56 protein-coding genes, 1 tRNA gene, 2 pseudogenes and 1 riboswitch (2 of these 60 cut by a window edge) are annotated in these 55,552 nt (G+C 77.0%); of the genes and pseudogenes, 22 read left to right on the top strand and 37 right to left on the bottom strand.

Annotated features, from left to right (window positions below; all coding sequences use genetic code 11):
- From thiD to JOD57_RS12645, 5 genes are all read right to left on the bottom strand, one after another.
- Positions 1-760, bottom strand: partial view of a bifunctional hydroxymethylpyrimidine kinase/phosphomethylpyrimidine kinase gene (thiD, locus tag JOD57_RS12665; protein WP_307824652.1) — the 5' portion only. It extends 47 nt beyond the left edge of the window; 760 of the gene's 807 nt are visible here — the first part of the coding sequence; it begins with the start codon at positions 758-760; its stop codon lies beyond the left edge, outside the window.
- A 5-nt stretch (positions 761-765) separates the two neighbouring features.
- On the bottom strand, positions 766-1,401 hold the full coding sequence (thiE, locus tag JOD57_RS12660) for a thiamine phosphate synthase (protein WP_204692346.1): 636 nt from the start codon (positions 1,399-1,401) through the stop codon (positions 766-768).
- Positions 1,398-2,168: a hydroxyethylthiazole kinase gene (gene thiM, locus JOD57_RS12655; protein ID WP_239568425.1), complete on the bottom strand. Its 771-nt coding sequence runs from the start codon at positions 2,166-2,168 to the stop codon at positions 1,398-1,400. Before thiM ends, thiE begins: the two co-directional genes overlap by 4 nt.
- Before the next feature lie 8 nt (positions 2,169-2,176).
- A riboswitch (TPP riboswitch) is annotated at positions 2,177-2,273 on the bottom strand.
- Positions 2,266-2,916: a TenA family protein gene (locus JOD57_RS12650; RefSeq protein ID WP_204692344.1), complete on the bottom strand. Its 651-nt coding sequence runs from the start codon at positions 2,914-2,916 to the stop codon at positions 2,266-2,268. It overlaps the preceding riboswitch by 8 nt.
- Positions 2,913-3,503, bottom strand: coding sequence for a TenA family protein (locus JOD57_RS12645; protein ID WP_204692343.1), 591 nt, complete (start codon positions 3,501-3,503; stop codon positions 2,913-2,915). Before JOD57_RS12645 ends, JOD57_RS12650 begins: the two co-directional genes overlap by 4 nt.
- A 157-nt stretch (positions 3,504-3,660) precedes the next feature.
- Between JOD57_RS12645 and JOD57_RS12640 the strand changes: the two genes are divergently transcribed.
- From JOD57_RS12640 to JOD57_RS12620, 5 genes are read left to right on the top strand one after another with little or no spacing between them, the layout of a single operon-like run.
- Positions 3,661-4,992 (top strand): purine-cytosine permease family protein, encoded by a 1,332-nt coding sequence (locus JOD57_RS12640; RefSeq protein ID WP_204692342.1) that lies wholly within the window; start codon positions 3,661-3,663, stop codon positions 4,990-4,992.
- The gene (thiO, locus tag JOD57_RS12635) at positions 4,989-6,101 is read left to right on the top strand and encodes a glycine oxidase ThiO (protein ID WP_204692341.1); all 1,113 of its coding nucleotides are present in this window, start codon (positions 4,989-4,991) and stop codon (positions 6,099-6,101) included. Before JOD57_RS12640 ends, thiO begins: the two co-directional genes overlap by 4 nt.
- Before the next feature lie 3 nt (positions 6,102-6,104).
- On the top strand, positions 6,105-6,305 hold the full coding sequence (thiS, locus tag JOD57_RS12630; protein WP_204692340.1) for a sulfur carrier protein ThiS: 201 nt from the start codon (positions 6,105-6,107) through the stop codon (positions 6,303-6,305).
- Position 6,306: 1 nt separating this feature from the next.
- Positions 6,307-7,119 carry a thiazole synthase gene (locus JOD57_RS12625; RefSeq protein WP_307824651.1) on the top strand — a complete coding sequence of 271 codons (813 nt, stop codon included), beginning with the start codon at positions 6,307-6,309 and terminating at the stop codon, positions 7,117-7,119.
- Entirely contained in the window at positions 7,116-7,700 is a 585-nt protein-coding gene (locus JOD57_RS12620; RefSeq protein WP_204692339.1) for a thiamine phosphate synthase, read from the top strand. Before JOD57_RS12625 ends, JOD57_RS12620 begins: the two co-directional genes overlap by 4 nt.
- Here the strand turns inward: JOD57_RS12620 and JOD57_RS12615 are convergent.
- Positions 7,661-9,040 carry a uracil-xanthine permease family protein gene (locus JOD57_RS12615; protein ID WP_204692338.1) on the bottom strand — a complete coding sequence of 460 codons (1,380 nt, stop codon included), beginning with the start codon at positions 9,038-9,040 and terminating at the stop codon, positions 7,661-7,663. The two genes, JOD57_RS12620 and JOD57_RS12615, sit on opposite strands and share 40 nt — an antisense overlap.
- A gap of 210 nt (positions 9,041-9,250) precedes the next feature.
- Here JOD57_RS12615 and JOD57_RS12610 point away from each other — a divergent pair, with 210 nt between their 5' ends.
- On the top strand, positions 9,251-9,673 hold the full coding sequence (locus JOD57_RS12610; protein ID WP_307824650.1) for an ATP-binding protein: 423 nt from the start codon (positions 9,251-9,253) through the stop codon (positions 9,671-9,673).
- Between the two features lie 84 nt (positions 9,674-9,757).
- Here JOD57_RS12610 and JOD57_RS12605 read toward each other — a convergent pair whose 3' ends face one another.
- Together JOD57_RS12605 and JOD57_RS12600 are read right to left on the bottom strand one after the other, a co-directional pair.
- The gene (locus JOD57_RS12605; protein ID WP_307824649.1) at positions 9,758-11,839 is read right to left on the bottom strand and encodes a SpoIIE family protein phosphatase; all 2,082 of its coding nucleotides are present in this window, start codon (positions 11,837-11,839) and stop codon (positions 9,758-9,760) included.
- Positions 11,840-12,588: 749 nt separating this feature from the next.
- On the bottom strand, positions 12,589-13,368 hold the full coding sequence (locus JOD57_RS12600) for a hypothetical protein (RefSeq protein ID WP_204692336.1): 780 nt from the start codon (positions 13,366-13,368) through the stop codon (positions 12,589-12,591).
- A gap of 356 nt (positions 13,369-13,724) precedes the next feature.
- Here JOD57_RS12600 and JOD57_RS12595 point away from each other — a divergent pair, with 356 nt between their 5' ends.
- Positions 13,725-15,125, top strand: a complete 1,401-nt coding sequence (locus tag JOD57_RS12595; protein ID WP_204692335.1) for an APC family permease — start codon at positions 13,725-13,727, stop codon at positions 15,123-15,125.
- 49 nt (positions 15,126-15,174) lie between these two features.
- A complete protein-coding gene (locus tag JOD57_RS12590) occupies positions 15,175-16,134 on the top strand; it encodes a nucleoside hydrolase (protein WP_204692334.1) in 960 nt (319 codons plus the stop codon).
- A 17-nt stretch (positions 16,135-16,151) separates the two neighbouring features.
- Here JOD57_RS12590 and JOD57_RS12585 read toward each other — a convergent pair whose 3' ends face one another.
- A complete protein-coding gene (locus JOD57_RS12585; RefSeq protein ID WP_204692333.1) occupies positions 16,152-16,841 on the bottom strand; it encodes a GAF and ANTAR domain-containing protein in 690 nt (229 codons plus the stop codon).
- A 153-nt stretch (positions 16,842-16,994) separates the two neighbouring features.
- Here JOD57_RS12585 and JOD57_RS12580 point away from each other — a divergent pair, with 153 nt between their 5' ends.
- Complete coding sequence (locus tag JOD57_RS12580) at positions 16,995-17,492, top strand: ATP-binding protein (protein ID WP_204692332.1); 498 nt, start codon at positions 16,995-16,997, stop codon at positions 17,490-17,492.
- Between the two features lie 44 nt (positions 17,493-17,536).
- Here JOD57_RS12580 and JOD57_RS12575 read toward each other — a convergent pair whose 3' ends face one another.
- From JOD57_RS12575 to JOD57_RS26875, 7 genes and pseudogenes are all read right to left on the bottom strand, one after another.
- A complete protein-coding gene (locus tag JOD57_RS12575) occupies positions 17,537-17,773 on the bottom strand; it encodes a metallothionein (RefSeq protein ID WP_204692331.1) in 237 nt (78 codons plus the stop codon).
- An 82-nt stretch (positions 17,774-17,855) separates the two neighbouring features.
- Entirely contained in the window at positions 17,856-18,980 is a 1,125-nt protein-coding gene (locus tag JOD57_RS12570; RefSeq protein WP_307824648.1) for a GGDEF domain-containing protein, read from the bottom strand.
- A 276-nt stretch (positions 18,981-19,256) separates the two neighbouring features.
- Entirely contained in the window at positions 19,257-19,946 is a 690-nt protein-coding gene (locus JOD57_RS12565; protein ID WP_307824647.1) for an NYN domain-containing protein, read from the bottom strand.
- A 211-nt stretch (positions 19,947-20,157) separates the two neighbouring features.
- Positions 20,158-22,260, bottom strand: a complete 2,103-nt coding sequence (locus tag JOD57_RS12560; RefSeq protein ID WP_307824646.1) for a putative bifunctional diguanylate cyclase/phosphodiesterase — start codon at positions 22,258-22,260, stop codon at positions 20,158-20,160.
- 125 nt (positions 22,261-22,385) lie between these two features.
- On the bottom strand, positions 22,386-24,014 hold the full coding sequence (locus tag JOD57_RS26885; protein WP_204692329.1) for an acyl-CoA dehydrogenase family protein: 1,629 nt from the start codon (positions 24,012-24,014) through the stop codon (positions 22,386-22,388).
- A gap of 136 nt (positions 24,015-24,150) precedes the next feature.
- Positions 24,151-24,342, bottom strand: a complete 192-nt coding sequence (locus tag JOD57_RS26880) for an HNH endonuclease family protein (RefSeq protein ID WP_239573222.1) — start codon at positions 24,340-24,342, stop codon at positions 24,151-24,153.
- Between the two features lie 338 nt (positions 24,343-24,680).
- Positions 24,681-25,223: pseudogene (locus JOD57_RS26875) on the bottom strand (DUF222 domain-containing protein); the annotation flags it as partial.
- Between the two features lie 304 nt (positions 25,224-25,527).
- Between JOD57_RS26875 and JOD57_RS12545 the strand changes: the two are divergent.
- Both JOD57_RS12545 and JOD57_RS27280 read left to right on the top strand, forming a co-directional pair.
- On the top strand, positions 25,528-25,692 hold the full coding sequence (locus tag JOD57_RS12545; RefSeq protein WP_204692328.1) for a GNAT family N-acetyltransferase: 165 nt from the start codon (positions 25,528-25,530) through the stop codon (positions 25,690-25,692).
- Positions 25,693-25,707: 15 nt separating this feature from the next.
- Positions 25,708-26,037 (top strand): annotated as a pseudogene (locus JOD57_RS27280) (GNAT family N-acetyltransferase); the annotation flags it as partial.
- Here the strand turns inward: JOD57_RS27280 and JOD57_RS12535 are convergent.
- From JOD57_RS12535 to JOD57_RS12525, 3 genes are read right to left on the bottom strand one after another with little or no spacing between them, the layout of a single operon-like run.
- Complete coding sequence (locus JOD57_RS12535; protein ID WP_204692327.1) at positions 26,034-26,429, bottom strand: SRPBCC family protein; 396 nt, start codon at positions 26,427-26,429, stop codon at positions 26,034-26,036. The pseudogene JOD57_RS27280 and the gene JOD57_RS12535 sit on opposite strands and share 4 nt — an antisense overlap.
- 19 nt (positions 26,430-26,448) lie before the next feature.
- Positions 26,449-26,778: a hypothetical protein gene (locus JOD57_RS12530; RefSeq protein WP_204692326.1), complete on the bottom strand. Its 330-nt coding sequence runs from the start codon at positions 26,776-26,778 to the stop codon at positions 26,449-26,451.
- Complete coding sequence (locus JOD57_RS12525) at positions 26,775-28,058, bottom strand: competence/damage-inducible protein A (protein ID WP_204692325.1); 1,284 nt, start codon at positions 28,056-28,058, stop codon at positions 26,775-26,777. Before JOD57_RS12525 ends, JOD57_RS12530 begins: the two co-directional genes overlap by 4 nt.
- A 457-nt stretch (positions 28,059-28,515) precedes the next feature.
- Here JOD57_RS12525 and JOD57_RS12520 point away from each other — a divergent pair, with 457 nt between their 5' ends.
- Positions 28,516-29,208, top strand: coding sequence for a hypothetical protein (locus JOD57_RS12520; RefSeq protein ID WP_204692324.1), 693 nt, complete (start codon positions 28,516-28,518; stop codon positions 29,206-29,208).
- Positions 29,209-29,293: 85 nt separating this feature from the next.
- Here the strand turns inward: JOD57_RS12520 and JOD57_RS12515 are convergent, their stop codons facing one another.
- Positions 29,294-30,778: a protein kinase domain-containing protein gene (locus tag JOD57_RS12515; protein WP_204692323.1), complete on the bottom strand. Its 1,485-nt coding sequence runs from the start codon at positions 30,776-30,778 to the stop codon at positions 29,294-29,296.
- Positions 30,779-30,871: 93 nt separating this feature from the next.
- Complete coding sequence (locus tag JOD57_RS12510) at positions 30,872-32,590, bottom strand: serine/threonine-protein kinase (RefSeq protein WP_204692322.1); 1,719 nt, start codon at positions 32,588-32,590, stop codon at positions 30,872-30,874.
- 505 nt (positions 32,591-33,095) lie between these two features.
- Here JOD57_RS12510 and JOD57_RS12505 point away from each other — a divergent pair.
- Complete coding sequence (locus JOD57_RS12505; protein ID WP_204692321.1) at positions 33,096-33,872, top strand: enoyl-CoA hydratase-related protein; 777 nt, start codon at positions 33,096-33,098, stop codon at positions 33,870-33,872.
- 97 nt (positions 33,873-33,969) lie between these two features.
- On the opposite strand, the gene JOD57_RS12500 is transcribed toward JOD57_RS12505, so the two are convergent.
- Positions 33,970-34,236, bottom strand: a complete 267-nt coding sequence (locus tag JOD57_RS12500) for a hypothetical protein (RefSeq protein WP_204692320.1) — start codon at positions 34,234-34,236, stop codon at positions 33,970-33,972.
- 106 nt (positions 34,237-34,342) lie between these two features.
- Here JOD57_RS12500 and JOD57_RS12495 point away from each other — a divergent pair, with 106 nt between their 5' ends.
- The gene (locus JOD57_RS12495) at positions 34,343-34,981 is read left to right on the top strand and encodes an MBL fold metallo-hydrolase (RefSeq protein ID WP_204692319.1); all 639 of its coding nucleotides are present in this window, start codon (positions 34,343-34,345) and stop codon (positions 34,979-34,981) included.
- 24 nt (positions 34,982-35,005) lie between these two features.
- Here the strand turns inward: JOD57_RS12495 and JOD57_RS12490 are convergent, their stop codons facing one another.
- The 5 genes from JOD57_RS12490 to JOD57_RS26870 all read right to left on the bottom strand — a co-directional run bounded on the left by JOD57_RS12490 (position 35,006) and on the right by JOD57_RS26870 (position 39,768).
- Positions 35,006-35,272, bottom strand: coding sequence for a GlsB/YeaQ/YmgE family stress response membrane protein (locus tag JOD57_RS12490; RefSeq protein WP_204692318.1), 267 nt, complete (start codon positions 35,270-35,272; stop codon positions 35,006-35,008).
- 113 nt (positions 35,273-35,385) lie between these two features.
- Positions 35,386-35,850, bottom strand: a complete 465-nt coding sequence (locus JOD57_RS12485) for an SRPBCC family protein (protein WP_204692317.1) — start codon at positions 35,848-35,850, stop codon at positions 35,386-35,388.
- Positions 35,851-35,911: 61 nt separating this feature from the next.
- A complete protein-coding gene (locus tag JOD57_RS12480) occupies positions 35,912-36,652 on the bottom strand; it encodes a GntR family transcriptional regulator (protein ID WP_204692316.1) in 741 nt (246 codons plus the stop codon).
- A 63-nt stretch (positions 36,653-36,715) separates the two neighbouring features.
- Entirely contained in the window at positions 36,716-37,993 is a 1,278-nt protein-coding gene (locus JOD57_RS12475) for a metallophosphoesterase (RefSeq protein ID WP_307824645.1), read from the bottom strand.
- An 83-nt stretch (positions 37,994-38,076) separates the two neighbouring features.
- Positions 38,077-39,768 (bottom strand): CYTH and CHAD domain-containing protein, encoded by a 1,692-nt coding sequence (locus JOD57_RS26870; protein WP_204692315.1) that lies wholly within the window; start codon positions 39,766-39,768, stop codon positions 38,077-38,079.
- Positions 39,769-39,897: 129 nt separating this feature from the next.
- On the opposite strand from JOD57_RS26870, the gene JOD57_RS12465 reads away from it, so the two are divergent.
- Complete coding sequence (locus JOD57_RS12465; protein WP_204692314.1) at positions 39,898-41,007, top strand: PRC and DUF2382 domain-containing protein; 1,110 nt, start codon at positions 39,898-39,900, stop codon at positions 41,005-41,007.
- A gap of 15 nt (positions 41,008-41,022) precedes the next feature.
- Here JOD57_RS12465 and JOD57_RS12460 read toward each other — a convergent pair whose 3' ends face one another.
- Genes JOD57_RS12460 through JOD57_RS12435 form a run of 6 tightly spaced genes read right to left on the bottom strand, consistent with a single transcriptional unit; the run spans position 41,023 to position 46,329 of the window.
- The gene (locus JOD57_RS12460) at positions 41,023-41,784 is read right to left on the bottom strand and encodes a nitrilase-related carbon-nitrogen hydrolase (protein WP_204692313.1); all 762 of its coding nucleotides are present in this window, start codon (positions 41,782-41,784) and stop codon (positions 41,023-41,025) included.
- Positions 41,781-42,974: a pyridoxal phosphate-dependent aminotransferase gene (locus JOD57_RS12455; protein ID WP_204692312.1), complete on the bottom strand. Its 1,194-nt coding sequence runs from the start codon at positions 42,972-42,974 to the stop codon at positions 41,781-41,783. The genes JOD57_RS12460 and JOD57_RS12455 overlap by 4 nt, the downstream gene beginning before the upstream one ends.
- The gene (locus JOD57_RS12450) at positions 42,974-44,470 is read right to left on the bottom strand and encodes an RNB domain-containing ribonuclease (protein ID WP_307824644.1); all 1,497 of its coding nucleotides are present in this window, start codon (positions 44,468-44,470) and stop codon (positions 42,974-42,976) included. Before JOD57_RS12450 ends, JOD57_RS12455 begins: the two co-directional genes overlap by 1 nt.
- The gene (locus JOD57_RS12445) at positions 44,467-44,682 is read right to left on the bottom strand and encodes an RNA-binding S4 domain-containing protein (protein ID WP_204692311.1); all 216 of its coding nucleotides are present in this window, start codon (positions 44,680-44,682) and stop codon (positions 44,467-44,469) included. Before JOD57_RS12445 ends, JOD57_RS12450 begins: the two co-directional genes overlap by 4 nt.
- A gap of 17 nt (positions 44,683-44,699) precedes the next feature.
- Positions 44,700-45,416 (bottom strand): MOSC domain-containing protein, encoded by a 717-nt coding sequence (locus tag JOD57_RS12440; RefSeq protein ID WP_204692310.1) that lies wholly within the window; start codon positions 45,414-45,416, stop codon positions 44,700-44,702.
- A gap of 1 nt (position 45,417) precedes the next feature.
- Complete coding sequence (locus JOD57_RS12435) at positions 45,418-46,329, bottom strand: aldose epimerase family protein (protein WP_239568423.1); 912 nt, start codon at positions 46,327-46,329, stop codon at positions 45,418-45,420.
- Positions 46,330-46,580: 251 nt separating this feature from the next.
- On the opposite strand from JOD57_RS12435, the gene JOD57_RS12430 reads away from it, so the two are divergent.
- Positions 46,581-47,819 (top strand): HNH endonuclease signature motif containing protein, encoded by a 1,239-nt coding sequence (locus tag JOD57_RS12430; protein ID WP_239568421.1) that lies wholly within the window; start codon positions 46,581-46,583, stop codon positions 47,817-47,819.
- Positions 47,820-47,900: 81 nt separating this feature from the next.
- Here JOD57_RS12430 and JOD57_RS12425 read toward each other — a convergent pair whose 3' ends face one another.
- The 3 genes from JOD57_RS12425 to JOD57_RS12415 form a co-directional block, all read right to left on the bottom strand.
- Positions 47,901-49,046, bottom strand: coding sequence for a hypothetical protein (locus JOD57_RS12425; RefSeq protein ID WP_204692308.1), 1,146 nt, complete (start codon positions 49,044-49,046; stop codon positions 47,901-47,903).
- Positions 49,036-49,572: an RNA polymerase sigma factor gene (locus JOD57_RS12420; RefSeq protein WP_204692307.1), complete on the bottom strand. Its 537-nt coding sequence runs from the start codon at positions 49,570-49,572 to the stop codon at positions 49,036-49,038. Before JOD57_RS12420 ends, JOD57_RS12425 begins: the two co-directional genes overlap by 11 nt.
- Positions 49,573-49,742: 170 nt before the next feature.
- Positions 49,743-50,330: a TetR/AcrR family transcriptional regulator gene (locus JOD57_RS12415; protein WP_307824643.1), complete on the bottom strand. Its 588-nt coding sequence runs from the start codon at positions 50,328-50,330 to the stop codon at positions 49,743-49,745.
- Positions 50,331-50,422: 92 nt separating this feature from the next.
- On the opposite strand from JOD57_RS12415, the gene JOD57_RS12410 reads away from it, so the two are divergent.
- The 3 genes from JOD57_RS12410 to JOD57_RS12400 all read left to right on the top strand — a co-directional run bounded on the left by JOD57_RS12410 (position 50,423) and on the right by JOD57_RS12400 (position 52,629).
- Positions 50,423-51,586: an acyl-CoA dehydrogenase family protein gene (locus JOD57_RS12410; protein WP_204692305.1), complete on the top strand. Its 1,164-nt coding sequence runs from the start codon at positions 50,423-50,425 to the stop codon at positions 51,584-51,586.
- Between the two features lie 113 nt (positions 51,587-51,699).
- Positions 51,700-52,164 carry a DUF1707 SHOCT-like domain-containing protein gene (locus JOD57_RS12405; RefSeq protein WP_204692304.1) on the top strand — a complete coding sequence of 155 codons (465 nt, stop codon included), beginning with the start codon at positions 51,700-51,702 and terminating at the stop codon, positions 52,162-52,164.
- Between the two features lie 69 nt (positions 52,165-52,233).
- Positions 52,234-52,629: a nuclear transport factor 2 family protein gene (locus tag JOD57_RS12400; RefSeq protein ID WP_204692303.1), complete on the top strand. Its 396-nt coding sequence runs from the start codon at positions 52,234-52,236 to the stop codon at positions 52,627-52,629.
- A 65-nt stretch (positions 52,630-52,694) separates the two neighbouring features.
- On the opposite strand, the gene JOD57_RS12395 is transcribed toward JOD57_RS12400, so the two are convergent.
- Positions 52,695-52,777, bottom strand: a tRNA-Leu gene (locus tag JOD57_RS12395).
- 214 nt (positions 52,778-52,991) lie between these two features.
- Between JOD57_RS12395 and JOD57_RS12390 the strand changes: the two genes are divergently transcribed.
- The 3 genes in view from JOD57_RS12390 to JOD57_RS12380 are tightly spaced (at most 46 nt apart) and all read left to right on the top strand, a layout consistent with a single transcriptional unit that may run on beyond the window.
- Positions 52,992-53,819: an FHA domain-containing protein gene (locus JOD57_RS12390; RefSeq protein ID WP_204692302.1), complete on the top strand. Its 828-nt coding sequence runs from the start codon at positions 52,992-52,994 to the stop codon at positions 53,817-53,819.
- Positions 53,820-53,865: 46 nt separating this feature from the next.
- A complete protein-coding gene (locus tag JOD57_RS12385; protein ID WP_089405435.1) occupies positions 53,866-54,324 on the top strand; it encodes an FHA domain-containing protein FhaB/FipA in 459 nt (152 codons plus the stop codon).
- A 43-nt stretch (positions 54,325-54,367) separates the two neighbouring features.
- Positions 54,368-55,552 carry the 5' portion of a PP2C family protein-serine/threonine phosphatase gene (locus JOD57_RS12380; RefSeq protein ID WP_204692301.1) on the top strand. It continues 234 nt past the right edge of the window, so 1,185 of the gene's 1,419 nt are visible here — the first part of the coding sequence; its start codon is at positions 54,368-54,370; the stop codon falls past the right edge of the window.

Genomic DNA, 55,552 nt, shown 5'->3' with positions numbered 1-55,552 from the left:
AGCCGATGCCGAGCGACTCCCCGGCCAGCAACGCCCGCTGGAGGTAGTCCCGCGCCTGCTCGACCACCGGCTCCCACTCCCCCGGCCCGCCGACCCCGCGGGCCGCCAGCGCCGCGATCGCCGACGACAGCGTGCAGCCGGTGCCGTGCGTCGCGGTGGTGTCCACCCGCGGCCGCCGGGTGACGACGACGCCGCCGGCGGTGGCCAGCACGTCGACGCTCTCGGCGCCGCCCAGGTGCCCGCCCTTGAGCAGCACCGCGCCCGGCCCGAGCTCCAGCAGCGCCCGCGCCTGGCCGGGCAGCTCGTCCACCGTGGTCGCCGGCGCCACGTCGAGCAGCGCGGCGGCCTCGGGCACGTTCGGCGTCACCAGGTCGGTGACGGGCAGCAGGTCGGTGCGGACGGCGGCGATCGCGGCGTCGTCGACGAGCCGGTCGCCGCTGGTGGCCACCATGACCGGGTCGCAGACCACCGGCCCGGCGGCACGGCCGGCCAGCGCGGCGGCGACCTCGCGGACGACGTCGGCGGTGCCGAGCATCCCGGTCTTGGTCGCGTGCACGGGGACGTCGTCGAGCAGGGTGGCGATCTGGTCGCGCACGAACGCCGCCGGCACCGGGTGCACGCCGGTGACGCCCCGGGTGTTCTGCGCGGTCAGCGCGGTGAGGACGGCGGTGCCGTAGGCGCCCAGCGCGCTGAAGGTCTTGAGGTCGGCCTGGATCCCGGCGCCGCCGCTGGGGTCGCTGCCGGCCACGGTCAGGGCCACCGCGGTCACCGGACCCCCCGCAGGGCCCGGGCCGCGGCGGCGGGGTCGTCGGCTGCGCAGATCGCCGACACCACGCAGATGCCGTCCACACCGGTCACCTGTCCGGCCCGCGCGGCGTCGATGCCGCCGATCGCCACCGACCGCAGCCCGCCGGCCGCCGCCTCCGCCGCCAGCGCCGCGACGCCCTCCGGCCCCAGCCCGGTCCCGGCGTCGGGCTTCGTCGGCGTCGTCCACACCGGCCCGATGCCGACGACGTCGACCGTGCCCGGCGGCAGCGCCAGCGCGACCGCCAGCTCGTCGCGGGAGCCGGCCGACAGGCCGAGCAGCCGGTCGGGGCCGATCAGCGCGCGGACCTCGGCCGGCGGCAGGTCGTCCTGGCCCACGTGCACACCGTCGGCACCGGCCAGCAGCGCGACGTCGACGGCGTCGTTGACGAACAGCGCCACGCCCGTCCCGGCCAGGACCGCCCTCACCGCCAGGGTCAGCGCGTACAGCTCCCGCCGCGACGCCGTCTTGTCCCGCACCTGCACCGCGGTCACCCCGCCGGCCACGGCCGCGCGGACGACGTCGGGCACGGTGCGCGGCGCCGACAGCGCGGTGTCGGTGACCAGGTAGAGCGTCGGGTCGAGGGCGGGCCTCACGCGGTCACCTGTGCGGTGGAGAGGTCCCGGATCCCGTCCAGCGCGTCGAGCCACAGCGGGGCGAAGGTCCCCGGCCCGGGTCCGGCAGCGGCCGCGGCCTCGGCCGCCAGCGCGACGTGCGCGTGCGCGGCGACCGCGCCGGTCAGCGGGTCGCCGGTGGCGGCGACGTAGGCGGCCACCAGCGCACCGAGCGCGCAGCCGGCGCCCGTGGTGCGGGTGAGCAGCACCGAGCCGCCGCCGATCCGCACGGTGCGGGTGCCGTCGGTGACGACGTCCACCTCGCCGCTGACCGCGACCACCCCGCCGGTGCGCCCGGCCAGCGCGACGGCGGCCTCCAGCGCGTCGTCGGCCGTCGCAGTGGAGTCCACCCCACGCCCGCCGGACCCGGCGCCGGCCAGCGCCAGCACCTCGCTCGCGTTGCCGCGGACCACGGCCGGCCGCGACCGGAGCAGCTCGGCGGCCAGCTCGGTGCGGAAGGCCAGCCCGCCGACGGCGACCGGGTCGAGCACCCAGGGCGTCCCGGCCGCCGACGCCGAACGGGCGGCCAGCCGCATGGCCTCGGCGGTCCGCTGGTTGACGGTGCCGACGTTGACCAGCACCGCCGAGGCGACGGCGGCGAAGCCCTCGGCCTCCCGCGGCTCGTCCACCATCGCCGGCGCGGCGCCGACGGCGAGCAGCGCGTTCGCGGTGAGCGTCTGCACGACCGTGTTGGTCAGGCAGTGCACGAGCGGGGCGGCGCTGCTCAGCGCCGATCGGGCAGCGGTCAACGCACCGGCATCCATCGCCGTGACATCCCTTCGCCAGCATGACCTGGACAGGTTCGACGGGTGTGTTCTCAGCCCGCCGGACGGCGGACACCCCGAGTCACTGCCTGCCGACGCTACCCCCAGGCCCCGGGGCCGCCGGCTCCCAGGCGGCGGTGAAGAAGCCGAGCTCCAGTTCCATCGCCCGCCGGTAGGCCCGCCGCACGCCGGGGGTGCCGGCAGCGAGCCGGTCGAGCAGTGCCTCCAGCGTGGCGGCCAGCTCCTCGAACCCCGGGTCGGCGTAGGTGTCCACCCACTCGCGGTACGGCCCTGTCGCACGGGGGACCAGCGCCTTGCCGAGGTGCGCGTAGAGCCGCATGCACGGCGTCATCGCGGCGCAGACCTCGCCGGCGTCACCCAGCGCCGCGGTGGCGAGGAGGAACTCCGTGTACGCGAGCGTCGCCGGGGACGGGGTCACGGCGGTCAGGTCGATCCCCCACCGGGCGGCGTAGCCGTCGTGCAGCCGCAGCTCCTCGCGCCCCCCGGCCAGCAGGTCGGCGAAGGCCTCCAGCGTCGCGCGGTCGCGGCTGTGCGCCACCCCGAGCGCGTAGGCACGGGCGAAGGCCTCGAGGAAGAACGCGTCCTGGGCGACGTAGCCGGCGAACCGCTCGCGCGGCAGCGTGCCGTCGGCGATGCCGGTGACGAACGGGTGCGCGAGGGCAGCGGCGGCCAGGTCGGCGCTGCCCACCCACAGCTCCGCGGAGAGGGTCATGCGTCCAGCGCCGTCTGCCAGAAGTCCGTCTCCGCGGCGACCACCTCGAGGAACACGGCGTCGTCGGCTCCCCCGGCCGCGTCGGCGGCCGCCTCGAGCCCGGCCACGTAGGAGGCGAACTCCGGCACCGTCCAGTGCTCGACGAACTCGCGGTACCCCGGGGCGCCGGGCCGCGCGGCCGACCACGCGTCGAGGTAGGTCCGCTCGATCGTCCACAGCGCCGTCAGGGCGGTCGCCGGGTCGGCGGCGTCCAGCCGCTCCAGCACGGCCGCGTACGCGACGGTGGCCGGCAGCCGGCCGGCGGCCGGGTCCAGGCCGCGGGCGGCCGCCTGCTCGGCGAACCAGGCCAGCTCCTCGACGAGCGCGACGCACCCGCCGGCCAGCACCGCCGACGCCGACCGGGGGGCGCGGGCCAGCAGCCGGGCCTGGAAGCGCAGCAGGTCGGCGACGAAGTGCGCGTCCTGCACCAGCCAGGTGTCGAAGGCCCCGGCGGGCAGCGTGCCGTCGCGGACGGCGTCGAGGAACGGGGAGGCGGTGGCGCCCCGCCAGGCCTCGGCGTGGCGGGACAGCAGCTCGGCGACCGGCACGGCGGGCGACCCTACGCGCGGACTGCGGCGGCCCGCCCGCCGTGCGTAGGGTGGGGACGCCATGTGCGGGAGCTCGGGGCAACCGGGCTGAGAGGGCGGCTGAGCGCGCCGCCGACCGCTGGAACCTGACCGGGTAATGCCGGCGTAGGGAGCGGTCGTGAGCACGTCGGGCACCGTCCGGACCAGCACCTCGGGGGACGCACCCCTCACCCTCGACCAGGCACCCGCCCGCACGCTGGGCCTCGGCGAGTCCCTCGGCCTGTGGGCCAACCTCGGCGTCAGCGTGCTGCTGCCGGTGGCCGCGGTGTTCGTGGTCCTGCCCGGGCGGCCGCTGTGGGTGACCGTCGCCGCGGTCGTCGTCGGCGCGGTCGTCGGCGCGACGCTGCTCGGGCTGGTCGCCGCGGCCGGCGCGCGGGAGAGCGTCCCGGGGATGGTGCTGCTGCGCGGGCTGCTCGGCCGGCGCACCTCCTGGCTGCCGACGGCGTTCAACCTCGTGCAGTGCGTCGGCTGGGCGACCTTCGAGATCGTGGTCATCGCCGAGGCCGCCGCCCGCGTGCTCGACGCGCCGCGCTGGCCGTTCGTCGTCGCCGCCGGGGTGCTGGCCACCGCGATGGCGCTGCGCCCGCTCGGCGTCGTCCGGGTGCTGGCGCGCTACGCGGTGTGGGCCGCGCTGGCCGCCGTCGTCTACCTGTTCGTCGGCGTGCTCCGCGAGCCGCTGCCGCCGATCGAGGGCGGCGGGGCGACGTCGTTCTGGACGGCGACCGACATCGTCATCGCGCTGCCGGTCTCCTGGCTGCCGCTGGCCGCCGACTACACCCGCCACGCCCGCAGCGCCCGCGCCGCCGGCGTCGGCTCGGCGGTCGGCTACGGCCTGGCGACCGTGGTCATGTTCGTGCTGGGGGTGCTCGCACTGGCCGCCTACGGCGCCGCCGGGTTCGACGTCATCGACGCGCTGCTCGCCGTCCCGCTCGGCGCGGTGGCGGTGCTCGTGCTGGTGTCCGTCGAGCTCGACGAGGCCTTCGCCAACCTCTACTCGACGGCGGTGTCCGCGCAGAACGTCGTCGCCCGGCTCGACCGGCGGGTGCTCGCGGTGGCCGTCGGCGCGCTGGCCACGCTGCTGGCGCTGAGCTTCGACATCGCCGCCTACGAGCCGTTCCTCTTCCTCATCGGCGCGGTCTTCGTGCCGCTGGCCGGCGTGCTGATCGCGACCTACTGGAGCACCCCGCGCGGGCGCTGGGACACCTCCGACACCGCCCCGGCCCGCCCGCTGCTGCTGCTGCCCTGGGCGGCCGGGTTCGTCGCCTACCAGCTCACCCTGCCCACCTACTTCCCCGGCCCGGGTGCGGGCTGGACGGCGTGGTGGACGGCGCGGCAGGCCGACCTCGGCATCGACCCGGCCAACGGCTGGTCGGCCTCGCTCGTCGGGCTGGCCGTCGCCGTCGTCCTCACCCTGCCGGTGGTGCTGCGCGGTCGGTGGGCGGTCCGGTGACCGACGTCGCCGTCGCCGGGGGCGGGCTGATCGGGCTGGCCGTCGCCTGGCAGGCCGCCCGCCGCGGGCTGTCGGTGACCGTCGTCGACGACGCCCCGGGCACCGGCGCCTCGGCCGCCGCGGCCGGGATGCTCGCGCCGGTGACCGAGGCCGGCTACCGCGAGGAGCCGCTGCTGCGCCTGGGCCTGGCCTCGCTGGCGCGCTGGCCGGCCTTCGCCGCCGAGCTCGAGGCCGCCGCGGGCCGGCCGGTCGGGCTGCGCACCGTGGGCACGCTGGTGGTCGGCTTCGACGACGACGACGTCCGCCAGCTCGACGCGCTGCACGCCTTCCAGCTCGAGCTGGGCCTGGCCGCCGAGCGGCTGACCCCGCGGGCCGCCCGCCGCCGCGAGCCGTCGCTGACCCCGCGGGTGCGCGGCGGGCTGCTGGTGTCCGGCGACCACTCCGTCGACGGCCGCGCCGTCCACGCCGCCCTGCTCGCCGCCGCGGAGGCGACCGGGGTGGAGCTGGTGCGCGACCGGGTGGCGGAGCTGGCCGTCGACGGCGGCCGGGCGGCGGGGCTGCGGCTGGCCGGCGGGCGCACGGTCGCGGCGGGCAGCGTCGTCCTGGCGCTCGGCGCCCGCAGCGGGCAGCTGCCCGGCGTCCCGCCGCTGCCGGTGCGGCCGGTCAAGGGACAGATCCTGCGGCTGGCCGGGGCCGACGGGCTGCTCGACGGCACGGTGCGGGCGCTGGTCCGCGGCCGGCAGGTGTACCTCGTGCCCTACGGCGGGGACCGGCTGGTCGTCGGCGCCACCACCGAGGACCGCGGCTTCGACCCCACCGTCACCGCCGGCGGCGTGCACGACCTGCTGCACGACGCGATCGACGTCGTCCCGGGGATCACCGAGCTGGAGCTGGTCGAGACGCTGGCCCGCTGGCGGCCCGGGACGCCGGACAACGCGCCGCTGCTGGGCCCCTCGTCGCTGCCCGGGCTGGTGCTGGCCACCGGCCACCACCGCAACGGGGTGCTGCTCACCCCGGTGACCGCCGAGGCGGTGGCCGGCCTGCTGGCCGGCGGCGCGCTGCCCGAGGTGGCCACCCCGTTCTCCGCCGACCGGTTCCGGAGGGACTGACCGATGCGACTGACCGTGAACGGCGAACCGGCCGAGCTGGCCGACGACGTCACCGTGGCCGACCTGGTGGCCGCCCGCGCCGGCGGGCACGACCGGGTGGCCGTGGCGCGCAACGGCGACGTCGTCCCGCGCAGCGGCTGGAGCGCGACCCGGCTGGCCCCCGGCGACACCGTCGAGGTGCTCGCCCCGACCGCAGGAGGCTGACGTGGGCACGCAGGACCTGGCGCCGGCGCTGGCGCGCGAGGAGGCGGCCGACCCGTTCGTGCTGGGCGGGGAGACGTTCACCTCCCGGCTGCTGCTCGGCACCGGCGGCGTGCCGAGCCTGGAGGCGCTGGAGGCCGCGGTGCGCGCCTCGGGCACGCAGCTGGTCACGGTGGCGCTGCGCCGCGTCGAGGCATCGGCGAGCGGCTCGATGATGGACGTGCTCGACCGCTGCGGCGTCCGGCTGCTGCCCAACACCGCCGGGTGCATGACCGCCCGCGAGGCCGTGCGCACCGCCCGGCTGGGCCGGGAGGCGTTCGGCACCGACTGGGTGAAGCTCGAGGTGATCGGCGACGAGCACACGCTGCTGCCCGACGCCGTCGAGCTGCTCGACGCCGCCGAGCAGCTGGTCGCCGAGGGCTTCACCGTGCTCGCCTACACCACCGACGACCCGGTGCTGGGCCGCCGGCTGGCCGACGCCGGCTGCGCCGCGGTGATGCCGCTGGGCTCGCCGATCGGCAGCGGCCTGGGCATCCGCAACCCCCACAACGTGGCGCTGCTGCGCGAGGCCGTCACCGTGCCCGTGGTGCTCGACGCCGGCATCGGCACCGCCTCCGACGCCGCGCTGGCGATGGAGCTGGGCTGCGACGCGGTGCTGCTGGCCTCGGCGGTGACCCGCGCCCGCGACCCCGAGCGGATGGCGCTGGCCATGCGGCAGGCCGTGGAGGGCGGGCGCCTGGCGAGGCTGGCCGGGCGGATCCCGCGCCGCTGGCACGCCGAGGCCTCGACGTCGTTCGAGGGCCTGCCCGAGCTGTGAGGCTGCCGCGGCTGGTCGTCGTCACCGACCGGACCCAGGCCGCCGGCCCGCTGACCGACGTCGTCACCGCCGCCGTGGACGCCGGGGCCCGCGCGGTGCTGCTGCGCGACCGGGACCTCCCGGACCGCGAGCGCGCCGCGCTGGCCGCCGACCTGCGGGCGGTGCTCGAGCCGGTGGGCGGGCTGCTGGTCACCGCCGGGGCGGGATCCTCGGACGCCGTCCACCTGGCCGCCGCCGAGCCGTTCCCCGAGCTCCGGCCCCGGCTGGTCGGGCGCTCGTGCCACTCGGCCGCGGAGCTGACCCGGGCGCGGGAGGAGGGCTGCGACTGGGCGTTCCTCTCCCCCGTCGCCCCCACCGCGTCCAAGCCCGGCCACGGCCCCGCGCTCGGCGTCGAGGGGTTCGCCCGGCTGGCCCGCCTCGGTCCCCCGGCGCACGCCCTCGGCGGCGTCGTCCCCGCCGACGTCCCCGCCCTGATGGCCGCCGGCGCGCACGGGGTCGCCGTCATGGGCCCGGTCATGCGCGACCCGTCCGTCGTCGCCGGCTACCTGGCCGCGCTGACCTCCGCGGTCACGGGCTCCTGACGGGTCCGCCCCGGCAGCACCAGGTTGAGCACCACGGCGGCGACGGCCGCGACGACGATGCCGGAGTCGAACAGCGCGCCCCACTGCCCGGTGACCCGGTCGACGGCGTCCGGCGCCGACGCGATACCCCGGCCCAGCGCCACCGACAGGGCGACGACGAGCAGCGCCCGGGTGTCGAGGCCGTCCTTGGACAGCATCTGCACCCCGATCGCGCAGACCATGCCGAACAGCACGAGCACGCCGCCGCCGAGCACCGCGGGCGGGATCGCGGCCAGCACCGCGGCGACCTGGGGCAGCAGCGAGAGCCCGACCAGCACCAGCGCGCCGATGGTCACCACGTGGCGGCTCATCTGCTTGGTGAGCGCCACCAGGCCGATGTTCTGGCTGAACATGGTCGTCGGCAGGGCGCCGAAGACGCCGCCGAGGACCGCGCTGCCGCCCTCGGCGAGGATGCCCCCGCGCAGCTCGCGGCGGGTGGCCGGCCGTCCCGCGCCGCCCTCGGTGACGGCGTGCACGGTGCCCACCGAGTCGACCGTGTTGACCACCCCGACGACGGCCATCGACAGCACCGCCACGAGCGGGAAGGACACACCGAACTCGAACGGCGCGGGCAGCGCCACCAGCGGCCGGTCACCGACGCCGGAGAGGTCGAGCAGGCCGAGGGGGATCGACACGAGGTAGCCGACGACGACGGCGATCAGCACCGACGCGGTGCACAGCAGCCCGCGGCAGAACTGGTTGAGCACCACGGTGAGCACGAGGACCAGCGCGGCCACCCCGAGGTTCACCGGCGAGCCGAAGTCGGGCGAGCCGACCCCGCCGGCGGCCAGGGCGACGCCGCTGGGCAGCAGGCCCAGGCCGATCACCAGGATGATCGTGCCGGTCACGACCGGCGGGAACAGGCCGGCCACCCGGTGGATGCCCAGCGCGATGGCCACCTGCACGGCCGCGGTGACCAGCACGCCCCCGAGGACGGCCGACAGCCCGTGCTCCCCGGCCAGCGGGACGGCGACGGCGATGAAGGCGAAGCCGGAGCCCATCATCAGCGGCAGCCGGCTGCCGACCGGCCCGATGCCCACCGTCTGCAGCAGCGTGGCCAGCCCGGCGCACAGCAGCGCGGCCTGCACCAGCAGCGTCGCCTCGCCGGTGGTGGCGCCGATGACGCCGGCCAGCAGGACGGCCGGTGTCAGGTTCGAGGTGAACATCGCCAGCACGTGCTGCAGGCCCAGCGGGACGGCGACACCCCACGGCGGCCGGCCGTCGGGGTCGGCCGGGTCGGTGCGGGCGGGCGAGCTGGTCCGGGCGGGCGAGGTGGTGCGGGACCGGGTCGACAGGGCCATCTCTGCGCTCCAGGGCCGGGCGGACGGGTACCCCGGGAAGGGTGCGCGCCCGCTGTTCCGGGACCGTGTCGGCGCCGTGACGACGCGTCGCGGCCGCCGGTCCTGTGACCCGGCTCGCAGTCATGTTTGGGGCAGCCCGTGCCGAGTCATACGCAGGTGTTCGACATCCACCCCGGACCGGGGACTCGACGGGCGAGGAGACACGGGGTGGTGCGCGGATCCGCTGGGCTCGGCTGGCCCGCGGCGTCCCCTCCCCCCGCGCACGACGGCCTGGTGTGGCACCTCTCCCACGTCGCCGAGCTGCCCCGGGTCCGTGCCGAGGTGCGCCGCTGCCTCGAGGCCGGCGGGCCCGCCGACCTGCGCGACCGGCTGCTGCTGGTGCTCGACGAGATGGCCTCCAACGCGCTGCGCCACGGCGGCGGCCGGGTGCAGGCCGCCGTCCGCCGCACCGGGGACGCCTTCCTGGTCGCCGTCTCCGACGGGGACAGCAGCACCCCGCCGACGCCGGCGGTGGACCGGGACCCCAGCGAGGGCGGCCTGGGTCTCCACCTCATCGCCGAGCTGTCCACGGCGCACGGCTGGTACGTCCACGGCGACGCCAAGACCGTCTGGGCGGTCCTCCCCCGCCACTGACGGCGGCCCCGTGGTGAGGTGCTGGGACGGCCACCCTCCAGGGGCCCGCGCCGGGCCTGCGAGGCGTGGGGGAGGGTGGTCCTCCTAGTGCGGGTGGAGGCGGATGGCGACCAGCGCCACGTCGTCCTGCAGACCCTCGGGGCGCAGGCGGGTGACCAGCGCGTCGCAGAGCCGCTCCAGCGGGAGGTCGGCGAGCTCGGCCAGCGCCGTCCGCAGCCGGTCGGTGCCGTCGTCGAGCAGCAGGTCGCGGCCCTCGACCAGCCCGTCGGTGTAGAGCAGCAGCGTCGAGCCGCGGCGCACCTCCACGGCCGACGACGTCCGCCGGGCGTCCGGGTCCACGCCGAGCATCAGCTCCCCGCGCCCGCCGCCCAGCGTCTGCACGGCGCCCTCCGGGGTGAGCAGCAGCGGCGCCGGGTGCCCGGCGTTCGACCACCGCAGCGTCGTCAGGCCGGCCGCGCGCTGCTCCGGCGTCTGCTCGACCCGGGCCACCACCGCCGTCGCCATGGTGGGCATGCCCAGCGCGTCGACGGCCGCGTCGAGCTCGCCGAGGACCGCGGCCGGCGGGACGTCGCCGCGGTAGGCGATGCCGCGCAGCATGCCGCGCAGCTGCCCCATCGCCGCGGCCGCCTCGGTGTCGTGGCCGACGACGTCGCCGATCACCAGCACCGTCGCGCCGTCGGGCTGCAGGAACGCGTCGTACCAGTCGCCGCCGACCTGGGCCGCCTGCACCGCCGGCTGGTAGCGGACGACGATCTCGGCGTCGTCGGGCTGCGGCGGCGCGGTGAGCATGCTGCGCTGCAGGGCCTCGGCCAGCCGGCGCTGCTGGTCGAACAGCCGGGCGTTGTCCAGGGCCAGCGCGACGCGGTCGGCGACCTCGCGGGCGGCCGCGACCTCGTCGGCGTCCGCGGCCGGCCGGTCGTCCCCGCGGTAGAGGCTCAGTGCGCCCAGCGTCCGCCCGCGGGCCAGCAGCGGCAGGGTCACCGCCGAGCGGGGCGCCAGGGCGTCGAAGGCCTCCCGCACCTCACCCTCGGGCAGGGTCGGCCGGATGACCGCACGGACGTCGGGCACGGTGAGCAGCTGCCCCGACTCCAGCGCCCGCAGCACCGGCGCGTCCGGGGGGACCGAGGCCAGCCGCAGACTCGCGTAGGTGGCGGCGGCCGGGCGCAGCGCGGGGTCGCGGTGCCAGCCGGCGACGTCGAGCATCCGGCCGTCCTGGCCGTTCGACAGCGTCATGATCACCCAGTCGCCGAGCACCGGGACGACGGCCTCGGCGACCCGCTGCAGTGCGGCCTCCTCCGCCGCGGCCGACCCCAGCGAGGCCGACATCAGCGCGCTCACCTCGGCGAGCAGCGCCAGCCGGGCGGCGCTGTCCCGGGCACGCTGCTCGGCGCCGCGGCGCTCGGTGACGTCGAGGAAGTAGACCGACAGCCCGTCGGGGCCGGGCCAGGCGCGGACCTCGTACCAGGCGTCCAGCGGCGGCGGGTAGTGGGCCTCGAAGACCCGCTCCTGGCCGGTCTCGACCGCGCCGCGGTAGTGGACCTCGAAGTCCGTGCCGACGGCGGCCGGGAACAGCTCCCACACGACGCCGCCGAGCATCTCCTCCCGCGAGCGGCGCAGGACCCGCTCGGCCTCGGCGTTGACGTAGGTGAAGCGCCAGTCCGGGTCGAGGGCGAAGAAGGCCGAGCGCATGGTCTCGAGCACCCGGGCCACGCGGGCGTCGTCGCCGCGCACCCGGGTCATGTCGATGCCCGCGCCGAGCAGCCGCACCGGCGCGCCGCGGTCGTCGGCCAGGGCGCGGCCGCGGCCCTGCACCCAGCGGAGCTCGCCCGAGGGCAGCACGACCCGGAACTCGGCGGAGTACTCACCGCAGGTGTCGACGGCGTCCTGCAGGGCCTGCATCGTGCGCGCGCGGTCCTCCGGGTGGAGGCGCGCGGCGAAGGCCTCGATCGTCCCGCCGAACTCGCCGGGCCCGTAGCCGAAGATGGCCAGCAGCTGGTCGTCCCAGTTCAGCTCGCCGGTCAGGAGGTCCCAGTCGAAGCTGCCGATGCCGGCGGCGTCGATGGCCAGCTCGACCCGCAGCCGGCTGACCTCGGCGTCGGTCAGGGCCGGCAGCCGGCCGTCGGGAGCCGTCCCCGGCGACCGCGGTCGCTGCTCGGGGAGGATCACGCGGGGCTGGTCCCTCTCGTGCGGGGCAACGGGTCGGGGTCCTTTCTCTCACGTCCGGGGGTGCGGTTCCACCTGGTGTGCCGGAGACGACAGCCGGTCACCGACGCGCGGGACCACGGCCCGGCGAGCCGGGTGCGCGGCGCGGGGACGCCGGACGGGCGCCCCCGCGGCCCGGCTCCGGTGGCGGTGCCGGAGCGGGCTCGTCGGGAGCGCCCGTCGAGGGTCGTGACACGCGGCGCCCGCGGGAGCGGGACGCACCGTCGTCGGCGGTGCCGGCGGCGCCGGGCCTGGTGGACCGCGGCCGGTCGACTGCGCGCTGCACCTCGGCTCGGCCCGGAGGGCCGGCACCAATCCCTCGGCGCCCGGTCTGGCCAGGTCGTGCTCGGTCGGAGACCCGGGAGGGGGTTCCCTCCCCGGGCACCGGCAGGGCCTGGGGGTCGCCTCCCGTCGGCGGCGGGCGCTGCCGGCCGACCGCGCCGCGCCGTCCGTCTGCGCCTCCCGGGAGGGACCGCACGCCGTCCTTCGGGAGGACGGCCGGCGGAGGGTCGAGGCGAGATCGTCGTGCGGAGGGGTCTGTTAGCGGCGGTGTGCCGTGGGGAGGGCCAGTGGGCGGCCGCGAGCGGCCGGGAGGTGGAGCTGCGCACGGACCGGACGGCGGTCCCGGCCACCGTGGGGACGTGGCGGCCGGGCCCGTCGACCTCGTCGGCGAGGCGTCGGACGGCGTCCCCGCGGAGGGGGCGCGCTGCGGGTCAGTGGGGGGCGGGTGGCGGCCGGGGAGAGCCCCGGGCCGCGACCGGTACCGGGTCGCCCCGGGCCCGGGCCGATCCCGCCCGGGCGGGCGGGCCGGTGCCGCCGCGGGGAGCCGCGGGGCGGACCGGCCAGCCGGCGGGGGCCAGCCCGGGGCCGGACCCGCCCGTGCGGACGGGGAGCACCGGCCGGGCGACGCCGGCCGGGGACAGCGCCGCGGCGGGGGAAGACGCCGCGGGCCGGACCGTGGGGGTGTTGGGCAGCTCGGTGAGCACGACCGGGCCGTTCGCGGCGGGAGCCGCCGGCGCCGGGCGGGCCGGGCGGCCCCAGGCGAGGTGCGCGCCGCCGGGACCGGCGCCCCAGAGCGCGAGGCGGCGCAGCACGCCGGGCCGCGCCGGGGGCACGACGACCGGCGCCGTCGGCCAGGCCGCGTGCGCGCCGTCGGGGCCGGCGCCCCACATCGCCAGGCGCCGGGTGGCCGCCCGCAGCCGTGCCCGCAGCCGCGAGCCCGGGACGGGCAGCTCCGCACCGCGGTCCGGTGCCGTGCCCGCCGTGGCCACGGCGGGAGCCGCCGGCCGGGGCCGCGGGGCCGGCACCGGGCGGGCCACCGGCAGCGGCCGCAGCGCGCCGGGCGCGCCCGGCGAGCGGGTCACGACCGCCCGGCGGGGACGCCGCCGGCGCGGCAGCTCGTCGGCCCCGTCGAGGAGTCCGAGCAGGCCGGCCAGCGTCAGGTCGTCGGGCAGGGCCGCCGACGACGGAGCGGGTGCCCGGTCGATCGCCATGCCGTCCTCCTGGGGTCTGTGTCCGCGGCCGGGGAAGGTGCCGCGGACGAGGAGAAAGATAGGGACGACGGCGCCTCCGGACGGCGCTCCCCGACACTCCTCCGCGGGCCCGTGACGCAACCGTTGCAGGCCTCTGACCAGGGCTTCGGTGACCCGGCGCTGCCGGCGAGCACTTGTCGACAAGCCCGTGCCCCCCGAGCGTGGAACGCCCTCCGGCGACCTCCGGTCAGCCCGCGACACGTCCCGGCGCGCCCGCGTGTCGGGACGGGGTGACGTCGTCACCGGGGTGCGGAGCCGTCCTGCGCCGCCCGCCGTCCCGGTTGGCGGGCTCCTGCGGCACTGCCCAGACTCGACGGGTGACCGACCAGCCAGCAGGGCGCGCGACCGGCGCGACGACCGGCACACCGACCGGGACGACGCCCGGCACGGCCGACCCCGACACCAAGCTGCGCCGCGCCGTCACCGGCCCGCTGCTCTACCTGTTCATCCTCGGCGACGTCCTCGGTGCCGGCGTGTACGCCCTGGTCGGGGAGGTGGCCGGCGAGGTCGGCGGCGCCATCTGGGTGCCGCTGCTGGCCGCGCTGGTGCTGGCCCTGCTGACGGCGGGCTCCTACGCCGAGCTGGTCACCAAGTACCCGCGCGCCGGCGGGTCCGCGGTCTTCGCCGAGCGGGCGTTCCGGTCCCCGCTGGTGGCCTTCCTCGTCGGCTTCTGCATGCTCGCCGCGGGCGTCACCAGCGCGGCCGGCCTGGCGCTGGCCTTCGCCGGTGACTACCTGGGCGTCTTCCTCGACGTGCCCGCCGCCCCGGCCGCGGTGGTGTTCCTGCTGCTGGTGGCGCTGCTCAACGCCCGCGGGATCCGCGAGTCGCTGCGCGCGAACCTGGTGATGACGCTGGTGGAGACCTCGGGGCTGGTGCTCGTCGTCGTCCTCGGCGCGGTCGTCCTCGGCCGGGGCGACGGCGACCCCGGCCGGGCGCTGGAGTTCCCGCCCGGGGTGTCGGCGGCCACGGCGGTGCTCTCGGCGGCGCTGCTGGCCTACTACTCCTTCGTCGGGTTCGAGACCTCGGCCAACGTGGCAGAGGAGGTCCGCGACGTGCGGCGGGTGTACCCGCGGGCACTGTTCGGGTCGCTGCTCACCGCAGGGGTGGTGTACGTGCTCGTCGGGCTCGCCGCCGCCGTGGTGCTGCCCCCGTCGGAGCTGGCCGGCTCGAGCGGGCCGCTCCTGGAGGTCGTGCGGGCCGCCGATGCCGGCGTCCCCGACCGGCTGTTCAGCGCGGTCGCCCTGATCGCCGTCGCCAACGGCGCCCTGCTCACGATGATCATGGCCAGCCGCATGGCGTACGGCCTGGCCGAGCAGCGGCTGCTGCCCGCCGTCCTCGGGCGCGTGCTGCCGCAGCGGCGCACGCCCTGGGTGGCCATCGCCGTCACCACGCTGGTGGCCATGGGCCTGACCCTGGTCGGCGACCTGGCCACCCTGGCCAACACCGTGGTGCTCCTGCTGCTGTTCGTGTTCCTCAGCACCAACACCGCGGTGCTGGTGCTGCGCCGCGACCGCGTCGAGGCCGACCACTTCCGCGTGCCCGCCGTCGTCCCCGTCCTGGCCATCGCCTCCTGCTTCCTGCTGCTGTGGCAGCAGACGGCGCTCACCTGGGGCCTGGCCGGGCTCCTGCTGGCCGTCGGCGTGGTGCTGTACCTGGTCACCGCGGTGCCGCGCCGCCGGGCGGAGGCCCGCCGGCGGGACGACGTCCGGGTCGGCTGAGCCGGGCGGGCGACGGCGGCGTGCCGGAGCGGTCTGCTGGGATGACGCGGTGGCCCCGTCTCCCCCGCGACCCCTGGTGATCGACACCGACCCCGGCATCGACGACGCGCTGGCGATCCTGCTGGCGCTGGCCAGCCCGGAGGTGGACCTGCGCCTGGTCACCACCGTGCACGGCAACGTCGAGCTGCCGCAGACGACGGAGAACGCGCTGCGGGTGCTGCACCTGGCCGGCCGCTGCGACGTCCCGGTGGCCGCCGGCGCCGCCGAGTCGCTGGTCTACCCGCAGCCCGAGCGGGCCGGGCACGTGCACGGGACCGCCGGGCTCGGCGGGGTGCAGCTGCCGCCCTCGCCGGCCGGCGTCGACCCGCGGCCGGCCGTGGTCGTCCTCGCCGAGCTGCTCCTGGCCTCCGAGACGCCGGTGACCGTGGCCGCGATCGGCCCGTGGACGAACGTCGCGCTCCTGCTGGCCACCTATCCCGAGGCGGCGGAGCGGATCGACCGGCTGGTGCTCATGGGCGGGTCGGCCGGCCGCGGCGGCAACGTGACCGCGGCCGCGGAGTTCAACGTCTGGGCCGACCCGGAGGCCGCCGCGCGGGTCCTCGGCTCGACGGTGCCCACGGTGCTCGTCGGCCTCGACGTCACGCTGCCCACGGTGCTCGACGAGGACGGCGTCGCCCGCTTCGCCGCGGCCGGGCCGGTCGGGGAGGCCGCGGCGGCGATCCTGCAGCAGTACCTCGACCACGCCCGGACGTCGTACGGGACCACCGGTGTCGTCGTCCACGACGCGCTGGCGCTCATCGAGGCGATCGTGCCCGGGACGCTGGGCACCGTGCGCCGCGACGTCGTCGTCGACACCACCCGCGGCGCGGGGCGCGGGCAGACGCTGGTCGACCGGCGGTCGGTGTCGGCCGCCCCGACGGCCGTCGACGTCGCCGAGCGCGTGGACAGCCCGGCCGCCGTCGAGTTCCTGGTCAGCCGGCTCGCCGACCTGGCCGCCCGGGTGGGCTGACGCCCCCGGGAGCGGTCCTAGCGCGGCTGGTGGGTCGAGGAGACGATGCCGGCGGCGATGTCGCGCAGCTTGCGGTTGTAGCGCTGCGAGGCGTCGCGCAGGAGGTCGAAGGCGGCGTCGGCGTCGACCCGCCGCTGGGCCATCAGCACGCCCTTGGCCTGCTCGATGACCGCCCGCGACTCCATCGCCAGCTGCATGTTGCGGGCGTGCTCGCCGAGCTTGGCGTGCGCGTCGGCGTTGGCGACGGCGACCCCGACCGCCTCGGCGACCTCGCGGGCCGCCTCGGCCGACCCCTCGGAGGCGAAGGCGGCCGGACGGGTGGAGTAGATGTTGAGCGCCCCGATCGAGCTGCCCTGGTAGGGCAGCGGGGTCGACAGCGAGCTCAGGACGCCGACGTCGAGGACCCGGGCGGCGTAGTCGGGCCAGCGCGTCTCGGTGCGCATCTCGTCCACGCGCAGCTGCACACCGGCCCGGCCGGCGTCGAGGCAGGGCCCGTAGCCGCGCTCGTACTGCAGCTCGTCGGCGGCCAGGGACATCTCGCCGACGTGCGCCGCGGTGACCGCGACGTCGCCGCGCACCAGGGTGATCGACGTCGACTCCGCGCCGGGCACGTGCTCGTTGGCCAGCCGGGTGACCTCGTCCAGGACGTCCCCCAGCTCCCGGTCGGCCAGCTGCAGCCGGCTCAGCGCACGCCAGAGGGCTTCCACGACTGCATTGTGCCCGCCGCCGGGCCGCGCACGGGAGGGCGGCGCGGGAGGGCGGTCCGGGAGGGCAGGACGGTACCGCCGCTGCGGCCGTTGGAGGTTTCGGTCAGGATGGACCCGGTTCGACGACCGCGGAGCAGACGCGAGGGGTGACGGATGGGCCAGGAGACGTGGCCGCACGCCCCCGTGCCGTCGGTGGCCGGCGACGTCTGGCACTGGCAGCTGGAGGCCATGCACGTCGTCTCCCGGGTGCGCTCGGACCTGCGCGCCCGGATCGCCCACCCCTCGGTGAGCTCGTCGTCGACCGACGACGCCCGCGACGGGCTGCTGCTGGTGTTCGAGGAGCTCGCGTCCAACGCGCTGCGGCACGGCGGCGGCGACGTCCGGGCACTCGTGGTGGCCAGCCCGGCCGGCTGGCTGCTCGACCTCAGCGACGAGGCACCCGAGCGGCCGCCGGTGCCCGCCGTCGACCGGGACCCCTCCCTCGGCGGCATGGGCCTGCACCTGGTGGCGCAGCTGTCGGTCGACTACGGCTGGGAGCGCCGGCCGGGCCGCAAGCACGTGTGGTCGCGGCTGCCCTCGGGGCTGGAGCCGATCGAGGGCTTCAGCGACCAGGTGCCTGCCCCGCGCGCACCCGAGGCGCCCCGGGACTGACCGGGCGGCGACCGAGCCCGCGGGAGGCCGGCCACCGCCGGCCCTCACGCCTTGTCGGCGACCGGCGCCCCGTCGTGCTCGGCGCGGGCGCAGTGCGCGCAGCAGTAGAACGTGCCCTCGACCACGACGCCGTGGCCGACGACCTTCACCCCGCAGTGCTCGCAGATCGGGGCCATGCGGTGGATGGCGCACTCGAAGCTGTCGAAGGTGTGCCGGGCGCCCTGCGCCACCACCTCGAAGCTCATCTCGTAGTCGTTGCCGCAGACCTCGCAGACCGCCATGGTCCCTCCTCGCCGTCGTCGCCGTCGGTGCGCTCCTTCCCCGGCCGGCGGGTGCGGACACCGGCGTCCGGGCGCGTCGCCGTCAGGCCGGGGCGGGGAGGCGGGCGGCGGTGCCGACGGCGTTGCGGGTCCCCTTGGCGGCGTAGAGGCAGCTGTCGGCGCGGACGGTGAGGACGGCGGGTGCGGCGTCCTCACCGGCGGCCGCCGCGACCCCGAGGGAGACGGTCAGCTCGCCCGGGTCGAAGCCGGGCAGCTCGAGGGCGAGGGTGGCCAGCCGGACCCGCTCGGCGAGTTCGACGGCGCGCTCCTCGGGGCCGCCGGGCAGCAGGACGGCGAGCTCGTCACCGCCCAGCCGCGCGACGACGTCCCCGCTGCGGACCGCGGCGCGCAGCAGGTCGGCCACCGCGCGCAGGGCGGCGTCGCCGCCGGCGTGGCCGTGGCGGTCGTTGACCTGCTTGAACCGGTCGAGGTCGACCAGGACGACGGCGACCGGCTGCCCCGACCGGCGTGCGGCGGCGCAGGCGGCGTCGAGCTCGGCGTCCCAGCGGCGGCGGTTGGCCAGGCCGGTGAGCGGGTCCTCCTCCGAGAGGCGCTCGAGGCGGGCCAGCAGCCGGCGCGTGCGCTCCTGCTCGCGGTGCAGGCTCACGGTGCCGCGGACCTCGCGCAACGACAGCTTCTGGCGGACGCCGTGGGTGACGACGGCGATCGCGGTGGCGGTGGCCAGGTGCGCGGCGACGGTGACCAGCTCGTCACCGGGCAGGTCGTCGCCGGCGACGAGCGCGGCGGCGACCAGCCCCGCCCAGGTGAACACACTCAGCCCCAGGGTCCACTGGGCCCGGCCGGCGAGCACGCCGCCGATGCCGAAGAGGGCGGGGGCGAGTCCGAGCGCGTAGGCGGTCGGGTGCTCGACCTGCGGCAGCATCCACAGCACGGCGGCCTGGACGACGCCGAGCACCAGGACCGTCGTGACGAGCTCCGGCCGGCGCCGGCCCAGCGGCCGCCGCACGAGGAGCCAGAGGGCCAGGGCCATGGGCAGGACGCCGAGCAGCCGGAGGGTGATGAAGGTCCCGGCGAGGTCGGGCTCGAGGTAGAGGTCGAGGGGCGCCCAGGCCGGCAGCACGAGCATCGCCGTCACCGCGAGCACGATCCCCGACGAGCGGGCGCGGCGGGTCAGCTCGGCGACCACCTCGGGGTCGTCGGCGGCCACGGCCGGCCCGGGACGGTCGCTCGCCCGGCGGTCGAGAGGGTCGGACGGCCCGCCCTCCCGGCGACCGGTCCGCGCGGACCGGCTGCCCGCCCGGCCGGCGCGCACGGACGGCGCGCGGCGCGGGCCGGCGGGCTCGCGGTGCGGGGCGGAGGCGGACACGGCACCCCATCGGCACCGGGCGTGCCCGGGGTGAGCACCCCGTCGCCGTGCTCCCCCGTCGGGGTGAGCACGCTGGACGCGCGCCCGTCCGGCGCCCTCGCCGCCGCCCGCGCCGGGTCAGGCGTTGCGGCGGGCGGTCCAGGACGTGACGAAGTCGCGCAGGCTCCGGGTGGGCCGCAGCCACGCGCCCTCGGGCGGCAGCGCGTCGAGGCGCACGCGGTCCAGCGGCGCGGCGAAGGCCCCCGGCACGTCCTCGATGTCGATGAACTCCAGCAGGTCCGAGCTGATCGCGTAGCCGGCGACCTCGCTGAACGCCACCACGACGACCTGGGTGCCCGACCGCGCCAGCTCCTCCAGCGGCTCGGCGAAGTTGCGGCCGTCCCCGGAGAAGACGACCAGCCGCCGCAGCCGGTGGCTGTGCGCGCGCACCTCGATGTGGTCGAGCATCGCCTGGTCGATGTCGTCGTCGGGCTGGGACTTCGGCCGCGCGAAGACGGCGAACCCGAAGCCGCGCAGCGCCTCCACCCAGCGCTGCAGCGAGCCCACGACGGGCGGGATGTTGGCGAACACGCACGCCTCGACCTCGGGCGCGTCCGGTGCCCCGGGGTCACCGGCGCCGTCGACGAACCAGGCGGCGATCGCGTCGAAGCGGGGGCGGGAGGCGGCGGTGGGGCGGGCGCCGATGACCGTCGACAGGGTCATGTCGATGTTGGGCGCGTCCCAGATGAGCAGGTCCAGCGCCGGCCGGCCGCGCCCGAGCTCGTCGTCGGGGGACTCCAGGACTGCCGTACCACCGCTCTCGGTCACGGGGGCAGTCTGCCCGGTCGGTGCCGCACCCGTGACCAGGGCGGGAGGGACGCCGGGAGCGGCGTCGGCGCCGCGGGCGGGGTCGGGAGCCGGCACGGCGCCGGGGGACGGGGGCGCCGGCGGCCCGGTGGGGCGGGGCGCCGGCGGCCCGGCGGGCGACGTCGCCCGGCGGACTGCCCGGCGACGTCCCGGCCCGGTCACCGGCGCCTCCTCAGCGCAGCTCGCCCGCCAGGGCGAGCGCGCAGGAGTCCCCGCCGCCGGCCCGCACCCGGTCGGCCCAGCGGGTGACGTCGCCCGACGCCATCGGGCGGGCCAGCAGGTAGCCCTGGGCGAGGTCGCAGCCGGCCTCGCGGACCATCCGCAGGTGCTCGGCGGTCTCCACGCCCTCGGCGACCGACCGGATGCCCAGGCTGTGCGCGAGCTCGACGATGGCACCGAGCACCGCGCCGGTGCCCGAGGTGGCCAGCCGCTCGGCCGCGGTGATCAGCGAGCGGTCGATCTTCAGCGTCCCGATCGGCAGCGCCATGAGCTGGGCCAGCGAGGACCACCCGGTGCCGAAGTCGTCGATGGCCACCCGGACGCCGAACCCCTGGAGCACGGCGAGCTGGTCCTCCGCGCGGGTCGGGTCCTCGGCCACGGTGGTCTCGGTGAGCTCGAGCATGAGCTGCTCCGGGGCCAGGCCCGACTCGCGCAGCGCCGTGCGGACGTCGCGCACCAGCGTCTCGGCGGAGAAGTGGCGGGCGCTGATGTTGACCGCCATCCGCAGGGACAGTCCCTTCGTGGCCCACTCCGCGGCCTGGCGGGTGGTCTCGCGCAGCAGCCAGCGGGTGATCGGGATGAGCTGGCCGGTCTCCTCGGCCACGGAGAGGAACGCGTCGGGCGCGAGCAGGCCCCGCTCGGGGTGCTGCCAGCGCAGCAGGGCCTCCACGCCCTCGATCGCGCCGGTGTCCAGCCGCACCACCGGCTGGTAGTGGACGACGAACTGGTCCAGGGCTCCGTCCCGCAGGCGCGTGGCGACGTCCATCCGCCAGCGCGCGGCGTCGCGCAGGCCGGGCGAGAAGAGGTGCACCCGGTCGCGGCCGGCCGCCTTGGCCGCGTACCCGGCGGCGTCGGCGTCGCTGAGCAGCTGGTGGGCGTGCCGCAGGCCCGGCTGGGCGACGGCGACGCCGACGCTCGCCGAGACCGGCACCGACAGGCCGCCGGCGGTGAACGGCCGGCCGAAGGAGCGCTGCAGCCGGAAGGCCAGCGACGCCGCCTCCGGGGTGTCGCAGGACCGGGCGAGGACGACGAACTGGTCACCGCCGAGCCGGCCGACGGCGTCCCCGGGCCGGATCTGGGTGGTCAGGCGGGCGCCCACCTGGCGCAGCAGCTCGTCGCCGACGGCGTGCCCGAGCGAGTCGTTGACGGTCTTGAAGCCGTCGAGGTCGAGGAAGAGCAGCGCGGTCCGGGTGTCCTCGTCGGCCAGCGCCTCGCCGATGAGTTCCAGCAGGCGCACCCGGTTGGGCAGGCCGGTGAGGTCGTCGTGGGTGGCCTGCCACGCCAGCCGCTGCTCGACGAGGGCCCGTTCGGTGATGTCGGTGTGGATGACGACGAGCTGCCCGGTGTCCTCCACGCGCGCGGCCTGCAGCCGCCACCACGTGGTCTGTCCGGCGAGGTCGTGGGCGTAGTCGTGGGCGAAGGTGCGCGGCGGCCCACCGGAGGGCTCGGTGCGCAGCTGGTGCAGGCCGTCGGCGATCCGCACGGCGTCGTCGCGGGCCAGCCCCTGCGCGACGCGTGCCAGGTAGTCGTCGCCCACCTGCGCCGGTTCCCAGCCGCTCCGCCGCACGAGGTCGGCGTTGCCCGACCACACGCGGTTGGCGGTGCGGATGCGCCCGTCCTCGTCGAGCAGCACGGTCGGTGAGGGCAGGGCGTCCAGGACGGCGGCGGTCTGCCTGAGCTCCCGCGCCTGCGCGGCCTGCGCGCGGTGCCGGGAGTCGACGTCGCGGAGGAAGACCACCACGCCGCCGTGCGCGTCGGCGGAGGCGCGGACCTCGAACCACCGGTCGTGCGGCTCGTAGAGGTACTCGAACGCGCGCGGCCGGCCGTCGGCGAGGACGGCGTGCACGTGTCTCTGCAGTGCGGAGCCGAGGACGTCGGGGAAGCAGTCGCGCACCGGGCGGCCGACCAGACGCTCCGGTGGCCGCTGGAGGAGCATGGCGAGAGCGGTGTTCACCCAGGTGAAGCGCCAGTCGGCGTCGAGGCGGCAGACCGCGTCGGGGACCCCGGTCAGCAGGTCCGGCGGCGCCGGCAGGGCGGCCTGGTCGGATCGGTGCACGCGTCTCTCTCCCCCTGTCGCCGCGAGCCGGGATCCGTCCAGCCGGCCCCCGGCATCCGGACCGGGACGGGTGGGAAGTCGGTCCGTGTGCGACGCCTACCCGAGAGTAGTGGAGCCTTCCGGGGTCAGTCAGCCGAGACGGTGGAGCGCCCGACGATGCGGGCGGCGGGGACGCCGGCCGGGAGGGTGCCCAGGACCGTGCCCCAGTCGCCGCCGAGACGGGTGGCGCAGAAGGCGTCGGCCACCTCGGGCGGACCGTGACGCACCAGGAGGGAGCCCTGCAGGCACAGGGCGAGCAGGCCGGCCACGCGGCGGGCGCGCACCGGCAGCGCGTCGGGGTCGCCGAGCTCGGCGGCGAGGCGCTTCACGGCCTCGTCGAGACGGGCGTCCGCGCCACGAGCCAGCTCGATCTCGGCCGTGACGGCGGCCAAGGACTCGCTCGAGCGGCCGAGGGCCCGCAGGACGTCGAGGGCGATGACGTTGCCGGAGCCCTCCCAGATGCTGTTGAGCGGCGCCTGCCGGTAGAGACGGGGCAGGCCGGACTCCTCGACGTAGCCGTTGCCGCCGAGCACCTCCATGGCCTCGCCGACGACGGCCGGCGTCCGCTTGCAGACGAGGAACTTGGCCGCGGCACCGGCCGGCCGGAGGAACGCCGTCTCGCCGGCGTCGACCGCGGCGGCCAGCCGGACGGCCAGCGCGGTGGCCGCCTCGCTCTCGACGGCGAGGTCGGCGAGGACGTTCTGCATGAGGGGCTGGTCGGCGAGCGGGGCGCCGAAGGCCCGGCGGTGGCGGGCGTGGTGGATCGCCTGGGTGAGCGCGGCGCGGACGGTGGCCGCCGAGCCGACGACGCAGTCGAGCCGGGTGGCGTTGACCATCTCGATGATCGTCGGCACGCCGCGGCCGGGCTCGCCGACGAGCCAGCCGGTGGTGCCGTCGAACTCGACCTCGCCGGAGGCGTTGGCGCGGTCGCCGAGCTTGTCCTTGAGGCGCTGCAGCCGGAAGACGTTGCGGGTGCCGTCGGGCAGGACCCTCGGGACGAGGAAGCAGGACAGGCCCTCGTCGAGCTGCGCCAGGACGAGGAACAGGTCGCTCATGGGGGCGCTGGTGAACCACTTGTGGCCGGTGAGCGCGTGGGTGCCGTCGGCGCGTGCGACGGCGCGGGTGGTGTTGGTGCGGACGTCGGAGCCGCCCTGCTTCTCAGTCATGCCCATGCCGGCGACGAGGCCGGGCTTGGCGGCCGGGTCGGTGAGGCCGGACGCGTAGGCGGTCGCGGTGAGCCCGGGCTCGTAGCGGGCGGCCAGTTCCGGAGCGGCCCGCAGGGCCGGGACGGCGGCGTAGGTCATGGTCACCGGGCAGCCGTGACCGGCCTCGACCTGCGTCCAGCCGAGGTAGCCGACGGCACGGCGGACGTGGGCGTGCGGGTCACCGGCGTCCGCGGCCGCCCAAGGTGCGCCGGCCAGGCCGTGCGTGAAGGCGGCGGTCATCAGCTCGTGCCAGGCGGGGTGGAACTCGACCTCGTCGACCCGGTGGCCGTAGCGGTCGTGCGTGCGCAGCACCGGGCGGTTCTCGTCGGCCAGCCGGCCCCACTCCCGCGCCTGCTCGCTACCGGCCAGCGCCCCGAGGCCGGCCAGCGAGGCGAGCGTGGCCTCGTTCGCGTGCCGCACGCACGCCTCCGCCAGGGCGGTGTCCCCCGCGATCGGGTCGTAGCCGGTCAGCGGCGGGACCTGGTTGGTGACCTCGTGCGTCGCACCCACGCCGCGCACCGTACGACGGCGCCGTGTCCACTGGCCCGGACCCGCTGCCGGCCTCGTGCCCGTCCGCGCGCAGCTCTGCCCCCGTGCCGTTCCACGTGGAACGGCACGAGTGTCGGCTGTGAGGACGGTGGGCTGATCAAGCGGCCGGTTGCAGGCCGGCGCCGACGAGGATCTGGGTGCCGTCGGGTCGCCAGGTGCGCCATCGCCCGTCGGGTCGTCGTTCGACGCGGAAGCCGTGGTGGACCTTGCTGTAGTGCCGCTCGCACAGCAGCGCGGAGTTCTGCAGGTTGGTCTCGCCGCCGTCGAGCCAGTGGACGAGGTGGTGCACGTCGCACCACCAGTGAAAGGACCCCTCCGCCCCCCGCCACTCGCGAGCTCGCGGCGGGCCCCTGCGGAGGGGCCGGCCGGTCGGCGAGGCGCTGCTCGCGGCCCAGGTCCAGCGGGACGCCCTCGGGGCCCATCACGACGCGGGAGACGGTGGCGTCGCAGGCCAGCCAGCGCGCCCGGGCGGCGGAGATCGTGGCGCCGAAGCCCATCCGGGCGGCGCCGGGTCCGGTGCCGGGGTCGACCAGGTCCGCCAGGTCGATGACCACGGCGATCTGCGGCTTGTGCCCGCAGGGTGGGCAGGCTCCCCGACGCGAGAGCGTTGTCGGCCAGCTGCACCAGCGCGTCGCCCTGCCGCTGGATGCGGGTGCGGTCATCGCCGGCGGGGCGGTCGGCCTGCACGAACGGCTCGATCGCGGCCTGGAACTTCTCCGCACCGGCGGCGTCGAGGTCGAAACGGCCGCTGATCGACCCGTCGGCGTACTCGGCGATGACCAGCCGGCGGCCCGCGGTGGGGTCGGGCTCGGGCCCGTCGGGATCGAGCCGGTCCAGATAGCCGCGCACCGTGCCGGCCAGCTCCTGATGGGTCTGCAGGCTCGCCGCGACCGCCAGCGCGGCGTCGACCTCGGCCACGTCGACGCCCTGGTCGGCGGCGCGGGCGGCATGATCCGGCTGCACGATCCGCGCGATCTCGGTGACCTGCCCGGCGGTCACCGCCCCGGCGGCGCACGCGGCCGCCACGGCGGGCAGCTGCTCCAGCGCCCGCCCGACGGCCACCACCCGCGCCGCCTCACCCGCGGACAGGTGCCCGTGCCCGCGCAGCCACGAGGCCACGCTCCGGAGCCCGTCCACCTCGGCGGCCTGGGCGAGCTCGGCCTGCCGCACCGTGCGGGCCACCTCGGCCGCCAGCCGGTTCTGCGCAGCCAGCAGGACCCGCGGCCGCTCGAGAAGCTGCGGGCCGAACACCGCCGGCAGGTCGTCGGAGGCGAGCGCGTCCAGCGCGGCGGCCAGCTCGTCCACGTCACCTCCCACCGGTTCGATCAAGTGTTCGAAGCCTATCGGACCCGCAGGACCCGTGCGGGGTGGATCCCCAGCTCAGAGCGGTGTCCACAGATCTCCGGCGGCTGTCGCGGAGGGAGCCGGACGACCGGCCCCGACCAGCGCACGGGCGCCGCACTACCGTGCCCGCGTGCGCCTGGAGACCGAGCGGCTGGTCCTCGAGCCCCTCGTCCAGCGGCACACCACGGCCCTGGCACGCATCCACGCGGACCCCGACGTCGCCCGGTACACCGGCGGGGCGGCCCTGGACGCCGAGGGCACCGCCGCCCAGGTCGCCCGGTTTGAGGCGGTCTAGCAGGAGCACGGGTGGGGTCAGAGCGCCGTCCTGGAGCGGGCCTCGGGCGCGCTGCTCGGCCGCGTCGGCCTGCACCCGTGGCCGCAGTGGGACGAGGTCGAGCTCGGCTACGTCCTCGCCCGGCACGCGCAGGGCCGGGGCCTCGCGGCCGAGGCCGCCACGGCCTGGCTCGACGTCGCGTCCGGCCGGCTCGGACTCGACCGTCTCACCGCGGTCGTCCACCCCGGCAACGCGCCCAGCAGGAGGCTCGCCGCCCGGCTCGGGTTCCGCGTCCACCGCGAGGACGTCACCCCGCGGGGCGTCCGGGTGCTCGTGCACGAGCGGCTGCTGCCGCGGGACCGCTAGTCCAGCGGGCGGACCAGCCGGCCGATCGCGAGCTGGGCCAGCGGGGCGTAACCGACCACGACGGGCAGCGGCCCGGTGATCCGCAGCCCCGTGGTGCTGCCGCCGTCCGGCCCCTCGGTCACCCAGTGCAGGAGGTGCAGACGCACCGGTCCGGCCGACACCGTCCACGACCACCGCCGCGCCGCCTCGTCCACCGACTCGACGACGAACGGCAGCGTCAGCCCCACCGGCCCGCGCACCCGCCCCTGCAGCCCGGCGGTCAGCCGGGGCTCGGGCACCTGCACCCCGAGGATCTGCGGCGCCCACGTCGGCCACCGCGCCGGCCGGGCGTAGCGCTCCCACACCTCGCCCGGCGCCTCCGGTCCGGTGGCGTGCAGGGTCAGGACGGTCACGGCGCCTCCTCGGCAGCGGTCAGCGGGGCCCGGCACTGCAGCACCACGGCGAGCAGCCCGTCGTCCGTGCCGGAGGCGTGCTCCTCCCCCGGCTCCCACAGCGCCGCCTGCCCCGTGCCGAGCCGACGCCGGCGCCGTCGGACCCCGCCACCCAGCCGCTGCCCTCCACGGCGAGGAACAGCTGCCAGAGCCGGGTGGGGTGCCGGCCGAGCGTGCCGCCCGGCGCCAGGCGGACGACGTCGACGGCGAAGCCGTCCTGCGGCTGCTCGACCAGCGCTGCGCGCACCAGCGAGGCGCCGGTGCTGCCGTACGGCGTCAGCTCCCGGGCCGGCACGGTCAGGACCCTCACGCCGGCGGGCCGCCGAGCAGCAGCTGTCGCAGCAGGTGCATCGCCAGGACGACGGAACGCTCGCGCACCGCCGTCCGCGAGCCGTGCAACCGCACCGACCGGGCCTGCCGGCCGTCCGGGCCGACGACGCACAGGTGCACGGTGCCCACGGGCTTGTCCGGCGTCCCGCCGCCCGGACCGGCGATGCCGGTGATGCCGACCCCGACGTCGGTCCCGAACCGCGCCCGCGCGCCCTCGGCCAGCGCCAGCGCCACCTGGGGGCTCACCGCACCGAACTCGGCCAGCACCTCCCCCGGCACGCCGACGAGCTGCTCCTTGGCCGAGTTGGCGTAGGAGGTGATCCCGCCGAGGACCCACGCGGAGGAACCGGGCCGCTCGATCAGCCGGGCGACGAGCAGCCCGCCGGTGCAGGACTCGGCGGTGGCGATGGTCAGCCCCCGGTCCTCCAGCGCCCCGGCGACCAGGTCGTCGAGCGTTGGCCCGGTGGAGAACAGCGTGGCGGCGAACTCCTCGGCGAGGACGGCGGCCAGCCGGTCATAGGCGGGCTGGGCGTCCGGCGCGAAGCGCGTGACGATCTCCAGCTCCCCCTCGCGCAGGCAGGTCGTGACCTCCAGGCCGTCCAGCCCGTCCTCGTGCGCGCGCAGGGTGGCCGCCAGCTGGGCCTCCAGCGTGCCCCAGAGCCGGATCGTCTCCTGGCGCAGCTCGGTGGCCCCCGCCAGCACCCCGCGCACCGCCTCGGCGGCCAGCGCGGCCGGCCACATGCCCTGCAGCTCCGACGGCGGCCCGGGGAGCACCACGACCACCGGTCCGGTGCGCCCCTCGGCGGGCGGGACGACGAGGCCCGGCGCGGTCCCGACCGGCTCGAGCACCGTGGCACCGGCGGGGACCATCGCCTGCTTGCGGACGCCGGCCGCGGTGGCCTCCGGGTCGGCCCGCCAGCCGCGGCGCGACATCAGCCGCTCGACGACGGCGGCGACCCGCTGCTCCAGCCCCGGGTCGACGTCGAGGGGGCGGCCCTGCACCTCGCCCACCACCGCGGCGGTGAGGTCGTCGGCGGTGGGACCCAGCCCGCCGGAGGTGATCACGAGCGCCACCCCGCTGCCGGCGAGGTACTCCAGCGCCCCCCGCACGTCCTCGGGCCGGTCGCCGACCACCAGGACGGTGCCGACGTCGACGCCGGCCCGCCGCAGCTCCTCGGCGAGCCAGGGGCCGTTGCGGTCGGCGACCCGGCCGGTCAGGACCTCGGTGCCGGTGACGACGATGCCCGCGCGCGTGCCCACCCGGTCGACCCTAGAAGGACCCCCTGCCCCCCGCCCCTCGCACGCTCACGGCGGGACCCTGCAGGGGGCCGCCCTGCCCCCCGCCCCTCGCACGCTCACGGCGGGACCCTGCGGGGGGCCGCCCTGCCCCCCGCCCCTCGCACGCTCACGGCGGGACCCTGCGGGGGGCCGCCCTGCCCCCCGCCCCTCGCACGCTCACGGCGGGACCCTGCGGGGGGCCGCCCTGCCCCCCGCCCCTCGCACGCTCACGGCGGGACCCTGCGGGGGGCCGCCCTGCCCCCCGCCCCTCGCACGCTCACGGCGGGACCCGAGAGGAGCCGGGACGGGACCACGGGCACCGGGCAGGCCGGGTGGACCCGCCGCCGACCTCCGCGGTCCGGACGGGGAGCCCGGTTAGCGTGCAGGGCTGGACCGGCTCCCCGAGGGCCCCACCCCGTCCGACTCGGAGGAACGACCCGTGACCGCCTCACCCCCGCCGGCCGGCCCGCGCACGCAGGAGATCCCCCTCGCCCCCACCGGGGCGACGGCGGCCGGCGCGGCCGAGCAGCACCCCGCCCCCCGGCCCGGACCGCCGTCGTCGCCGGCCCCCGGCACCGCCACCACCGCGGTCCAGCCGCGCGTCGAGGACCCGGCGCCCGTGCAGGCGGCCGGCCCGCAGCCCACCGGCCCGCTGGACTCCTGGTTCGGCGCTCCCCCCGCGCCGCCCGCCGCTGCCCACCCCGCGCCGCAGGCGACCCCCGCCCAGCACCCCGGGCCCCGGCCCGACGGCGCGACGAGGCGCGCACCGCGCAGTCCCCGGGACCGGGCGCTGCTGGCGGGTGCCGGCCTCGTGGGGCTGAGCCTGGTGCTGCTCGAGCTCGGGCTGGCGCTGCGCTTCGGCGGTGACCCGCTGTGGTCCGGCGTGCCGCTGTGGTCGGCGTTCGCCACGCTCGCCGTCCTCGTCGGGGCCCTGCCCTTCGTGCCGCGTCTGCACGTGCCGGGCGGAGCGGCCGGCGCCGAGCGGATCGCGCTGGGCGGCCTGGCCGGCCTGGCGGTGTTCTGGGTGCTCGTCGTCCTGCCCCGGGCGGACACCGACCGCGGTTTCCTGCTCACCGCCGCCGTCGCGGCCCTGGGCGTCGCGCTCTGGCTGGCGCCGGGCCGCCGGCGCTGACCCCCGCCGCCGGGCTCCGGACGGCCGTCCGGCGGCCCGGCGGCGACCGGTCGGGCGGGACACCCGGGGGACGGTGCGACGGCGGTCAGCCGTTGCGCCCCCGGCCGTTCCCGTTCCCGTTGCCGTTCCCCCCGGCGTTGCCGTTCCCGTTGCCGTTCCCGTTGCCGTCCCAGGTGGTCTGGGGCGTCGGCTCCTGCGGCGCGGGGGGGACGCCCGACGGTGCCTCCGAGGTCGGCGGCGCGGTGCTCGACACCGGCGGGGCCGCGGTCGAGGGCGCCGACGGCGGTGTGACCGGCGCGACGGCGACGGTCAGGGTGACCACGTCGCCCGGGTCGAGCCGCCCGGTCGGGCCGACGGCGGTCACCAGGCCGGCCGCGACGCCGGCGGTCTCCTCCGCCGTCCGGGCCACCCGCAGTCCGGCCTCGACCAGCTCCTCCTCGACCTCGTCGGCGGGGCGGCCCACCAGGGCGGACCAGCGCACGTCGGCGGCGGCCGAGGGCTCGGCGACGGAGGTCGGCACACCGCCGGCGTCCGTGCCGGCGAACTGGAGCGCGCCCACGCCGATCGCGGCCCCGGCCGCCAGCGTCGCGATCCCGGCGAGGACCCGGGTCCCGCGGCGCCGCGGCGGGACGGCGGTCGACCCGCCGGCGGCCGGGACGGGTACGGCCGGGAGCGCGCCGGGGCCCGGCAGCGGCAGCGGTGTGGTCGCCGGCGCGGGCAGGGCGGGCAGCGACCGGCCGGCCCGCACGTCCTCGACCGCGGCGTGCAGCGCGGCCCCGTCGGGGAAGCGGCCGGCGGGGTCCTTGACCAGCGCCCGCGCCACCAGGTCGCGCACCGGCTCCGGCACGTCGGCCGGCAGCGGGTCGGGCTCCTCGCGCAGCTGCCGCAGCGCGACCTGCACCGGGTGCTCGCCGTCGAAGGCGCGCCGGCCGGCGAGGCACTCCCACGCGACCATCCCGAGCGAGTAGACGTCGCTGGCGGGCCCGGCCTTGTCGCCGCCGGCCTGCTCGGGCGAGAGGTAGCTGGCGGTGCCCACCACCTGCCCGGTGCGGGTCAGCGGCGCGCTCGCCGCCGACCAGGCGATGCCGAAGTCGGTGATCTTGACGACGCCGTCGCGGCCGACCAGGACGTTGCCCGGCTTGACGTCGCGGTGCACCACCCCGGCCGCGTGCGCGACGGCCAGCGCCGCGGCGGTCTGCCCCACGACGTCGAGCACCCGCTCCGGCGGCAGCCGCCCCTCGCGGTCGAGCAGTGCCGACAGCGGCTCGCCGTCGACGAGCTCCATCACCAGGTAGGCGCACGGCTCGCCGTCCTCGCTGACCACCTCGCCGTAGTCGTGGAGCGCGGCGATGTTGCGGTGCAGCAGCCGGCCGGTGAGCTGGGCCTCGGTCCGGAAGCGGGTGCGGAAGGTCTGGTCGCCCGTGTACTCGCTGCGCAGCACCTTGACCGCGACCGGGCGGTCGAGCAACGCGTCGCGGCCGCGCCAGACCTGGCCCATCCCGCCGGTGGCGATCAGGCCGGTCAGCTCGTAGCGGCCGGCCAGGACGCGGCGAACCGGACTCGCTGCCATCCGCACCTCCCGTGAACAGCGGCTCCCCAGCCTGCCACCACGAGAGCGTCCCCGTGGGCCGGACACCCGCGCGGATGCCGCGCGGGTACCGGATCAGCTGACCGCGGACCCGCTCGCGGTCGACGAGGCGCCGGCGGACGGCAGGGGCACCGGGGCCGTCGAGCTCGTGGGGCTCGTCGGGGTCGGGCTCCCGGACGACGCCGGGGACGACGGGGACGGCGACGAGCCGGGCGTCGTCGAGCCGGGCGTCGTCGAGCCGGGCGTCGACGGCGCGGGAGTCGTCGGGTCCGCCGGCGGCGCCGGGCTGTCGGTCGGGACCGGCGTCGTGGTGGGCGCCGCCGGGACCGGGGTGGCCGCGGCGGTGTCCGGTGCCGGGGAGGGAGGCTCGGCGACCTGCTCGGGCACCGCGTCGCCGGTGACCGGGGAGACGGCGCCCCCGCCGGGCCGGTCGTCGCCGTCCCAGCCGCCGGAGCCGCGGGCGGGCGGGGCGACGGCGAAGGTGACGACGACGTCGTCGCCCGGCTGGAGGCGCCCGGTGGGCGAGACCTCCAGCACCAGGTCGGGGGCGGAGTCGCCGGTGACCTGCTCGCGGCGCTCCACCGTCAGGCCGAGCGCGGACAGCTGCGTGGCGACGTCGTCGACCGGCCGCCCGACGTAGTCGCCGCTGACGAGGTCGATCGTCTCGTCCTCGCCGTCCTGGGTCTGGGCGGCGACGACGGTGGGCGCCTCCGGGGGGTCGGAGACGGCGGTGAAGACGGCGCCGGCCAGCCCGGCGCCGAGCAGCAGCGCCACCAGCGGCACGAGGACCGCCGAGGACCGCCGAGGCGGCGGCGGGCCGATCCGGCGGTGCGGCGGCCCGGCGGCGGGCGACCCGGGGACGCCGTCCGGGAGCGGGGCGGCCTGGGTGGCCGGGCCGGGGTCGGCCACCGGCACCGCCGCGGCCGCGGGCACGGCGGGCCACGGGTCGACGGGCAGCCGGCCGGCGCGGGCGTCCTCGACGGCGGCGACGAACGCCGCGCCGTCGGGCATGCGGGCGGCCGGGTCCTTGGACAGCGCGCGGCGGATGAGCGTGCGGACGCCGCCGGGCAGGTCGTCGGACAGCGGCTCGGGGTCCGAGCGCAGCTGCTTGAGGGCGATGGTGACCGCGTTGTCGCCGTCGAAGGCCGGGTGACCGGAGAGGCACTCGTACCCGACCAGGCCGAGCGCGTAGACGTCGCTGGCCGGCGTGGCCAGGTGCCCCTCGGCCTGCTCCGGGGAGATGTACTGCGGCGTGCCGATGACCTGGCCGGTGCGGGTGAGCGGCACGCTGCCGGCCGACCAGGCGATGCCGAAGTCGGTGATCTTCACGCTGCCGTCGGGCCGGACCAGGATGTTGCCGGGCTTGACGTCGCGGTGCACCAGCCCGGCGCGGTGGGCCTCGGCGAGGGCGGCGGCGGTCTGGCCGAGCACGGAGAGCGTGGTGGAGGTGTCCAGCCGCCCCTCGGCGCGCAGCAGCGCCGACAGCGGCTGTCCCTCGACCAGCTCCATGACCAGGTAGGCGAGCTGCTCGCCGGTGTCGGCGGCCTCGGTCTCGCCGTAGTCGAAGACGGCGGCGATGTTGGGGTGGCTCAGCGCGGCGGCGTGCTGGGCCTCGGCGCGGAAGCGGGCGAGGAAGGTGGGGTCGCCGGTGTACTCGCTGCGCAGCACCTTGACCGCGACCGGGCGGTGCAGCAGCAGGTCGGTGGCGCGCCAGACCTGGCCCATGCCCCCCGAGGCGATGAGCTCGGAGAGCTCGTAGCGGTCACCGAGCATCCGGCGACCCGGTTCCACCACGGGAGCTCTCCATTTCCGGCCGGTCGTCGACCGGCGCCGTCCGCACCGGCGGCGCCGCAACTCCCTGCCAGGGGTGCCCCCGCCGTCCCAGACCACACATCATCCCAGCCGTCCCACCCGTTCAGGTACGCCTCACGAGTCACGGCTCGGCATCGACACGCCGACACGCCGGAGGACGGCGGGTGACACGGCGGGGAGCGGCAGACGTCACACGTCCGGACGCACTCGTTCACCGCGTCGCGGCGCAGGTCGGGCTGCACCTGCACGGACCGGTCGGGGCGCCGGACCCGTGGCCGACCCCACCTGTCGCCGGGGGCGCAGCGCTCCCCGTCCTGGCGCGGGTGGGCGCGCCGTGATCAGGTGACCTGGTCGTCGCGTGTCCTCCCCGACCGTGGGCGGTGAGGGAGGACGCGCTGCGGTGCGGTAGGACGGCGGGGGCGACCGGACGGCGGCCGCCGACGAGAGACCGGATCAGCGACCACGACGAGCGACGAGGTGGGACACGATGCCCGAGACCGTGACCCGGGAGGACGCCGGCGGCGTCGCGACCGTCACGCTGCAGCAGCCGGGGCTCACGCGGGCGGTGCGGCGGGAGCTGCTCGACGTCGTGCGGGGGCTGGCCGACGACGAGTCGGTGCGCGCGGTGCTGCTGACCGGCACCGGGCGGGCCTTCTGCGTGGGGCAGGACCTCGGCGAGCACGTCGAGTCCCTGCGCGGGGACGCCGCCACCTCGCTGTCGGTGGTCGAGCACGAGTACAACCCGCTGGTCCTGGCCCTGGCGGGGCTGCCGGTGCCGGTGGTCGCCGGGATCAACGGCGCCTGCGCCGGCGCCGGGCTCGGGCTGGCGATGGCCGCCGACCTGCGGGTGGCCGCCGCGGGAGCGAAGTTCACGACCGCGTTCACCGGCATCGGGCTGTCCAGCGACTCCGCGCTGGCCGCCCGCCTGGTGCACAGCGTGGGCGTCGGGCGGGCCACCGAGCTGCTCCTGCTGCCGGACCCGTTCCCGGCGGAGAGCGCGCTGCAGTGGGGCCTGGTGCACCGGGTCGTGGACCCGGCGGAGGTGGGGACAGAGGCGCGGGCGCTGGCCGAGCGGCTGGCCGGCGGGCCGACCGCGGCCTACCGCGCGGTGAAGACGGTGCTGGCGACCGCGCCCACCGACACCCTGGAGGACACGCTCGCCCTCGAGGCACGGCTGCAGACGCAGCTCGGGCGGACCGCCGACCACAGCGAGGCGGTCGAGGCGTTCCTGGGCAAGCGGCCGCCGCGGTTCACCGGCCGCTGACGGCCCCGTCCCGGGTCCCGCCCTGAGCTCGCGAAGGGTGGGGAGGACGGGGTCCTCCCGCGGCAGCAGGGCCGGTAGTGGAGCGGGCGCCGGTGGTTCAGCGGCGGCCGGCGGCCAGGACGGTGCACGGGACGCAGACGTCGCGGGCCGCCGTCGGCCACTGCTCGCCGACGGCGACGCGGGCCAGGGTGCCGCAGAGGGTGAGCTCGCAGGCGCCGTCGACCTCGGCGGTCGGGCGGTGCAGCTCGACGGCGTGCCAGAGGGCGGCCGTCGGGCCGTGGGCGCGGCTGCGGGCCACGGCGAAGACGGTCGGGGCGGCGGCGGTCGGGGCGGCGCCGGACGGGGCAGCGGGGCTGGGGACCATGCAGGGAGGGTCGGCACCGCGGTCGGGTCGCGGGAGGGGCGGCGGCCCGGAGTCACCCGCCCGGGTGAGGCGGCGGTCCCCCGTCCGCGGCGGGAGGATGCGCTCCATGGAGCTCACGAAGCACGGGCACGCCTGCGTGGTGGTCAGCGACGGCGACCGGCGGCTGGTCCTCGACCCCGGGGGGTTCACCGACCCGGCGGTCCTCGAGGGCGCGAGCGCCGTCCTGGTGACCCACGAGCACGCCGACCACGTCGTCCCCGACCGGCTGCGCGCGGCGCTGGAGGCCGACCCGGCGCTGGAGGTGTGGACGAACCCGTCCGTCGCAGCGCAGTTCGAGGGGCTGGGCTCGCGGGTGCACGCGGTCGGCGACGGGGACGCCGTGACCGCCGCGGGGTTCGAGGTGCAGGTGCACGGTGAGTGGCACGCGGTGATCCACCCGGACCTGCCGCGGGTGCGCAACGTGGGCTTCCTGGTCGAGGGCCAGGTGTTCCACCCGGGCGACGCGTTCACCGTGCCCGGGACCCCGGTGGCGACGCTGCTGCTGCCGCTGCACGCGCCGTGGTCCAAGGTGGCCGAGCTCATCGACTACGTGCGGGCGGTCGACGCCGACCAGGCCTACGCCGTGCACGACGGGTTGCTCAACGACGTGGGGCTCGGCGTGGTGGGCGGGCTGCTCGGTGAGCGCGGCCCCGGCACGCCCACCCCCTTCAGCCGGCTGGCCCCGGGGGAGTCGGTCGACCTCTGAGGCCGGCCGGCTCCCCCGCGGGCGTCAGCGCCGGACGGCGCGGTCGTTGCGGCCCGTGATGCCCTCGGCGACGCCGATGAGCAGGACGGCGGCCACCACCGCGAGCACGAAGCCCAGGACGTTGAGCTCCCAGATGCTGCCGGTGCCGAAGAACTGGGCGATGAGCCCGCCGATGAGCGAGCCGACCACGCCGAGGGCGAGGGTGGCGAAGATCCCGAGGTGCTGCTTGCCCGGGACGATGAGGCGGGCCAGGGCTCCGATGACGAGTCCTGCGACGAGGAAACCGATCACGACGTGTCCTCCGGTGAGGGGCGCGGCGCCCGGCCGGTCGCCGGGCGCTCCTGGCCTGCACGTACCCGCCGAGCCCCTGCCGACGCCTCCGTCGCCCGTGTGGAGGACCACCCTCAGTCGGCGGTGACCTGCTCGACGTGCGCCGGGAGCTTGGCCAGCTCGTCGTCGACGGTGCGCTGGACCATCCGCTGCAGCGCCGGGCGGGCGAGCCGGTCGGCCAGCCGCACGCGGCGCGGCCGGTGCGTGAGCGTGACGGTGACCCGCGTGCTGCCGGCGTCGGCGTCGGCGAGCTCGATGCGCGTCGTCCAGGTCTCGGGTGTCAGCTCCAGGCGGGTGGTGACCACCCGCTCGGGTTCCCACTCGACGATCTCGCCGCGCGGGGCACCGGCGCGCGGGGCCTCCCCCTCGGCGAGCCGGCCGGGCACGCAGACGAAGGTGGCACTGGGCCCGGCTCCCTCGCCGTCGACGACGTAGGAGACGTCGCAGACCGCGCAGTAGGGCTCGAGCACGGCCAGCGCCCGCCACACGCGGCTGCGCGGTGCGGCCACCTCCCGACTGCCGCTCGCGGTGGTGGTCACGCCCCCGACGGTAGCCGTCGGTGTGACCGACCCAGGGGCGGCGGGCGGCGGGTGGCCGCGCTCAGCGGCCGGTGACCGAGACCTCGAACTCGACCTGGCTGACGTCGGGACGCAGCCGGGAGAAGCTGTGCACCAGCGGGTGGCCGGCGCTGTCGCGCACGGTGGTGCGGACGACGAGCAGCGGCGAGCCGGCGGCGATCCGGAGCAGGTCGGCCTCGTCGGCGGCCGCGGTGCCGACGTCGACGACGATCCGGGCGTGGGCGAGGTCGGCACCGTACTCGCGGCGCAGGAAGTCGTAGAGCGAGCCCGCGCTGAAGTCCTCCTCGGCGGCCCGCGTATAGAGCGCGGCGGGCAGGAAGCTGTGCGCGACGTGGTTGGGGGCGCCGTCGACGCTGCGCAGCCGCTCGAGCTCGACGACGTCGGTGGCGACCTCGAGGGAGAGCTCCGCGGCCACGGCCGCCGTCGCCGGGACGACCCGCTGCTGCAGCACCGTCGTCCCGACCTGCGCGCCCTGCTCGGCCATCACCGAGCTCCACCCGGCGATGCGGTGCACGAAGCTCTCGCGGTACTCGTGCCGGATGGCCGGCCGGGTGACGTAGGTGCCGCGGCCCTGCTCGCGCACCAGGTGGCCGTCGGCGACCAGGCCGTCGACGGCGCGGCGCAGGGTGATCCGGCTGACGCCGTACTCGGCGCACAGCACCGGCTCCGGCGGCAGGAGCGCACCCTCGGGCATGGCACCGACCCGGCGCCGCAGGTGCTCGCGGACCGAGAGGTACTTCGGTCCCGCCGTCGCCGCCGTCACGGCCGCCAGGGTAGGCGACGGTAGACGTCTGCGGACGTCATGTCGTATGAGACGTCTGTCGCGTCACGGGGACCGCAGCTCGACGACGGTCACCTCGGGACGTGCGCCGATCCGCATCGGCGGCCCCCAGTAGCCGGCGCCCGCGGTGACGTAGAGCTGCGTGTCGCCGTGCCGGGACAGCCCCTCGACCGCGGGCTGGTCGAGCCGGATGGCGTGGTCGAAGGGCCAGAGCTGGCCGCCGTGCGTGTGCCCGGACAGCTGCAGGTCCACCCCGGCCGCGCGGGCCTGGTCGACCATGAACGGCTGGTGGGCCAGCAGCACCACGGGGACGGCGTCGTCGCGGCCGTCGAGGGCGGCGCCGAGGTCGGCACCGTGGCCGGGCAGTCCCGAGCCGGCCGCCGTCCGGTCGTCGATGCCGGCCAGGTCGAAGGAGGCACCGCCGCGCACGATCGGCACCCGCTCGTTGCGCAGCACCTCGACGCCGAGCGTGGGCAGGTGGCGCAGCCAGGCGGTGGTGTCGACGAAGTACTCGTGGTTGCCGGTGACGAAGTAGACGCCCTGCTCGCTGACCAGGTCGGCCAGCGGGGCGGCGTCCTCGCGCAGCTCCTCGACGTCGCCGTCGACCAGGTCGCCCACGATGGCCACGACGTCGGGGCGCTGCGCGTTGACCGTCTCGACCAGCCGCTCGAAGCGCCGTCCGCCGTACGTGGCCGACAGGTGGCCGTCGGAGAACGTGACGATGCGCAGCCCGTCGAGGGCCGGGTCCAGCCGCGGGAGGGTGACCGGCACCCGGCGGACGACGGGCGCGGAGTTGGCGAGGTAGGCGCCGGTGCCCGCGGTGCCGAGCGCCACCGCGCCGGCGGTGACCGCCAGGCCGCGGGCCAGCAGCAGCCGCCGCGACGGGTCGGCGACGCCGTCGTCCTGCCGGACGACCTCGGCCACCGGTGCCGTCCCCCCGCCGCCCGGAGCCGCGGCGGGCACGGCGTCCTGCCCCACCTCCGGGCGCCGCCGGGTCCAGCGGCGCAGCAGGAGCCGCACCGGCTCGAGGGCCAGCAGGGTCAGGAACAGGTAGAAGGCCACACCCAGCCAGCTGAAGCCGACCCACTGCAGCGCCGTGCTGGCGGCGGAGTCCTCGCGACGGGCGAGGACCGCGCCCATCGGCAGCAGGGCGATGACGACGGTGAGCAGCGTGAGCAGGCGGCGGGTGCGGCCGGGCGGGGTGGTGCTGCGGACCAGCCGCCACCACAGGAAGCCGTGGAGGAGCAGCAGGGCGAGCAGGACCACCGTGGCGAACCCGAGCAGACCGATGAGGGACAGTTGCAGGACCTCCTCGCCCCTCACCACTCGCAGGCCCGCGGCGGGACCCTGCGAGCAGGCCGCCCGGAGGAGGCCGCTCGGACGGTGGACAGGTTACGCCCGGCGGGTCAGGCCTCGGCGGCGGCGCGGACGGCGGACCTGAGCGACGGCTCCAGTGACCAGAACGCCTGGTCGGCCCGCTCGGCGCGCCACTCCTCGAGCGCGTGCAGCCGCCCGTAGGTGAAGGTGTCCTCCCCCGCGCCGGTGGCCGCCGCCGCCAGCCGGGTGCACGCCGCGCGGGTGACCACCGTGTCCTGGGCCTGGCCGAGCAGGTCCTGCACCTGCTTCGTGCAGGTGACCAGCGCCTCGGCCGGGGCGCCGAGCACGGGGGCGGCGACCTCGGCGGTGTAGCGCACCCGCTTGGCGGCCTTGCGCACCTCGTGCAGCGCGTGCTCCTCCTGCTCGTGCCCGGCGGCCCCGGTCCCCGCCTGGACCCCCTCGTCCTGGGCGGCCGCGTCGCGCGCCTCCGCGACGCGGTGCCGCAGCCGCTTGCCGGTGCGCCGGACCGCGTCGGCCAGCACGGCCGGGGCGGGCCCGGCTGCGGCCTCGGCCAGGGGCGGGTCGGCCAGCAGCGCGTCGAGGGCGTCGAGCAGCTGCAGGTGCCGCTCGTCGGACAGTGCCCGGACGGCGGCCCTGCGGCCCTTCTCGTGGTCGGCGACCGTGGCGGACTGCAGCCGGGCCACCACCGGGCCGCGGACGAGCTCCACGGGCTGGGCGTCCACCACCGCGCGCAGGTGCTCCAGCGCCACCTCGCCGTCCCGGGCCGCCGACAGCCGTGCGCCGGTGACCTGCAGCTCGTCGCGCAGGGGGTCGGTGGCGGTGCGGTCGAGCACCGGCCGGAAGGCGGCCAGGATGCTGCGCAGCCGCCGGCACGCCACCCGCAGGTCGTGCACGCCCTCCGGGTCGCCGGTGCGGACGCCGATGTCCGCGGTCTGCAGCGCCCGGACCTGCGTGCGGACGGCGGCGAGCACCACCTCGGCCGCCGTCGGCGCGTCGCGTCGCGCCTCCTCGTGCTCGTCCTTCCGCTTCTTGCCCTTCTTCCCCTTCTTGCCGGAGCCCGAGCCCTTGCCGGAGCCGGGGCCGGGGTCGGTGCCGTCGCCGGTCGCCGCCGGCAGCCGCAGCGGCGGGGGCGCGAGCGCGGCGAGCCGGTCGGCCAGCACGCGGCTGAGCTTGGAGGGCTGGTCGGAGGGCTCGATGCCCGCCGCGGTCAGCGCCTCGGTGACGGCGTCGAGCAGGGCCTCGTCACCGTCGACCAGCTCGACCTCGATCTCGCGCCACGTGGTGACCGTCGACGGGGCGTCGGCCCCGGCGGCCAGCGCGGTGCCGGTGACGGTGTCGCTGGCGACCTCGGCCAGCACCCGGCCGTCGTCGCCGAACAGCGGCGTCACCAGCCGGGTGGTCTGCAGGACGGCCACCGGCCCGGGGCGGGCGCCGCGCAGGACGCCGGTCACCGGCTCGGTCACCGCCCGCGGGACCACGGTGCGGCGCGGGCCGATCGGGGCGTGCACCTCCCGGCGCGAACTCGCGACCGCGGTGGGCAGCTTGAGGTGCCAGCCGGCGTCGGTGCCGCCGGTGCGGCGGCGCAGCGTGATCCGCGCGCGGGCCAGCCGCAGGTCAGGGGTGTCGTAGTAGGTGGCGTCCAGCTCGTGCGGGACGACCTCGCCCACGGTGGCGACGCCGTCGACGGCCGTCAGGTCGGGCAGGACGACGTCCGGTCCCGCCTCGAACTTGCGCTCGACCTCGAGCTGTCCGCTGCCCACGTCGTCCTCCTCGAGCCGGTGGTCCTCCCTGATCGACCGTAGGCGTGACGGGGGTGTCGGGGCACGTCAGACCGGGCACTCCCCGCTCGGAGCGACGCCAGAGCGGGCGTTGCCGAGGAGGCGAACAGCGTGTTGAGCGAACGAGACCTGTCCGCGGCGATCGGCAGCACGGCGCAGGGACCGGACGGCGAGAAGATCGGCACCGTCGAGAGCTTCTTCGTCGACGACCGCACCGGCGCACCCACCTGGGTCGCCGTCAGCACCGGCCTGTTCGGCACCCGGCACTCGATCGTCCCCGCCACCCAGGCCACCTTCGCCGACGGCGTGCTGCGGGTGCCGGTCAGCAAGGACGCCGTCCGCCACGCGCCCGCGGTCGGTGGCGACCACCTGGGGCCGGACGAGGAGGCGCAGCTGCGCCAGCACTACGGCCTGGGCCAGGGCGCCGGCCCCGAGACCGGCGCCGGTGGCCCGGTCGCCGCCCCCGGCACCGGCACGTGGGCGCCGAGCGGGACCGGGCTGACCCCTCCGGGCGCCGGACAGGCCACCGACGTGCCGGCCACCAGCGCCTCCGGCGTCGACAACCCGGTCACGCCGGTGAGCAACGAGCCGCTGGCCGAGGACACCTTCGCCACCCGGGACAGCGGCGCGACCGCAGGGACGGCGGCCCCGACCGCCCCGGTGGCCCCGGTCGGCGACGCGGCCCCGACCGCGCCGGTCACCCCGGTCGGCGCGCCCGCCGCGGCGGCGGCTCCGCCGGCTCCGGCGGCCGCGGCCGGCGCGGCGCCCCGCCACTCCTCCGACGGCACCATGATCCGCAGCGAGGAGCAGCTGCGGGTGGGCACCGAGCAGGTCGCCGCCACCCGGGTCCGGGTGGTCAAGTACGTGGTCACCGAGGAGGTGCAGGTGACCGTGCCGCTGCGCCGCGAGGAGATCCGGATCGAGCACGTGCCCCTCGACGCCCCCGACCCCGGTCCCGGCGAGTCCCTCACCCCCGCCGGTGGCGTGGCCGCACCCGGCACCGCGGCCGGGACGGGGACCGGCCTCGGCACCGGACTGCCCGACGAGATCGTGCTGCACGCCGAGCGGCCGGTGGTCGGCGTCGAGGTCGTGCCGGTGGAGCGCGTCCGCCTGCGCACCGATCTGGTGCAGGGCCAGGAGCAGGTCAGCGAGCAGGTCCAGCGCGAGCAGATCGTCGTCGACCAGACCCCGGCGACGCAGGCTCCGCAGCAGCGCCTCTGAGCTCGGGTCCGGCGGTCAGCCCCGCCGGTCGGCGAGGAACCGGAACCGCTCGCGGGTGGCGGCGACCTCGGCGGCGTCGACGTCGGCGAGCACGAGCGTCTCCCCGCCCGCGGCGGTGGCCAGCAGCTCGCCCATCGGGCTGACGACCCGGCTGTCGCCGGCGTGCTCGATGCCGTCGCCGCCGGTGCCCACCCGGTTGCAGGCGACGACGTAGGCCTGGTTCTCGATGGCGCGCGCCCGCAGCAGCGTCGTCCAGTGGTGGCGGCGGGTGGCCGGCCAGTTCGCCGTCACCAGGTAGACGTCGGTCGTCTCCGCCGCGGTCCAGAAGACGTCGGCGAAGCGCAGGTCGTAGCAGATGAACGGCGTGATCCGCAAGCCGCCGACCTCGACACCCACCGGTGCGTCACCGCCGAGGTAGCGCTCGGCCTCGCCGCCGTGGGTGAACGGGTGCAGCTTGCGGTAGCGGTGCACCGTGCCGTCGGGGCCGGCCAGGACCAGCGAGTTGTACGGCAGCTCGGCCCCCGGGGCGATCTCCGGGCAGCTGCCGGCCACCCAGACGCCGTGCTCGGCGGCCTGCGTCCGGAGGAAGTCCGCCGACGGGCCGTCCTCGGGCTCACCGATGCCCGGGGTCATCGAGAAGCCGGTCGAGAAGGTCTCGCTGAGCAGCACGAGCTCCGCCCCGGCCGCGGCCGCGCGGGCCACCTGCGGCGCCAGCCGGGCGTAGTTGGCGTCCCGGTCCTCCCAGACGATGTCGTGCTGGACGATCCCGAACCTCATGGCGACATCCTGCCCAGCCGGGCGACCGCCTCGTCCAGCACCTCGTCGCGCTTGCAGAAGGCGAAGCGCACCAGCGGGCGGCCCAGGTCGGCGTGCCCGCGCGTGTAGAAGACGACCGACGGGACGGCGACCACCCCGGCCCGCGCCGGCAGCTCCCGGCAGAACGCCAGGCCGTCGCCGTCGGGCTGCACCCCGCGGACGTCGACGGTGGCGAAGTAGGTCGCCTGCGGGCTCACCGTCGGCAGGCCCGCCTCGCGCAGCCCGGCGACCAGCACGTCGCGCCGCCGCTCCAGGTCGGCCGCGATGCCGGTGAAGTAGGCGTCGGGCAGCCCGAGCCCGGCGGCGATGGCCGGCTGGAAGGGGCCGGCGTTGACGTAGGTCAGGAACTGCTTGGCGGTGCGGACGGCGGCCACCAGCGGCGCCGGGCCGCAGATCCAGCCGACCTTCCAGCCGGTGGTGTTGAACGTCTTGCCGCCGCTGCCGACCACCAGCGTCCGCTCGCGCATCCCCGGCAGCGTGGCGAGCGAGACGTGCTCGGCGCCGGAGAACACCAGGTGCTCGTAGACCTCGTCGGTCAGCACGAGGAGCCCGGCCTCGAGCGCCACCTCGGCGACCAGGGCCAGCTCGGCGCGGTCGAGCACCTTGCCGGTGGGGTTGTGCGGGGTGTTGAGCAGCAGCAGCCGGGCGCGCGGGGTGACGGCGGCCCGGAGGTCGGCCGGGTCGAAGGTCCACACACCACCGTCGGCGTCCGCGGGCGGCGGGGTGAGCGGCACCGGGCGGACGACGCCCCCGGCCATCGCGACCGCGGCGGCGTAGCTGTCGTACATCGGCTCGAGGAGGACCACCTCGTCGCCGGGCTCGACCAGCGCGAGCAGCGCCGCGGTGAGCGCCTCGGTGGCGCCGGCGGTGACCAGCACCTCGGTGTCGGGGTCGTGGGCCAGGCCGCGGAAGCGCTCGACGTGCGCGGCGACGGCGGCGCGCAGCTCGGGGGTGCCGGGGCCGGGCGGGTACTGGTCGGCGGGGGTGCCGATCGCGGCGCGGGCGACGTCGAGCACCGCGGCCGGGCCGGGGGTGTCGGGGAAGCCCTGCCCCAGGTTGATCGAGCCGGTGGCCACCGCCAGCGCGCTCATCTCGGCGAAGACCGTCGTCCCGAAGCCCTGCAGCCGCTCGGCCAGGTACGGCTCGGCCATCACTCCTCCTCCACCCTGAACCGCACCGTCCGCCGGTCGACGTCGGCCTCCTCCAGACGGACCCGCACCCGCGAGCCGGCCCTGAGCCCGGCACCGGTGCAGCGGGCACGGATGGCCGGCTCCTGCAGGACGACGGTGCCGCGGTCGCCGTCGGCGTCCACCACCACCGCGTCGAACGCCGCGCCCTCGCGGCCGGCCAGCAGCCAGGCCTCGGTGGCGTCGACGACCGCGCGCTCCACCGCACGGGTGCGCCGGTCGGAGGCGGCCATGAGCGCCGGCAGCTCCGGCAGGGCGGCCCGCAGCGCGGGGTCGGGCTCGGTGCCGGCGGCCAGCGCGAGGCAGACCTCCGTGGCGAAGCGGTCGGCCAGCCGGCGCAGCGGCGCGGTCACGTGGGCGTAGGGCGCACCGACCCCGGCGTGCCCGGTGTGCTCCGGCACGGCGCCGTCGAGGGGGGTGTAGCCCGCGCCGCGCAGCAGGGCCGCCGCCTCCTCGAGGAAGGCCGCGTGGCGGGCGTCGGCGACGTCGAGGCCGGCGAGCACCTGGCCGGGGCCGGCACCGTCGGGCCAGTCGACGCCGAGCGCGGGCGCCAGGCGGCGCAGCCGGGCGACGTCCCCTGGCCGGGCCGGCGGCAGGGTGCGCAGCAGGCCGACCCCGCCGTCGAGCATGAGCCGGGCGGCGACGCGGCCGGTGAGCAGCGAGACCTGGGCGTTCCAGCCCTCCACCGGCAGGTCGCTGCGGGCGACCAGCGTCCAGCCGCCGCCCTCCGTCCGCACGACCTGCTGCTCGGGGGTGCCCAGCTCGATCGCGCCACGGGCGGCCGCGGCGCGCTCGAGCAGCGTCCCCAGCTCGGGCAGCAGGGCGATCGGCTCGGGCAGCGTGCCGGCGTCGGCCCGCGCCTGGACGTCGGGGTAGGCGAGCTGCGCCCGGCTGCGGACACGGGCGCGGCGCAGGTCGACCGCGCGGACCTCGCCGTCGGCGTCGAGCCGGATCGTCCACAGCGCGGCGGCGCGCACCTGGTCCGGCAGCAGGCTGGCCGCGCCCTCGCTGAGCACCGTCGGGTGCAGGGGGACGCGGCGGTCGGGGCTGTACAGCGTCTGGCCGCGGCGCCGGGCCTCGGCGTCGAGCGCGCTGCCGGGCCGGACCACCGCGCCGACGTCGGCGATCGCGTAGGAGACGAGGTAGCCGCCGTCCCAGCGCTGCAGGTGCACGGCCTGGTCGAGGTCCTGGCTGCCCACCGGGTCGACGGTGACCAGCGGCAGCCCGGTGGCGTCGAACTCCGGCAGGTCGGGGGCGGCGGCGGCCCGCTCGGCCTCGGCCAGCACGTCGGGCGGGAAGTCCTCGGGGACGTCGAACTCCGCGCGGACGGCGGCGAAGTCGGGGCCGGGCGGCGCGTCGTCGGGCCAGCGCGGCACCGCCAGCGGCAGCGGGACGCCGTCGTCGCCCGTGTCGCCGTCCCCGGGTGCGGGCCCGGTGCCCGGGTTCCACGTGGAACTCACGCGACGCGCACGTCCTCGACGCCCTCGATCGAGACGACGTCGCCGCGGCGGACCTGCCGGCCGCGGCGGTCCTCGGCCTCGCCGTTGACCCGGACCGCACCGGTGACCAGCACGTCCTTGACCTGGGCGCCGGTGGGGACGGCGTCGACCAGCTTGAGCAGCTGACCGAGGCGGATGGACTCCTCGCCGGGACGGAGCTCGACCGTGCGCACGGACCCAGTCTCTCCGCTCAGGCCGGGAGCAGCTCGTCGCCGACCGCCACCCGGCCGGGGACGGGCACGAGGGCCCCGACGGCGAGGGCGCCGCCGCGTTCCCGGTGGACGGTCTTGAGGACCGAGGTGTCGCGGCCGATGCCGCCGGGCTGCGGTCGGGTCACCATCACGCAGCGGCTCACCGGCGTGCCCACGTCGAGCACCGCCGCCCCGAGCCGGACCCTCCCGCCGACCAGCTCGTCCTCCCCCTCCCCGGCCAGCAGCACGTTCGACCGGAACCGCCGCCGGTCCCAGGTGCCCAGGGTGCCGGTGGAGACCAGCGAGACGCGGATGCGGGAGCTGTCGTGGAAGGCGCCGCTCGCCCCCTCGAAGGCGTCCCACTCGTACTCGCCGTCCGCCGCCACCACGCCCGGGTTCTCGTACTGCCGCGGACCGCGCTCGGTCTCGGCCCGGCGCAGGGTCACCTGCCGGCCGAGCCAGGCGGAGAGGACGTCGTCGGCGGCGGTGACCGTGCCGTCGGGCAGGACGACCTCCACGTCGCCGTCGGCGCGCAGCCGGGCCGCCGCGAACAGCAGGTCGGGCACGCGGCGGGCGGTCAGGCCGTAGCCGGTGGACCGGTCGAACAGCGCCCACTGCCGGTCGCCGGCCAGGCCCTCGGGCCCGACGTCGGCGGCGTCGAGCCGCTCGCCCTGCAGCGACTTGACCGGGTAGCGCCACAGCTCCTGCACGTGCACGTCAGCCTCCGGGGGTCCAGCGCAGGGTCCAGGTGCCCGACCAGGTCTCCCCCGGGTCGAGGACGACGAGGTCGACGCCGTCGGCCAGCGCGTTGGGCGGGCAGGTCATGGGCTCGACGGCGAGGCTGCGCCGGCGCTGGCCCTCGGGCAGCGTCTCGCCGCTGTAGACCTGCAGCCACGGCCAGGCCCCGTCCACGGCCAGCTCGAGCTCGCCGGCGCTGCCCCGCAGCCGGACGCGCGCCCAGCCGTCGCCGTCACGGTCGAGGTCGGTGACGGCGTCGTCGAGCGCGCGGTCCCCGATCCGGCCGACCGCGCCGTCGAAGGGACGGCGGGTGCCCGTGGGCAGGCCGCCGTCGAGGTCCAGCGCGGTGCGGGCGGGGACGGTGACCTCGGCGTCGCCGATGCCACCGTCCTCCGTCGCGCCGACGGAGAGGTAGGGGTGCATGCCGGCGCCGAAGGGCGCGGGCCGGTCGCCCGCGTTGCGCACGCGGACGGTGACGGTGAGCCGGTCGGGCGCCAGGAGCGTGTCGACGGCGGCGGCCAGGCGGAAGGGGTAGCCCGGCCGCGCCTCGACGACGGTGCCCACGGTGAGCGCGTCGGAGTGGCGGGCGAGCACCGTCCACGTCTGCCAGGTGACCAGCCCGTGCGCCGCGGGCTTGCCGGGGGCGGCGACGTCGAGCTGCAACTGCCGGCCCTCCCACGTCCACTGCCCGTCCCGCAGCCGGTTGGGCCAGGGCAGCAGGACGCCGCCGCGCCGCCCGGTGGGCACCGTGCCGGCCGGGTAGCCGTCGAGGACGTCCCAGCCGCCGACGGAGAGCGCGCGCAGGCCGCCGCCGCGCAGGTCGACGGCGAGCCGGGCGTCGCCGCTGACCAGCTCGACGTCGACCGGCTCGGTGGCGGGCCAGGCCGTCATGGGCGGGACGTTGCTCATGGGGGCAGCCCACCACAGTCCGCCGCGCCCGTCAGGCGGGGCCGCCGGCGGGTCGGCGTCGCGGGCCCTGCCGTGATCCCGACCCGACGCGGGGGCCGCAGCGCCACGGCAGTGCTCGGTCCGTTCGCCCGGCCGCGTCTGTGGTCTGTCACGTCGTTCCGCGGAGTTGTGGGCGAAGCCCTGACCTGGGCATTCAGGTCGCGCACAGCACGCGGAGACGCTAGAGTTCGTACATGCGTTCGAGTCGACCGGGAGACGCGGTGGGTGCGCTGCTGGCCGCGATCGACGATCTGGCCGACGACGACCTACACGCGATGCTGGGTCCACAGCTCAACGAGCGGCTGCGCGGGCTGCTGACCGCCAGCAACAAGCTCGCCGCGCACCTGGCCCGTGTGGTGCGGCAGGGTGAGCTGGCGCAGGCCCCGGAGCACGACGGCCTGAAGTCCATGGCCTCGTGGCTGCGCGGGCACGGGCACCTGTCCGACACCGATGCCTCCCGGCTGGTCAGGACCGGTCGGGCGCTGGAGCAGCTCCCGGCAGTCGAGGCGGCGTTCGCCGCCGGCTCGATCACCGCCGGGCAGGCCGCCGTCATCGCCCAGATCGGTGAGCCGGACAACGTGGCGAAGGCGGCCGCGCAGGACGTGGACCTCGGCGAGGTGGACGCCGCACTGGCGGTGGTGGCCGCTGCCAAGGCACATAAGGAGCTGGCCGAGGTCGTGCAGGGCTACCTGGCGCGGCTGGATCCCGACGGTCCTGAACCCGACCCCACCGAGGGGCGGCGGCTGGTCATCGCCAAGCACGCCGACGGGTCGATCAGCGGCCGCTTCGACCTCGACGCCGTGGGTGGGGAGAAGGTGCAGGCCGCGCTGGAGGCGATCCTGCAGGCCGGCCGGTGCGCCGGTGACGACCGCAGCCGCACCCAGCAGCTCGGTGACGCCTTCGTCCAGCTGGCCGACAACGCGCTGGCCGGCGGCTCCCTGCCCGTCCTGCGGACCGTCAAGCCACACGTGGCCGTGCGCATCGACCTCGACGACCTCACCGACCCGGCCACCGGTCCGGCGACCGCCCAGCTCGGCTTCGGTGCGGTGATCTCCGCCGCCCGCGCCCGCTGGATCGCCTGCGACGCCACCGTCTCCCGCGTGGTGATGGGCCCCGACGGGGCGCCACTGGACCTGGGCCGCGAGCAGCGCCTCGCCGGCCGCTACCTGCGTCGCGCGGTGGACCTGCGCGACGGCGGGTGCGTGTTCGCCGGCTGCGGAGCGCCGACCTGGTGGTGCGACGTGCACCACCTGGTCCACTGGCTCGACGGCGGCGAGACCAGCCTGGCCAACTCGGCGCTGCTGTGCGAGCGGCACCACACCAAGGTCCACCACGGCTTCCGCGTCGAACGACAACCCGATGGCCGATGGCGCACCTGGCGGCCCGACGGCACCGAGATCCTCGTCGGCGCCGGCCTCCGACCCGCAGCCTGACGACCCGCACCGCGCCACCCACACGCGCCGCACGACCGCCCGCTGGTCCAGCGGACGGTCGTGCGGCGCGCCGTGCCATGCTCAGGGCGTGTAGGTGACCTGCTCGGCGATCTGCAGCACCTGCTCCTGGGTCAGTGCCTCGGGAGCCAGGAGGACGAAGAACGGCCCGCCGTCGAGCTGTCCCACGAGGTACCGGTAGGGCGAGCCGCCGTCCCCACTGGCGAGTGCCAGCCGGGCCGGCTGCCCCTGCACGGTCACCGGCTCCGGTGGCTCGGCGAACGAGATCCCCTCGAGCAGCTCGTCCAGCGTCCCGGGGTACTCGCGCCCGACCAGACTGACGCGCAGGAGCTGCTCCGGGTCGGTGTCGCTGACCAGGTCGAGGCTCCGGCTCTCCTCGTACCCGCCCACCGACCAGCCGGCCGGGGCCAGTCCGAAGTGGAGCCCCACCGGCTGGGGCCGGTCCACCAGCGACTCCCCCACCGCGACCAGCGCCCCGGTCCCCGCGAGGTCCCCCTCGCCCAGCAGCCAGACCCACTGCCCACCCGGTCGCTGCCAGAGCAGGCTGACGCCCCCCGCCTCGGGCCAGACCCCCGCCTGGACCCCGTCGACGGTCGCGGTCCCGGTCGGGTCGCCCTCCGGCCGGAACCCGTAGTCCTCGTTCGAGCGCGGGTCCTCGGGGAAGAGGCTGACCAGGACCCGGTCCCCGTCGGCGGACGAGTAGTCGGCGACGGAGAACGGTGGCGTGCTCCCGTGGGCGGCGACGCCCCCACGTCGACTGAACGTCGGTGTCAGGCCCTCGGGTGCGGGGTCGAGCGACAGCGGGAAGACGACCGGCTCGCCGGCGACGAGCGCGATCTCGCCCGGCGACACCGGAGCGCCCGTCGACGGCGTGGTGCGACGCGGGTCGGGGGACTCCCGCGGGGCGACCACGACGGCCGTCGTCCAGGCGGCCGCGATGGCGACCACCGCCGTGGCGACGCGGACGAGCGTCCTGCGGCGGGGGCGACGCGGCCGCGGCGCGGTGCGCGCCTCGTGCGCGTCGGCGACGAGCTGGCGGGCGGCGACCACCGACGCCGGCTCTCGTCCGACGTCGGCGGCCGCGACGAGCGACGGGCCGGCGTCGGCCGTGACGAGGTCCAGGAGGTCGTCGGGCAGGTTCGGCAGGTCGGCGTCGCGGACGCCCGCCGCAGCGACGAGCAGGTCGTCCAGTTCACGGTCACTGATCACGGTCGTCCTCCTGGGCGTCGGCGGGGCCGGACAGGGCGGCACGCAGCCGGGTGCGCGCCCGGTGCAGCCGCACCCGCGCGGTGCCGGCCGGGACGCCCAGGGCGGTGGCCGCCTGCGCGGGCGTGAGGCCCTCCCACGCGACCAGCGTCACGAGCTCGCGGTCCTCCGGGGACAGCCGGTCGAGGGCCGCCCGCACCAGCCGGCGCCGCGCGCCGTCCTCGTGCAGCGCCGCCGGGTCGGGGACGACGACGTCGGTCAGCGCGTCGGCCAGCCGCTCCCCCAGCCGCACCGCCCTGCGGCTGCCGCGGGCCGCGTTGGCCAGGCACAGCCGCGCGATGCCGAACAGCCACGGCCGGACCTCGTCGTCCGCCGGCGGCATGTCGGCCAGCCGCCGCCAGGCGGTCACGAAGGTCTCGGCGACGACGTCGAGGGCGTCCTCCCGCGAGGCCGACCGGCGCAGCGCGTAGCCCAGCACGGCCGTGCCGGACGCGCGGTAGGCCTCCTCGAACCGCTGCTGCACGGACACGGGCGGGTCGTCGGTCGAGGGCGGCGGTGGCCCGTGCATCGCGATCACACCCCTCCATGTCCGGCTCGGGCGCAGCGTTACAGCGGCGCCCCGGGCGCCCGCCCGTCACGGGCGCCGGCCGTCCCGCGGGCTCACGGCCTGCGCGGCGGGACACGCGGCGGTCCCGTGGCTCACCGGCTGATCCCGTGCAGCAGCAGCGCGGCCAGCTCCCGGTAGGCCGCGGCGTCGTCCAGGCCGGTGGCGCGGGCGGTGTCCCCGCGGCCGATGCGCAGCATCAGCGTGGTCACCGTGTCGGCCACCAGGCCCGGGTGCACCTCGCGGAACCGGCCGGCCGCGACGCCGTCGGCGATCAGCGCGCTCACCCGCTGCGCGGCGACGGCGGTGTTGTGCTCGTACACCGCGCGCCCCGGCGGGAAGGTCTCCAGGTCGCGGTGGAAGGCCCGCGACGCCGGGGTCAGGGCCCGGGCCACGGCCTCCAGGTAGGCGGTCACCCGCCGCGCGGGGTCGTCCTCGGTGGCCGTGCGGGCCTCGACGGCGGCGGTCGCGCGGCGGAAGAAGTGCCGCACCACCCGGACGGCGAGCTGTTCCTTGCTGCCGGCCAGCGCGTAGAGCGTCGTCTTCGAGCAGTGCAGCCGGACGGCGAGGTCCTCCAGCGTGAACCCGGCGAAGCCCTCGGCCAGGAAGAGCTCCTCCAGCTGGTCGAGCAGCTGGGCCTGGCGGGCGGTCAGCCGCCGCTCGCCGCGCTCCGTCGTGGTCACCACACCTCCCCGGCCGGTCAGCATCCGCCTGGACGCCGGACAGTACTGCGGTACCGTTCGCAGTACCACTGATCCGCGACGAGGGGGACCCCGTGGCCGTCGACCGAGAGCTGCCCACCCAGGAGGCCGCCGACCTGATCGCGCTCACCCGCGAGCTGGCCGACGCCGAGCTGGCGCCGCGGGCCGCGGAGTACGAGCGCGAGGAGCGCTTCCCCCGGGAGGTGTTCGCGAAGCTGGGCGAGGTCGGCCTGCTCGGGCTGCCCTTCGGCGAGGACGTCGGCGGGGGCGGGCAGCCCTACGCCGTCTACCTGCAGGTGGTCGAGGAGCTGGCGATGCGCTGGGCCAGCGTCGCGCTCGGCGTCAGCGTGCACACCCTCGCCTGCGGGCCGGTGGACCGCTTCGGCACCGAGGAGCAGCGCCGCGACCTGCTGCCCGAGATGGTCGGCGGCCGGCTGCTGGGCGCCTACTGCCTGTCCGAGGCGCACGCCGGCTCCGACCCCGCCGCCATGCGCGCCCGCGCCGTCCGCGACGGCGAGGGCTGGGTGGCCTCCGGGGAGAAGGCGTGGGTCACCCACGGCGGGCACGCCGACTTCTACTCGACCTTCCTGCGCACCCCCGACGACGGCGAGCGGGCGATCTCCTGCTTCCACCTCACCCCCGACCTGCCCGGGTTCACCGCCGCGCCGCCCGAGCAGAAGATGGGCCTGACCGGCTCGACGACGGCGGCGATGCGCCTCGACGACGTCGCGGTGCCCGCCGGCCGCATGGTCGGCGAGCCCGGCCGCGGCCTGGCCATCGCGCTGAGCGCGCTCGACTCCGGCCGGCTCGGGGTCAGCGCGGTCGCCGTCGGGCTGGCCCAGTCCGCCCTCGACGTCGCCGTCGCCTACGCCCTGGAGCGGGAGGCCTTCGGCCGGCGCATCGTCGACCACCAGGGCGTCGCGTTCCTGCTGGCCGACATGGCCGCCGCGGTCGAGTCCGCCCGCGCCACCTACCTCGTCGCCGCCCGCCGCAAGGACGCCGGCCAGCCGTACTCGCGGCAGGCCAGCATCGCCAAGCTCGTCGCCACCGACGCGGCGATGAAGGTGACCACCGACGCCGTCCAGGTCCTCGGCGGCGCCGGCTACACCCGCGACCACCCGGCCGAGCGGTACATGCGGGAGGCCAAGGTCATGCAGATCTTCGAGGGCACCAACCAGATCCAGCGGATGGTCATCGGCAAGCACCTCGCCAAGGAGGCGGCACCGGCCAACGGCTGAGCCGGCGAACGGCCGACCGTGCAGGACGCACGGCCGATCCGTGACGTCTGTCAATGGTGACGGGCACGGCGGGGGGAAAGACTCGGAGCACACCGCCTGACGAGGAGCCCGAGATGCCCGAGCCGCACCTGCGCGCCAGCGACACCGACCGCGCCGCCGTCGTGACCACCCTGGACCGGTCGCTCGCCGACGGCCGGCTGGACCTGGCCGAGTACGAGGACCGGGCCACCCGCGCGCACGCCGCCCGCACCTACGGCGAGCTGACCGAGCTCACCGCCGACCTGCCCCGCCCCGCCCGCCCGACCCGCCCGGCACCCCAGCGGCACGACGTCACCCGCGCCCTGTACGGCGGGACCTGGCACGGCGCCTGGGGCGGCGACCTGCGGGCCGCCTGGACCGGCTGGCTGACCACCGCCGTCATCGTGGTCGGCGTCTGGCTGGTGTCGATGCTGGCCACCGGCGACCTGCAGTACCCGTGGCCGGTCTGGGTGATCGGGCCGTGGGGCGTCGTCCTGCTGGCGCGCACCCTCGGGGAGCGCCGCGGCGGGGACGGCGACCGGCAGCAGCTGACGGCCTGAACCGGGCGGGTGCGCGCCCGGCCGCCCGGGTAGGGCCTCCCCGACCGACGAGAGCCCCGGAGGACCCCCGTGCACACGCTCACCGAGCGCTTCACCGACGCCCTGCACCACCTCGACGCCGAGCGCGACCCGCAGCCGATGGTCGACCTCACCGGCGAGGACGCCGACCTGATCAAGCTCAACCAGACCCACGAGGCCCACGGCCCCGAGGGTGCCCGCCGGTTCTGGGAGGACTACCGCAACGTCTTCGGCGACCTGGAGACGACGTTCACCTCCAGCACCGTCGGCGAGAAGACCGCCGCACTCGAGTGGGAGTCGCGCGGCACGCTGAGCAGCGGGAAGCCGTTCACCTACCGCGGCGTCACCGTCATCGAGGGCGACGGCTCCCACGACGGCAAGCTGACCGGCGTCCGGACGTACTACGACTCGGCCGCCTTCCTGCAGGAGACCGCCGGCACCGCGTAGGGGCCCGCCCGGCCCGGAGACGCGGAACGGCCCCCGGGAGGTCCCGGGGGCCGTCGTCGTCGGTGTGGGCAAGGGGGGAGTTGAACCCCCACGTCCTCTCGGACACACGGACCTGAACCGTGCGCGTCTGCCATTCCGCCACTTGCCCTGGCGAGGAGAGAGACTAGCAGCCACCGGGCGCGGCACCGCGGAGGGGGAGGTCGCCGCCGCCCGTGCCGCCGGGGGTCGACCCGCCCCGGGACGACCGGCCCCACGCAGCCCCGCTCGCACCCCCAGGCGTTGCTGGCCGGTCGCCGCCCCGTCACCCGGCTACGATCACCCGGGGAGTGCCAACCTGTCCGAGCGAGCGTGGAGGAGCGACTGTGGGTGTGCTGCAGCGCTTCGAGCGACGACTCGAGGGCATGGTCGGCTTCGCCTTCGCCCGCCTCTTCAAGGGCAAGGTCCACCCTGCCGAGATCGCCAAGGCGCTGCAGCGGGAGGCCGACGAGCAGCGCTCGGTGCTCGGTGAGGGGCGGGTGCTCGCGCCCAACGTCTACGACGTCAAGCTCGGCCCGACCGACTACGAGAACCTCGCCGAGTGGTCCGGCCAGCTGGCCGCCGAGCTCGCCGACATGGTCGCCGAGCACATCGAGGCCGAGGGCTGGCAGGTCTTCAGCGAGGTCCAGGTCCGCCTCGAGCGCGACGAGGACCTGCCCACCGGCGTGTTCGAGGTGAGCTCGCACGTCGCCGACCCCGCGCGGCCGGCCTCCCGGGCCGACGTCGCAGCGGTGCCCCCGCCGGCGCCGCCGCCGATGACCGGCTCGGGCGTCGTCCCCCCGCTGCCGCCGCTGCGCGGCCGGGTGGCCACCGACACCGGCAAGCAGCACCCGTCGATGGTCGGCCGGGCCGGCTCCCGCCCGGGCGTCACGCACGTGCTCGTCGTCGACGGGCCCGGCACCCGCCACGAGCTGACCACCGGCCGCAACGTCATCGGCCGCGGCACCGACGCCGACATCCGGCTGCCCGACACCGGTGTCAGCCGCAAGCACGTCGACGTCGTCCTCGACAACGGCACCGCCTTCGCCGAGGACCTCGGCTCGACCAACGGCACGCTGGTCAACGGTCGCAAGATCACCCGGCAGGCGCTCGCGGACGGCGACGTGATCCGCATCGGCCACTCGGTCCTGGTGTACCGGCAGGACGGCACGTGAGCGAGCTCGCGGGCTCCCGCGGGGAGCAGAGCACCGGGAGCCGGTCGTGACCGCCGAGATCGTCCTCCAGGTCTTCCGCTTCGGGTTCCTGCTGCTGCTGTGGCTGTTCATCTTCGCCGCGTTCCGCGTGGTGCGCGCCGACCTGTTCGGCGGCCGCGCCGGGCGGGTGGCCTCGGTGCCGCCGCGGGCGGCGGCCCCCGGCCGCAAGCGCGGGCGCGGGCCGCGCACGCTCGTGGTGACCGCCGGCCCGCTGACCGGCACCAAGATCACCCTCGGTGAGCAGCCGATCCTCATCGGCCGCGCCGACGACTCCACGCTCGTCCTCACCGACGACTTCGCCAGCTCCCGGCACGCGCGACTGACCAACCGTGGTGGACAGTGGTACGTCGAGGACCTGGGTTCCACCAACGGCACCTACCTCGACCAGCAGCGGGTGCAGGGCCCGTTGCTCGTGGCCCCGGGCCAGCCGATCCGCATCGGCCAGACCGCCCTGGAGCTGCGTTGACGACGACCAGGGGGAGCGGCAGTCCAGACGTGAGCAGGGTCCGATGAGTCTCGCGCTGCGCTACGCCGCCCGCTCCGACCGCGGTCTAGTCCGCGGCAACAACCAGGACTCGGTCTACGCCGGGCCCCGGCTGCTGGCCGTGGCCGACGGCATGGGCGGTCACGCGGCCGGCGACGTCGCCAGCAAGGTCGTCATCGCCGCCCTGGAGCACCTCGACGACGACGCGCCCTCCGGCGACATGCTGCAGGCGCTGCGCTCGGCGGTGTTCGACGGCAGCGAGCACCTGCGCGAGGTCATCCGCGAGTCGCCGCAGCTGGAGGGCATGGGCACCACGCTCACCGCCGTCCTGTTCGCCGGCGGCCGGCTGGCGCTGTGCCACGTGGGCGACTCCCGCGCCTACCTGCTGCGCGACGGCGTGCTCACCCAGATCACCCACGACGACACGTTCGTGCAGACCCTCATCGACGACGGGCGGATCACGCCCGAGGAGGCCAACCACCACCCGCAGCGCTCGCTGCTGCTGCGGGCGCTCAACGGCCAGGACGTCGACCCCGACCTGTCCATGCGCGAGGCGCGCGCCGGCGACCGCTACCTGCTGTGCTCCGACGGCCTGTCCGGCGTGGTGAGCGAGGAGACCCTCGCCGAGGCGCTCAGGGACCCCGACCCGCAGTCGACCGCCGACCGGCTCATCGAGCTGGCGCTGCGCAGCGGCGGCCCGGACAACATCACCGTGATCGTGGCCGACGTCGTCGAGGACAACGGCTCGGGCACCCTCATCGAGCCGGTCGTCGACGGCGCCGCCGGGGACAACCGCGGACAGCGCGAGGTGGACCCGCGGTCGGCGGCCGGCCGGGCCGCGCTGGCCGACCCGCCACCGGCTCCACCACCCCCGCCGACAGCACCCACGGCCGCCGCACCCCCCGACCGCCGCCGCCCTCGGCGGCGGCTGTTCCTCGCTGTGGGGACGGTTCTCGTCCTGGTCGCCGGCGGGATCGCGACCTGGCTGTGGGTGCTCACCCACTGGTTCGTCGGGGTCGCGGCCGCCGACGGCGCCGACCGCGTGGCCGTCTTCCGCGGCTTCAACACCGACCTGCTCGGCCTGGACCTCTACCGGCTCGACGACGTCACCGACATCGCGCTCGACGACCTGAGCTCCTACGACCAGAACAACGTCCGGCAGGGCATCGACGCCGACGACGCCGACGACGCCCAGCGCATCGTCGCCGAC

The sequence above is a fragment of the Geodermatophilus bullaregiensis genome, from assembly GCF_016907675.1.
Classification (GTDB): domain Bacteria; phylum Actinomycetota; class Actinomycetes; order Mycobacteriales; family Geodermatophilaceae; genus Geodermatophilus; species Geodermatophilus bullaregiensis.
Note: the sequence above shows the minus strand (reverse complement) of the source record. Positions and strands in the feature narration are given on the sequence as shown.

Bases quoted from the DNA above. Each gene is read 5' to 3' on its own strand.
- JOD57_RS12650 (WP_204692344.1), bottom strand. From the start codon at position 2,916: ATGACCCTCTCCGCGGAGCTGTGGGTGGGCAGCGCCGACCTGGCCGCC.
- thiS (WP_204692340.1), top strand. From the start codon at position 6,105: ATGCGACTGACCGTGAACGGCGAACCGGCCGAGCTGGCCGACGACGTC.
- JOD57_RS12615 (WP_204692338.1), bottom strand. From the start codon at position 9,040: ATGGCCCTGTCGACCCGGTCCCGCACCACCTCGCCCGCCCGGACCAGC.
- JOD57_RS12600 (WP_204692336.1), bottom strand. From the start codon at position 13,368: ATGGCGATCGACCGGGCACCCGCTCCGTCGTCGGCGGCCCTGCCCGAC.
- JOD57_RS12580 (WP_204692332.1), top strand. From the start codon at position 16,995: ATGGGCCAGGAGACGTGGCCGCACGCCCCCGTGCCGTCGGTGGCCGGC.
- JOD57_RS12575 (WP_204692331.1), bottom strand. From the start codon at position 17,773: ATGGCGGTCTGCGAGGTCTGCGGCAACGACTACGAGATGAGCTTCGAG.
- JOD57_RS12515 (WP_204692323.1), bottom strand. From the start codon at position 30,778: ATGGCAGCGAGTCCGGTTCGCCGCGTCCTGGCCGGCCGCTACGAGCTG.
- JOD57_RS12505 (WP_204692321.1), top strand. From the start codon at position 33,096: ATGCCCGAGACCGTGACCCGGGAGGACGCCGGCGGCGTCGCGACCGTC.
- JOD57_RS12500 (WP_204692320.1), bottom strand. From the start codon at position 34,236: ATGGTCCCCAGCCCCGCTGCCCCGTCCGGCGCCGCCCCGACCGCCGCC.
- JOD57_RS12495 (WP_204692319.1), top strand. From the start codon at position 34,343: ATGGAGCTCACGAAGCACGGGCACGCCTGCGTGGTGGTCAGCGACGGC.
- JOD57_RS12460 (WP_204692313.1), bottom strand. From the start codon at position 41,784: ATGAGGTTCGGGATCGTCCAGCACGACATCGTCTGGGAGGACCGGGAC.
- JOD57_RS12455 (WP_204692312.1), bottom strand. From the start codon at position 42,974: ATGGCCGAGCCGTACCTGGCCGAGCGGCTGCAGGGCTTCGGGACGACG.
- JOD57_RS12435 (WP_239568423.1), bottom strand. From the start codon at position 46,329: ATGACGGCCTGGCCCGCCACCGAGCCGGTCGACGTCGAGCTGGTCAGC.
- JOD57_RS12430 (WP_239568421.1), top strand. From the start codon at position 46,581: ATGCGTTCGAGTCGACCGGGAGACGCGGTGGGTGCGCTGCTGGCCGCG.
- JOD57_RS12405 (WP_204692304.1), top strand. From the start codon at position 51,700: ATGCCCGAGCCGCACCTGCGCGCCAGCGACACCGACCGCGCCGCCGTC.